The organism is Streptomyces sp. NPDC048424 (genome assembly GCF_040651555.1).
GTDB lineage: Bacteria > Actinomycetota > Actinomycetes > Streptomycetales > Streptomycetaceae > Streptomyces.
Genome location: NZ_JBEZKE010000035.1, coordinates 1 through 55,574, shown reverse-complemented (window position 1 = coordinate 55,574; position 55,574 = coordinate 1). Strand labels below are relative to the sequence as shown.

The window sequence follows — 55,574 nt, the reverse complement described above, 5'->3', positions numbered from 1 at the left end:
CCACGTCGGTCGTGGTCGTGTACGCCAGGGGTATGCCGAGCCGCTCGGCCAGCGCGATCAGCGGGGCCTCGTACACCAGGAACAGGCCCGCCCCGTCGTCGTACTCGTACGGCCGGTCGAAGGTCACCGCGAGCGAGCGCGAGGCGTAGCCGCCGGTGGGGCCGTCGTAGCTGCCGTAGCCGCCCCACCGGTTGTACGCCTGCCAGGTGGCGACCGCGTTGACCACGACCGTACGCCCGGCCGTCGCCGCAGACCGGACGGTCATGGGCACGAAGCGCTGCCCCTCACCGCCCTGCGCGTCGAGCCGCAGCAGGTAGCAGCCCTCCGGCCAGTCCTTGGTCTCGACCGTGGTGGTACGGGCCCAGCGCGTGCGGACCATCCGCGTTCCCGAGTCCACCGTGTGCTCCGGCTGGCGCGCCCCGGGGAGGGCCTCGGAGCGCCACACCAGCCGGGCCCGGGCCCCGCCGTACCAGCCCATCCGGTAGGCGGAGACGGTGAACCGCGGCGCGGTGGTCGACACGTGCAGACCGAAGGACTCGCCGGCTGGAACGCTGACCTTGTCCGCGAAACCCTCGATCGCCCGCGCCGACCCCGCCTTGGTGACCGGCCAGTCGGCGTGGCCCTGCTTCGCGTTCTCGGCCTTGACGTCGAAACCGTGCGCACTCGCCGCCGACGGCTTCCCGCCCGGCGCCGCCGACCCGTCGGTCCGGTCCCCGCCCCGCCCGTCGGCGCCGCCGTCCCCGCCCCCGCAACCTGCCACGGCGCCGAGCCCGGCAGCCGTGGCCGCCCCGGTCGCGATCGCGAGGAACCGCCGCCTACCTGCGCCTTCGCCGTCACCGGCCGGTCCGGCTATGTGCTCCTGATCCATGGTGGTCACGCTATGTCACCCTTGAGCCCCCACCCTCACCACCCCCTCAGACCCCTCCTGACCTACGCTGACCTCCTGTCGTTTCGGGCACCAACCGACCCTGGGGGAAAGCGATATGACGTACGCGGGCGCACACGGACTCGGTACGGTCCGGCAGCTGTGGCAGCTGCTCGAACCCGTGCACGCCATCGTCTACTTCGCACCCGAGGCCTACGAGGAGGCCGGCGCGCTCGGCTACGCCACCGACGACCGGTGGCCGATGTACTTCGCCTTCCGGGCCGCCCCGCTCGGCCCGGCCGAACCGGAACTCGTGAACGCCCTCTTCTTCAGCTTCAGCCCGCGGATGGTGGAGCGGTACGTCGCGCAGTCCTGGCACACCGCCCCGCCGGCCCACGTGCTCGCGGCCCGCGCCGCCGCCGCGGACCGCTCCCTGCGGGCCCTCCTCGGCGAGCGGATCGCCTCCTCGGACCTGGCCGAGGCGGCGGCGCTCGCCCGGCGTGCCGCCGAGGGCGCGGACACGGCCGGCCGCCCACTGGGCGCCGCCAACGCCGCCCTGCCCTGGCCCGACGCTCCGCACGCCGTGCTCTGGCACGCGGCGACGATCCTGCGCGAGCACCGCGGGGACGGCCACCTCGCCGCCCTCCAGGCCCACCACCTCGACCCTGTCGAGTCGCTGGTCCTGCACTCCGGTGCCGGAGCCGCCCCGGCCGAGTGGTTCGAGAGCCGCCAGTGGTCCGCCGACGAGTGGAACGCCGCCCGCGACAGGCTCGCCGCCCGGAACCTGCTGGCCGAGGACGGCACGGCCACCGCAGCCGGAGTGGCACTGCGCACCGCCGTCGAGAAGCTCACCGACGAACTCGCCTCGGCCCCCTGGTCGACGCTGACCCCGCACGAAACGGCCCGGCTCGCGGAACTCCTCCTCCCGCCGGTCCTCGACATCGTCGGAGCCGGGATCCTCCCGACCCAGGGCACCCTGGGCATCGGCATGAAGTACGACTACGAGGGCTGACCCACCGCGCGCTCAGTCCACGTGCTCGCCGTAGCGCTCGATCACCTCCCGCAGCACCTCGGTACCGTCCCGGGCCCAGAGCCCCGGGTTGAAGATCTCCACCTCCACCGGGCCCCGGTAGCCGGCCGCATCGGCCAGCTGCCGGAAGCCCCGCAGGTCTATGGACCCGTCGCCGAGCTGCCCGCGCCCCAGCAGCACGCCCTCGGGCAGCGGGGTCACCCAGTCGGCCACCTGTACGGACACGATGCGCCCGCCCTCGCCGGCCCGGAGGAGGTCGGCGGGCATCCGCTCGTCCCACCACAGGTGGTACGCGTCCGCCACGACCCCCACCTGCTCCGCCGGGAACTGCTCGGCGATGTCCAGGGCCTGGCCGAGCGTCGAGACCACACAGCGGTCCGAGGCGAACATCGGATGCAGCGCCTCTATCCCCAGCCGTACCCCGTGACCGGCGGCCCAGGGCGCCAACTCGCCCAGGATCTCCGCTATCCGTCGGCGCGCCCCCACCAGGTCCCGGTCGCCCGGAGGCAGCCCGCCCGAGACCAGGACCAGCGTGTCGGCGCCCAGTTCGGCGGCCTCCTCCACCGCCCTGCGGTTGTCGTCCAGCGCGGCCGCCCGGCCGGCCGGATCGGCCGCGGTGAAGAACCCGCCGCGGCAGAGCGAGCTGACACTCAGCCCGGCCCCGGCGACCAGCTTCGCAGTCTCCCGCACTCCGAACCCCCGGACTGGTTCGCGCCAGAGCCCGACGGCGCCCACTCCGGCCGCCACGCACCCGGCGACCAGCTCGGGCACGGACCACTGGCGGATCGTCTCCTGATTGAGGCTGAACCGCGCCGGCGCCGCGTTCACGACGCCACCCCGTACACGGTGAGCAGCCGCTGCATCCGGTCCTCCGCGAGCTCGGGATCGGGGAACAGGCCCAGGCCGTCGGCCAGTTCGTACGCCGTCGCCAGATGGGGGAGTGACCGGGCCGACTGCAGCCCGCCCACCATCGTGAAGTGCTCCTGGTACCCGGCCAGCCAGGCCAGCAGGACCACCCCGGTCTTGTAGAAACGGGTCGGCGGGGCGAAGAGATGTCTGGACAGGGGGACCGTCGGGTCCAGCAACTCCCGGAAGCCGTCCGTGTCGCCCCGGTCGAGCGCGAGTGCGGCCCGGGCGGCGATCGGGGCTATCGGGTCGAAGATCCCCAGCAACGCGTCGCTGGCCAGCTCCCCGTCCCCGGCGATCAGTTCGGGGTAGTGGTAGTCATCGCCGGTGTAGCAGCGCACGCCGGCCGGCAGCCGGCGCCGGATGTCCACCTCCCGCTCCGCGTCCAGCAGCGAGACCTTGATCCCCTCCACCTTCTCCGGACAATCGGAGATGATCTTCAGAAAGACGTCTGTGGCCGCGTCGACATCCGCGTGGCCCCAGTAGCCGGCCAGCGCCGGGTCGAACATGGGCCCCAGCCAGTGCAGCACCACGGGCCGCCCGCTCTGCCGGAGCAGGCCGCCGTACACCTCCAGATAGTCCTCGGGACCACGCGCCGCCCCGGCCAGGGCCCGCGAGGCCATCAGGACGGCCCCCGCCCCGCACGCCTCGGTGTGCGCGAGCTGTTCCTCGTACGCCGCGGTGATCTCGGTGAGGGAGTACGTGCGGCCGGCCGTGAGCTGGTCCGTGCCCGCGCCGCACACGATCCGGCCGCCCACCGCCCGGGCCTCGGCCGCCGACCGGCGGATCAGCTCCGCCGCCGTCGGCCAGTCCAGGCCCATGCCGCGCTGCGCGGTGTCCATGGCCTCGGCCACCCCGAGCCCCTGGGCCCACAGGCGTCGCCGGAACGCCATGGTGGCCTCCCAGTCGACCACCGGCCCGGCTTCGGCCGACGCGGCGAGCGGATCGGCGACCACGTGCGCGGCCGCGTAGAAGGTACGGCTGCGGGCCGGGCCGCAGGTGAGCGGGGGATACGGATCGGTGTTCGGCCGGTGGAGGCGGAACCCGCCGTCGGCCGAGGGGAGTCGGATGCTCACAGGGCCACCTCCGGCACCGGCAGCCGCCGGCCCTCGGCTGAAGAGCGCAAGCCCAGCTCGGCGAGCTGCACTCCACGCGCACCGGCCAGCAGGTCCCACCACCAGGTCTCGTCGAGGACGACATGCCGGAGGAAGAGCTCCCACTGGGCCTTGAAGCCGTTGTCGGCGGGACTGTTGTCCGGCACCTCCTGCCACTGGGAGCGGAAGGCCTCGGTCTGCGGCAGATCGGGATTCCACACCGGCTTCGGCGTCGCCCCGCGGTGCTGGATCCGGCAACCGCGCAGCCCGGCGACGGCCGACCCGTGCGTGCCGTCCACCTGGAACTCCACCAGTTCGTCACGGTGGACCCGGACCGCCCAGGAGGAATTGATCTGCGCGACCGCGCCGCCCTCCAGTTCGAAGATCCCGTACGCGGCGTCGTCGGCCGTGGCCTCGTACGGCTTGCCCGCCTCGTCCCAGCGGCGGCCGATGTGCGTGCGGGTGAGGGCCTGCACCGTGCGCACCCTGCCGAAGAGCTCGTGGAGCAGGTACTCCCAGTGCGGGAACATGTCGGCGACGATGCCTCCACCGTCCTGCGCGCGGTAGTTCCACGACGGCCGCTGCGCCGTCTGCCAGTCGCCCTCGAAGACCCAGTACCCGAACTCTCCGCGCACGGACAGGATCTCGCCGAAGAAGCCGCTCTCGATCAGCCGTCTCAGCTTGAGCAGCCCCGGCAGGAACAGCTTGTCCTGGACCACGCCGTGCTTGATCCCGGCGGCCCCGGCCAGCCGGGCCAGCTCCAGCGAGGATTCGAAGGTCAGGGCCGTCGGCTTCTCGCAGTAGACGTGCTTGCCCGCCGCTATGGCCTGGCGGACCGCCGCCTCGCGGGCGCCGGTGACCTGCGCGTCGAAGTAGATCTCGACCTCCGGATCGGCGAGCACGGCCGCGAGGTCCGTGCTGACGTGCTCCAGGCCGTGCCGTTCGGTGATGGCCCGCAGGGCGGACTCCCGGCGCCCCACGAGAACCGGCTCCGGCCAGAGCACCGTTCCGTCGCCGAGATCGAGGCCTCCCTGCTCGCGCAGGGCGAGCAGCGAGCGGACCAGATGCTGCCGGTACCCCATGCGCCCGGTGACGCCGTTCATTGCGATCTTGATCGTCCTGCGTTCCACGGTTCCCCTCCATCGATAGAAAGCGCTTTCTCTTCGATCAGGCTAGGGCGATGGACGCTGGCGGCGCAACACTCGTTCGAGTGATGGAAAGCGCTTTCTTAATCGGGGAGTATGGGGAGTGTGGAGATCCAGACACCGGATGAGACGATGGCCGGGTCCTGAATGAGGAGGGGTGCAGCATGGCGGTGACTCTGGCCGAGGTCGCGGCGCAGGCGGGCGTATCGCCCGCGACGGTCTCGCGCGTACTGAACGGCGGATACCCGGTGGCCGGCTCCACCCGGACCCGGGTCGAGCGCGCCGTAGAGGAGCTCGGCTACATCGCCAACGGCCCCGCCCGCGCGCTCGCGGCCGCCACCTCCGACCTCGTCGGCGTCCTCGTCCACGATGTCGCTGACAGCTTCTTCGGAATTCTCGCAGGCTCCCTGCAGGGAGCCCTGGCGCCCACCGGCCAAACCGGCGGCCGCCGGCTCGCGGTCGTCTGCAACACCGAAGGCGCCCCCGCAGCCGAACTGGCCTACCTCACCCTGCTGGAGGGGCAGCGCGCCGGCGGGATCGTCCTCACCGGCGGCGCCGTCGAGGACCCCGAACACACCGACGCACTCGCCGCCCGCATCGCGCGGATGGCCGCAGGCGGCGCCCCCGTCGTCCTGTGCGGGCGGCCTCCGCTGCCCCTGCCCGACGGACTGCCCGTCACCACGGTGATGTTCGACCACCACGGCGGCGCCTTCCGCCTCGCCGAGCACCTGCTGACACTCGGTCACCGTCGCATCGCCTATGTCGCGGGCCCCCAGGGGTTGAGCACCACGCGCGAGAGGCTCGCCGGACACCGCGCCGCCTTGCTGCGGCACGACCCCGAACTGCCCGAGGCCTGCGCCGCCCTCACCGTGCACGCCGCCTTCGAGCGTTCCGCCGGCTACGACGCCACCCGGGAACTGTTGCGCCGCGGCGTACCCTTCACGGCCGTCGCGGCCGCCAACGACACCATTGCCACCGGGGTCGCCGCGGCGCTGCGCGAGGAGGGGATGCGGATCCCCGAGGACGTGTCCGTCGCGGGCTTCGACGACCTGCCCTTCTGCGTGGACACCGCCCCCGCGCTCACCACCGTCCGGGTGCCCCTGCGCGAGGCGGGTGTGCTCGCCGCCCAGCTGGTCACCGGGCGTCGGCCGCAGCCGCCGGGTGGGATCACCACGCTGCCCACCGAGCTGATGGTGCGCGCCTCCACCGCGCCACCTCCGACCGGGGGGAGCCGTTCGTGAAGTACGCCTTCTCCACACTCGGCCTGCCCGGCGCGCCGCTCGACCGCAGCGCGGGCCTCGCGGCCTCCCACGGGTTCGACGGCCTCGAACTGCGCGCCCACCCCGAGGAACCCCTACACCCCGACAGCCCGCCAGGCGAGCGCGCTGCCGCACTCCGGACCCTCACCGCCGCAGGCGTCACCGCCCTCGCGGTCGCCGGCTACGCCAGGGTGGCCGCCCCCGGCGCGGACGAGCCTGTTCTCGCCGAACTGCGCGCCCTGATCCGCCTCGCCGCCGATCTGGAGGCCCCGTACGTCCGGGTCTTCCCGGGGGGCGCCGACCTAGCCGAGGACGCCGCCGACGCCCACGCCGTGCGCCGCCTGCTCGCCGCGGCACCGTTCGCCGAGCGTCACGGCGTGCGGATCCTGCTGGAGACCCACGACTCGCATCGCACCGCGACCGCGGCCGCCCGGGTGCTCGACCGCGTGGCCCACCCGGGCGTCGGCGCCCTGTGGGACGTGCTGCACACCTGGCTCGGCGGCGAATCCCCGGCCCGGTCCCGGCGGACCCTGGCCGCGCACCTGGGCTACGTACAGGTGAAGGACGTACGGTCAGCGCAGGACCTGACCCCTACGGGTCTTGGCACCGGAGTGCTACCCCTCCCCGAAGCGGTGGCTGCCGCACCGGCGGACGGCTGGCTCTGCTGGGAGTACGAGAAGCGCTGGTACCCGGACGCCGCCGAGCTGCCCGAACAGCTCACGCGAGGCCGGGAGTACCTGCAGGGCCTCGTGGCGGGAGTGGCGGGAGTGGCGGGACAGGCGCAGGTGGACAGTCGAACGGCTGGTTCTGGCGGGTCCCAGCCCCGAGTCTGAACGGTCAGCCCTCCACTCCATGTCGGGTGCGTCCTAGACGCGCGGACCGACGCCGACGTGCCCACCAAGCCCGAGCCTGCATCGCTCGCACTGTGTAAAAGTGGTGCACATGTGCACGCTCTTGATGCGAACATGGTGCGCATCATTCCCCAGGGCTCCGAGGAAGGGCTTCACCATGGATCAGCAGCAGCTTCCCGCGCACCCCGACAGCGAGCGGTACTCCGTGACCCTGTGCCCCCCGGCGGTCACCATCGTCTCCGAGTTGACCGCCGCGAGCGGCGTCAGCAAGTCCGATGTGATCAATCGGGCGGTCCTCCTGCTCGGCTTCATCGAGAACGAGCGGGCCAAGGGCAACGACCTGATGATCCGTGACGCCAGCGGCGCCCTGGAGCGCATCCACATCATCTGAAGCGCGGCCGAGGTGGCCGGACCTTCGCCCGCCGCTACGGCTTCGACCCCGCCACCCTGTGTCGCCCTGGAAGCAGTTGCACGTCGCGGCGGCCCCGGCGGTCGACGCCTTCATGTTCTCAGGCTGTGACGGGTCCGTCTTCGAGGACCTGGACGATGTCCCCGGTAGTAGCCGCGGGTGAGCGATGAGGCGTGGGCGGTGCGTCTGTCCGCGCAAGCCGCGCAGACGGGGCCGGGCTCGATAGGCGCCGGCCCTGCCCGGCCCGGCACACGATGTGCCGGGCCGGGCAGGCGTTCAGAAGTCCCAGCTCTGGCTCCTCGCGCCGTTGCAGCCCCAGCTCACCAGGAGCTGGCCGTTGTCCGGCCGGCCGGCCAGGATGTCGAGGCACTTTCCGTTCACCCGGTTACGGATCTCGCTCCCGTTCCGGTACCACTTCTGGTGGAGACCGCCGTTGCAGTCCCACATGCTCACCGAGCCCTGGTCGCCCAGGTGGGGGCCGTAGATCTCCAGGCACTTTCGGTTCATGCTGGAACGGATCTGCTCCCCGTCCCAGTACCACTGCTGGTTGGTGCCGCCGTGGCAGTCCCACGTCACGGTGGAGGCGCCGTTCTCCTGGTGGAACATGAAGATGTCGGCGCACCTTCCGTTCAGGTTGGACTTGAGCAGCGGTGCCGCGGCATACGCCGGCGAGCCCGTCATGACAGAGCCGGCCAGCAGCCCGGTGACCGCCGCCAGCAGCATCAGTCGTCGCACAGACCTCATGATTTCCCCTTCCCATCGTCGTGGCGCGGTTGCGCTGGCCTCTGTCTAGCCGCCGGTTGATGTCCGGCGCCGGAACGAGGATTCCGGACATCAAAAGCTGGACAAACACCACCCATCACGGCTGCGGAAAGCCGCAGGAAGGAAGGCAATGCCACGCCCCGAACGCCCGCTCGACCTGGACTCCGGTCCGCTGACACGGTTCGCGGCCGACCTTCGGAAGCTGCGCGAGGCGGCGGGACGACCGCCCTACCGGTCACTGGCGAAAAGCGCCCACTATTCGTCCACGACACTGTCGGACGCCGCGGGCGGGCACACGTTTCCGAGCCTTGCCGTCACGCTCGCCTACGTCGAGGCGTGCCGGGGTGACCGCCGCGCATGGGAAGCCCGGTGGCATGCGGTCGCCGCCGAGATCGCCGCGAGCACACATCGCGACGAGCCCGAGGAAGCCGGCCGCCAGAACGCGCCGTACGCAGGGCTCGCGGCGTTCCAACCCGAAGACGCCGACCGCTTCTTCGGGCGCGAGCGGCTGACCGGCGAGCTGCTCGCGAAGGTGCGCGACCACCGCTTCCTTGCAGTCTTCGGGCCGTCCGGATCGGGGAAGTCCTCATTGCTGCGGGCGGGTCTCGTCGCCCGCGCACAGGCATCGGGGTGGCCGGTGATGCTGTTCACGCCGCGCCAGCATCCCGTGGAGGAGTGCGCGATCCACCTGGCCGCGGCGACGGGACGAGCCCCCGGCGTGCTGGTGAGCGAGCTGCGGGACGATCCCCTGGCACTGCACCTGCGCATCCGGCAGGCCATGATCGACCGTAAACCGGACGTCGACACCCTGATCGTCGTCGACCAGTTCGAGGAGGTCTTCACCCTCTGCGGGGACCGGGACGAACGAGACGCGTTCATCGCCCTGTTGCTCGCGGCCGCCACGGCGGCGACCAGCCGGACCCGGGTGGTGCTCGGCGTGCGCGCCGACTTCTACGGCCACTGCGTCCAGGACTCCCGGCTGGTCGAGGCGATCCGAGACGCGCAGATCGCGGTCGGTCCGATGAGCAGCCAGGAGCTGCGCGAGGCCATCACCCGGCCGGCCGTGCTCGCCGACTGCACGGTGACCGGCCCCCTGCTGGCGGCCGTGGTCGCGGACGCGACCGGTCAGCCAGGCGCGTTGCCACTGGTCTCGCACGCGATGGTCGAGACCTGGCGACGGCGCAGCGGCAGCCGCCTGACCCTGGAGGGGTACCTGGCGGCCGGCGGAATCCAGCACGCGCTCGCACACACCGCGGAGGCCGCCCACGGGGCGCTGTCGCCGGCGCAGCAAGAACTCGCCAGGTCGCTGTTCCTCCGGCTGACCGCACTGGGCGACGGTACCGAGGACACCAGGCGCCGGATCACCAGGGACGAGCTGGACCCGAGCCCCGACACCGTCCACGTGCTCGAAGTCCTCGCCCGGCAACGGCTCGTGACGCTGGACCAGGACAGCGTCGAAATCACCCACGAGGCGATCATCCGGTGCTGGCCGAGGCTGCGCGGCTGGCTGACCGAAGACCGCGACAGGCTGCTCCTGCACCGGCAGCTCACCGACGCGACCGCCGGCTGGGAGGCGCAGGACCACGACCCGCACGCCCTGTACCGGGGTGCCCGCCTGGCCGCGGCGCTGGACCTGGCCGCCGCGGACGGCAGCCGGCTGACCTCCAGGGAACGGCGCTTCCTCGACGCGAGCCGGGACGCACAGGCCGACGAGATCGCGGCGGTCAGGCGACGGACGGTCCGCCTGCGCCAGCTGGTCACGCTGCTCACCGTGCTGATGGTCATCGCGGCGACCGCAGGGGGACTGGCCGTTGACTCGCGCGACTCCGCCCTCCGCCAGCGCAACGTGGCCATCGCGCGAAAGGCCGGCGCCGAGGCGGCCGAGGTACGGCAGCACAACCCCTCGCTCGCCGCGCAGCTGAACCTGGCCGCGTACCGGCTGGCGGCCACCGGCGACGTCCGCGACCAGCTCATGAGCACGTTCGCGACGCCGTACACGAGCCGGCTCACCGGCCACACCTCCGACGTGGTCTCGATCTCCTTCGCCCCGAAGAGCACGGTCCTGGCCACCGCGAGCTGGGACCGCACGGCCCGGCTGTGGGACATCGGGGACGCCCACCACCCCGTACAGCTGGCCGTCGTGCATCAGCCGGAGCGGCTGATGTCGGTGGCCTTCGACGAGGGCGGCCGAGTCCTGGCCACGGCGAGCGAACGCTCGGTGCGGCTGTGGGACGTGACGGACCGGCGCGCGCCAGCCGAGTTGAGCACCCTGCCGGACCAGCGGTCCGCGCCGACGTGGGTGACGTCGGGGCCGGGCGGCCTCATCGCCACCGGCCACGCCGACGGTGCGGTGCGGCTGTGGAACGTGAACGATCTGCGCCACCCGCGACTGCTGGCCACCTTGCCCGGCCACTCCGGCACGGTCACCTCGGTGACGTTCAGCCCGGACAACCGCACGGTGGCCACCACCGGAGACACCACCACCAGACTGTGGGATGTCGACGACCCCGCGCATCCGTTCCTCCTCGACGTCCTGCGCGGACACACCGACACCGTGACCTCGGCGGCTTTCAGCCCTGACGGCCGGACCGTGGCGACCGGGAGCTGGGATCGCACCGCACGGCTCTGGGACATCGCCGACAGCCGGCGGGCGCAGCCACTGGCCGTCCTGCCCCGCCACCCCGCGATCGTCTGGTCGGTGGCATTCAGTCCGGACGGCAGCACCCTCGTCTCGGTAGGCGGGTCCACCCAGTTCTGGGATCTCGCCGCCCCGGCGGACCCGAAGCGCACCAGCACGATTCAGGGCGGGTTCTACCAAGCCGCGTTCAGCCCGGACGGCCGGGTGATCGCCAACTCCGACCGGCTCCTGGACCTGCGGGATCTGTCGCTCGCGACCCACGACGACGTCGTCACGTCCTTGGCGTTCGCTCCCGGCGGTCACCTGCTCGCCAGCGCCAGCTGGGACGGCACCGCACGGCTGTGGCAGGTCACCGGCGGTCGGGCCCTGTGGCCGCTGTCGGTCCTGCACGGACACACCAGGTTCGTCCGGTGTGTGGCGTTCAGCCCGGACGGGCGCATCCTCGTCACCGCCAGTGAGGACGGCACCGTCCGCGTGTGGGACGTGACCGATCCACGGAAGCCGCGGCTGACATCGGTCCTCGCCCCCGGCGGTGGCGAAGTCGCCGGCGCCGGCTTCGGCCCGGACGGCCACCTGCTGGCCGTCTGGGCGCAGGATACGGCCGGACTGTGGGACCTGACCGATCCCGGCGAACCCCGGCCAGTGAGCCGGATCGCCGCGGACGGGCCGCACGTCACGATGGCTTCGTTCCGGCCGGACGGCCGCACGCTGGTGACGAGCACCGGCGAGTCCGGTTCGCTGAGGTTCTGGGACGTCAGCGATCCGCGCAACCCCCGGGAACGGCCGTTTCCGTTCCGGTCCGACCCGCTGACCGGCGGCGTGTTCAGTCCTGACAACCGGATACTGGCCGCCTTCCACCGTACGGACAAGACGGTCTGGCTGATTGACGTGAGCGACATCAGCCGCCCGGCGAAGGTGAGGCAGCTACCGGCGTCCGGCTCCTGGCTCTACGCACTGATCTTCGACGCGGACGGCCGCAGACTGGCAGGCGGCGCCGCGGACAGCAAGGCCCTCCTGTGGGACGTGAGCGGGGCGGCCACTCCCGCTGTCCTCACCGGCCATTCGAGCCAGGTACCGGCCGTGGCGTTCAGCCCGGACGGCAACACCCTGGCCACCGGCGGCAACGACTTCACGATCCGGCTGCGGGACACCGGCCTGGACACGGTCGCCACCCGCATCTGCGACAGCGCGTACCCCCGGATCACCAGAGCCCAATGGGCCCGGTACTTCACGGCGGTCGACTTCAACCCACCCTGCCCCGCCACATGACAGCCGTCAGGCACGACCCGCCGGGGCCGCGTGCGCGTTCACTGGGGCGGCTCGCACCGCTCGGGAAGCGTCACGGTCCCGGGCTTGTGCTCGAAGGTGTCCATGACCAGCCATTCGTCGAGCTCGGGGTCGTAGAGGTTCTGGACACCGAACTGCAGTACCTGCCAGAAGGTGCCCCGGTTGTCCTCGTCGACGTAGATGTCGCCCAGCGCGAGCGGCAGACGCGGGTGGTTCCCGGGAGGCAGCTTCGGGAAGACACGCCCACCCTCCAGTGGTTCACGTGCCGCTGCGGGGTGCGCCGCAGGGTCTCCGGTCCGACGAACCGGGCGTTCGCGAACCCCTGGTTCAGTGTCTCCAGGCTGAAGCCCGGGATGCGTGAGCAGGGATGCGCGTTCAGAACGGCGGCGCGGTCCCGGTCCGGGGCTCGGCGCCGACCGAAGGCGGAGCCGCCAGGGCGAGGGCGGCGACTCCGACAACCTCGGCTGTCACGTGAGGCGCCGTCATGGCGCGGGACCATCACGGCGATGCTGGGACACCGTCCCCGGAATTGCAGATTCCGAAACCGACGGTTACTCGGCTTGCAGCTGCGGTTTCGGCAGTGTGGGTGCGGTTGCGGTATCGGATCTGCCACCCTCACCCGGGCGCCCGGTCCTCCTCAGTCGAGGGCTGCCAGGACGCGGTCCGGGGTGAGGGGGAGTTCGCGGATCCGGCGGCCGGTCGCGTGGTGGAAGGCGTTGCCGATGGCCGCCGCCGTGCCGACGATGCCGATCTCGCCGATGCCCTTGCCTCCCATCGGGTTGAGGTGCTTGTCGTGCTCGTCCAGCCAGTGCACCTCGATGTCGGGCACGTCGGCGTGGGCAGGGACGTGGTAGGAGGCGAGGTCGTTCTCGGTGAAGTCCCCGAAAACCGGGTCCATGGTGCTGTGTTCGGTGAGGGCCATGCCCAGACCCATGACCATGCCGCCGACGAACTGGGAGCGGGCGGTGAGCGGGTTGAGGATGCGGCCCGCGGCGAAGACGCCCAGGAGCCTGCGGACCCGGACCTCGCCCGTGACGGTGTCGGCCTGCACCTCCGCGAAGTGGGCGCCGAACGCGTGCCTGGCGTACGGGGACTTCTGCTTGGCGGAGGCCGTCGTATCGGCAGGGACGGACACTCCGGCCTCGGGGATCGGGCCGGAGCGGCGGGCGAGCAGGGCGACCAGGCTCGTGCAGGCGTCGTGGACCGCCCAGCCCCAGGAGGCCGTACCGGCCGAGCCGCCGGCCACCGAACCCTGCGGCAGCGCGGAGTGCCCGATCTCCACCGCCACCCGGTCCAGGGTGACCCGCAGCGCGTCGGCGGCGATCTGCGCCAGGACGGTGCGGGCGCCGGTGCCGAGGTCGGTGGCGTTGGTCTGCACGAGGTACGTACCGTCGGGCAGGGCGTGCGCCCGCGCCGAGGACGGCGCGACGTACACCGGGTAGGTGGCGGCGGCGACCCCGGTGCCGATCAGCAGCGGCCCGTCCCGGCGCGGCGTGCGGTGCGCGCCCCAGTCGAACCGGGCGGCCCCCTCGCGCAGGCATTCCACGAGATGGCGGCTGCTGAACGGGTGGCCGCTGTCGGGTTCCGCGTCGGGCTCGTTGCGTACGCGCAGCTCGACAGGGTCGATGCCGAGGGCGCAGGCCAGCTCGTCCATGGCCGACTCCAGGGCGTACATGCCGGGGCACTCGCCGGGCGCCCGCATCCAGGAGGGCGTGGGCACGTCGAGGGGCACGACGCGGTGCGTGGTGAGGAGGGCGGGCGCGGCGTACATGACGCGGGCCGGGACGGCGGCCTGTTCGACGAACTCCCGGACGCGCGAGGTGTGGGTGGTGACCTCGTGGGCGAGGGCGGTGAGCGTGCCGTCCGTACGGGCGCCCAGGCGCACGCGGTGCAGAGTGGGCGCGCGGTGGCCGACGACGGCCGCGAGGTGGCGCCGGGGCAGCGCGATGGTGACGGGGCGGCCGGTGTGCCGTGCGGCCATCACGGCGAGGACGACGTGCGGGCGGGGGGTGCCCTTGCAGCCGAAGGCACCGCCGACGTGCTCGGAGACCACCGTGACCCGGTCCGCGGGCAGCTCGAAGAGGGCGGCCAGTGTGGAGCGTACGAATCCGGATCCCTGGCTGGAGTCGTACACGGTGAGGGTGCCGACGTCGGCGTCCCAGTGGGCCGTGGCGGCGTGCGGCTCCATGGGGTGGTTGTGCAGGGGCGGTACCGCGTACGCGCAGTCGACGCGCACCGGCGAGGCGGCGAACGCGGCGGCCGCGTCGCCCTTCTCGCGGTGGGCCGGATAGCCGCCGTTGACCTGTTCGGGGGTGTAGGCGGCCGGGTGGCCGGTGTGCAGCACGGTGTCGTGGGGCTCGGCGTCGTAGCGGACGCGGACGGCCGCGGCCGCGGCCCGGGCGGCTTCCGGGGTTTCGGCGACGGCCAGGGCGACGTACCAGCCGCGGTGGGGCACTTCGGGGTCTTGGAGCACGCGGAGGGTGGGGTCGTCGGAGGGGCCGAGCCGGGGTGCGTCGTAGGGCGTGAGGACGGCGAGTACGCCGGGCAGTGCGAGCGCGCCGGCGGTGTCGACGGAGGTGACGCGTCCGCGAGCCACGGTGGCGGGCACCGGCCATGCGTACGCCCGGTCCGGCAGGGCGTACTCGGCCGCGTAGCGGGCCTTTCCTGTGACCTTCTCCCGGCCCTCCAGGCGGGTGGCGGAGCTGCCGAGGGAGGGCGCCGGGGCGGCGGGGCTGGAGTCCATGGCGGGTCCTCGCGATCGGGGCGGGGCGGGGCGGAGGGGCGTTTCAGGAGCGGGAACCGCGGGAGAGGGGACTCCCGGAGAGGGAGTTGAGCACGTCGCAGGCGAGGTTGCGGGCGAGGGGGACCTTGAAGGCGTTGTCGCGCAGCGGCTCCGCCGCGTCGAGCTCGGCCTCGACGGCCTCCCGTACGGCGCTCTCGGTGGGGGCGGCGCCCAGCAGCCGTTCCTCGGCGGCGGTGGCGCGCCAGGGGCGGTGGGCGAGCCCACCGAAGGCGAGCGCGACATGGCGGACGCGTCCCCCGGAGATGTCGAGCACGGCGGCGACGGAGGCGAGCGCGAAGGCGTACGAGGCGCGGTCGCGGGCCTTGCGGTAGCGCGACGGGAGGCCGGCGCGGTCCGGCGGGAGCGTGACCGCCGTGACGATCTCGCCGGGCTCGATGACGGTGTCCCGTTCGGGTTGGTCGCCCGGCAGCCGGTGGAAAGCGGTCGCGGGCACCGTACGGGCGCCGTCGGGGCCCTGGAGTTCGACGGCCGCGTCGAGCGCGACGAGTGCCACGGCCATGTCGGACGGGTGGGTGGCGATGCACTGTGGGGAGTGGCCGAGGACGGCGTGGTCCCGGTGGACTCCGTCGCGGGCGCCGCAGCCGGTGCCGGGCTCCCGTTTGTTGCAGGGTTTGGCCACGTCCTGGAAGTAGGGGCAGCGGGTGCGCTGGAGCAGGTTGCCGCCGGTGGTGGCGACATTGCGCAGCTGGGGTGAGGCGCCGGCCAGGAGCGCCTGGGACAGGGCGGGGTAGCGGGTGCGGACGAGGGGATGGAGCGCGAGTTCGCTGCCCCGCACCGCGGAGCCGATCCGCAGGCCGCCGTCCGCGGTCTCCTCGACGGAGCCGAGTGGCAGGCCGGCGAGGTCGACGAGGGTGTCGGGGGCTTCGACCCCGAGCTTCATGAGGTCCACGAGGTTGGTGCCGCCGCCGAGGTAGCGGGAGCCGGGCCGCGCGCCGTGGGCGGCGATGGCCTCGGGGAGGCCGGTGGCGCGCACGTACGCGAACGGCTTCACGCGACCACCCGCCCGTCACCGGGAGCCGGGGCCGGGGCGGCTGCTTGCGAGACCGCGGCCACGTCCCGTACGGCGTCCACGATGCGGGGGTACGCGCCACAGCGGCACAGGTTGCCGCTCATGGCCTCGGCGATCCCGGAGCGGCTGAGGTCCGCGGCCTCGGGGTCGGCGGCCGCCTCGGCGAGCAGGCCGGCGGCGGAGCAGAGCTGGCCGGGCGTGCAGTAGCCGCACTGGAAGGCGTCCCGTTCCATGAAGGCCTCCTGCAACGGGTGCAGGCCGCCCGTTCCGTCGCCCTCCAGCCCCTCCACGGTGGTGACCCGGGTGCCGTCGTGGGCGACGGCGAGCAGCAGGCAGCTGTTGGCGCGCCGGCCGCCGACCAGGACGGTGCAGGCGCCGCACTGGCCATGGTCACAGCCCTTCTTGGCGCCGGTCAGGCCGAGGTGCTCCCGCAGCAGGTCCAGGAGGGTGACCCGGTGGTCCACGTCGAGCTCGTAGGGCCGGCCGTTCACATGCAGCCCGACGCGGGAGCGGGTCTCCTGCGGATGCGCCACTGTTACCCCTTTGTCCGGGAGTATCCGTATACCTCCCTTCGGATAACCGGTGGGGGCGGATCTCACACCTCCCGTGTGGGACAAGCGGGTGCGTCGCGGTGGTGGACGTGACCTTTGGTGCTCGTCCGGATTCGCTGTTCAGCTCTTGCGGGCCAGCGGTTGCCCGGCGAAGCTCACCCCTGCCAGGCCATGGGCCATGAGGTTGCGAATGTTGCCGTGATCGGTGTCGTTCGGCGTTGCCAGCACGCTGCGGTAGTGCTCACCGAATGCCTGCAGGGCCTCTTGGTCGCTCAGTCCTTCCAGCAGGGCCAGTCCCAGCGTCTTGCAGGAACCCTCGTTCTCACCTGCGGCGTTTTCCAGTTCTCCGTTGCGGAACGCCTGCGGCTGATAGGCGTAATGCGCGGCGATGAAGGTCAGGGTGTCGGCGAACTGGTGCTCACCTGACGCGAGGCTTGCCCGGAGCGCGTGCAGATCCGTCATGGTGGTTCCCTCGGGTTGGACGGACGATCCGCTTGCCGTCCGTGACCGGGGGACAATACCTCCCTTGAGGTCAGCGGGTAGGAATCGGGCCACATGTCGGAACGGGCGGCATCTCCGCAGGTCACGGCGTGCGTGTGGGTGGTCCGCCGGGGGTCGGAGGTGAGTGCGAGCGCGCCCTGCGCCTACGCGGGCAGCGCAGGGAACACGACCACCGAGCCGTCCTTGTCGCGGGCAATCTCAATGGCCAAGTCTGTCGTGCGGCCGTTGACCGTGACGCCGTCACCCAACTTGTGTATCCGGTGTGCCGCGCTCATGAGGCGATCGACTTCACCGGTCGTGAAGACGGGTCGCAAACCGTTCGGGCGTGCCAGTTCCAGTGCCGACAGGCGTACCAGGACACCGGCGATGCTCGACTCCAGTTCGTCGAGGCGATGCTGATCGCGCTTGAGTGCGCGGGTGAAGTTCTCGAATGGATTGCCGGCGTCGTTCTGGGCGTGCTCGACGGCCTGGAGGACAACCACCCGCCGCTTCAGCGCGATGGCCAGGGAAGCGAGTTGGAGGTGGGTGCGGAACGTGCCGCCCTGGTCGTCGACGCCGGGGAACGACTTGGTCAACGTGCCGAGTTCGACGGCCTCGCCCTCGGGCAGTCTGTCGAGCGCGCTCTGCCATCGGGCGAGGCGGCGGTCGGCTTTGCCCAGCGCCGTGTTGATGGCATGCACCGCCGAGTCGAGCCCCAGCGACGCGCCGAGCTTGCCCTGGTCGAGCAGAATGGCAGTGGCTTTGTCGATGGCGTCCCGGCAGCCGTCGAGTTCGCTGTGCTCGTCGTCGAGCTTCTCCTCTTGAAGTTGCTCCAGCAGTTTCGTGATGTGTTCGATGGCCTGCTGGCGCTTGTGGTCGGCGTGCGCGCTCACCCCCACCGCCACGGCCATGAGCACGAGCGGAGCGGCCACGGTGAGCGCCGTGCCGCCGGCGACCGCGGCGCCGGCGGTCGCACCGGCCCCACCGACCGTGCCCGCCGCTGCCGCTCCTCCGACTGGCACGAAACTCGCTTTGGCGGCGATCTGGCCCGTCGAGTTCACGAGCTCACCGTAGATGCCACCGGCCGCCCCCTTCGACACCATCGGGCGAACGATGCCCTGCCCGAACTGGGCGGCGACCTTCGCAGGGACCACCATGCGATACAGGCCCTCGCCGGAAGCGGTCGCCCTGGCCACCGTAAGGGAACTCCGCGCCGATTGCGTGACGAACTGTGACAGGTGCTGCGCCAGGGGACTCGCGGCGTCGAGCGGGATGCCACGGCCGCGGTCGATCTTGTCGGGCAGTGGATGTACCTCAAGCGTGACGATCGGCTCGCCGGCCAGGACGGCCAGTACTCCGCGCAGTTCAGCCAGGCGCTCGGCCGTCATCGACTCGCCCGCGGTCAATCCTGGCACTCGGACATCAGCGGTCGCCAGCGTCCACACGGGCACGGTCGTAGTGCGGTCGTCAGTCATCGTCTCCCCCTTGTTCGCCGACAGCAGCCTACGTCTCGCGTCGAACTCGAACGGGCGCTTGGTCGTCTTCTGCGGATCACATCGATTCCGGTGGCTCGCCGCCGTCCCCGGGAGCGGGCAGGGTGCGCCACCGGCGCGGTGCCGGCCCGCGGGGTCAGGCGAGGGCGGCGGCCAGCAGGGCGAAGGCGGCGATGATCACGGCGACGCGGACGTAGTGGTAGCGGTCCCAGCGTTCCGTCTGCTGCTTCCAGTCGGCGGGCCGGTTCTCGGGGGTCCACGTCTTGCTCCGGTTGTTGATCGGGACGAGCAGCAGGATCGACATGATCACGCTGAGGATCAGCAGCGCGCCGGCGGTGACGACGAGGCCGGTGCCGTGGTGGGGCCATCCGGCGATGGCCCAGATCGCGACGAGGACGAGCGACGTGATGTACCAGACGGGCATCACGACGCCGAGCATCCGGCCCCCGTGGGCGCGGCCGAGTTGGGCACTGTCCTCGGGGAGGGCGTTGAGGATCGGGTTGATGACGAAGGCGACGGAGAACTCCACCCCCACCATCACGCCGACGACCACGGTGGTGAGGACCTGGAGTGCGTTGAGCATGATGACCCCTCCTGGGATCTAGCGCTGCTAGCTGATGAGGCAACGCTAGCTCTACTGCCGCTCGATTGTCTAGCGGTGCTAGGATCGAATCATGTCGGTACAGGAACGCAAGGAACGCGAACGGGCGGACCGCGAGCGCCTCATCGTGGCGACGGCCCGCGAGCTCGCCGAGCAGCAGGGCTGGGACGCGGTCACCACCCGCCGGCTCGCCGAGCGCATCGAATACAGCCAGCCGGTCCTCTACAGCCACTTCCGCGGCAAACGCGAGATCATCGGCGCCGTCGCCCTGGAAGGCGCCGCCGAGGTGGCCGACGCGGTGCGCGCCGCAGCCTCCGGCGCAAACAGCCCCCGCGCCCGGGTCGCAGCCCTCGCCCGCGCCTACCTCGACTTCGCCGCACGCAACCCGGCGGTCTACGACGCCATGTTCCACCTCGACGGAGGCCTGGCCTTCGCGCACGAGGACACCCCCGAGCAGCTGAAGGACGCCTTCGCGGCGCTGCTGGAGAGCCTGGGCGAGGTCGCCGGGGAGGGTGTCCAGCCGGGGCTGTTCACCGAGGTGTTCTGGGCGGCCCTGCACGGGCTGGCGACCCTGACCCGGGCGGGACGGCTACCGCCGGGGGACGCCGAGCAGAGGGTGGAGCTGCTGGTGGACCGGCTCGCCGTCGTCTGACGCACCGTCGCGGCGGGCAGACGGCCGGCGTCCCCTGGCCCGGCTGCCTTGCGGCGACTCCTCGTGGTCGTGATCGCCTTCTGCGCAGCAGCGGCGGTGACTCGGTGCCGCGATGATCGCTTCCGGGGTGGGAGCGGCGCCTGCTGCTTCTCCGGTTCTCCGATGGACGCGAACCTGGATGGCCGGGTGACCTTCCCGGAGTACGAGGCGTGGGCGGGCGAGGAGGCCTTCGACGAGGTGTGCAGGCCGGCTCTGGGGTCGCTGTTCGACCTGGCCGACACCGACAGCGACGGCCACCTCGACCGGGCCGAGTTCACCCGGCTGCGCCACGCCCTGGGCAATCCCGCCGACAACGCCCGTTCGGCCTTCGACGCGCTGGATGAGGACGGTGACGCCCGTATCGATCGGGACGCCTACCTGGCACAGATCCGTTCCTTCGTCACCGATGGGTCCTCTCCCATGGCGCGGGCTCTCCATGCGGAGGCCCGTAGCTGACGACTTGGGGACCGGCGTCTTTACAGATACGCGACCGCCTGCCCCTTCTTCGCGAGTTTCGGTTCTGGCCCAACCGGGCCCATTGCGATCGCCGTGAGCGAGGCCCCGCTCACGGCGACTGACGGAGACGGGGCGGGCCTGCCCCCCGTCTGTCCGCGGGTTCGCATCCCGTCGGTACCGCAGCCGACCTGGAAGTGGATTACGGCAACCGGTTGTTCGGCCAGGGCCGGCGGCCGAGCGCGGGACATGCGTCCAGGGGAAGCCCGTCCCTCAGACCGCCCAGGTGCCCTCACTCACGCGCGGCCGGCCGGATCCTGGGCCTGGTCCTTGAGGTCCTCCGGGGATCCCGGCTGGGACGGCACCGCGGGCAGGACCGGACCCGTCGGGGTGCGGCGGCGGCTCACCCAAGCCGCGACGGGTTCGGTGTAGCGGGCGGTGAGCGGGCCGATCACCACGAGGATGAGCACGTACGCGGTGGCGAGCGGGCCCAGCGCGGGCTCGATGCCGGCGGTGACGGCGAGGCCGGCGATGACGATGGAGAACTCGCCGCGCGCTACCAGCGTGCCGCCCGCCCGCCAGCGGCCCTTGACCCCGACGCCGGCGCGCTTCGCGGCCCAGTAACCGGTGGTGATCTTCGTGCCCGCGGTGACCACGGCGAGCGCGAGCGCGGGCAGCAGGACGGGTGGGATGCTCGCGGGGTCGGTGTGCAGCCCGAAGAAGACGAAGAACACAGCGGCGAACAGGTCCCTGAGCGGGCTCAGCAGGGTGTGGGTGCCCTCGGCGACCTCGCCGGAGAGGGCGATGCCGACGAGGAACGCGCCGACCGCGGCGGACACCTGCAACTGCTGGGCGACGCCCGCCACCAGCAGGGTCAGGCCGAGGACCACGAGCAGGAGCTTCTCCGGGTCGTCGCTGGAGACGAACCTCGATATGTGGCGCCCGTAGCGGACCGCGACGAACAGCACCGCCCCGGCGACGCCGAGGGCGATGGCCAGGGTCGCGCTGCCCGCGGCGAGGCTGACTCCGGCGAGGAGAGCGGTGATGATCGGCAGGTAGACCGCCATCGCGAGGTCTTCGAGGACCAGGATGGACAGGATGACGGGAGTCTCGCGGTTGCCGACGCGTCCGAGGTCGCCCATGACCTTGGCGATGACGCCGGAGGACGAGATCCAGGTGACCCCTGCCAGGACCACAGCGGCGACCGGACCCCAGCCCATCAGCAGGGCTGCGACCGCACCTGGTACGGCGTTGAGGGCGAAGTCGACCAGCCCGGCCGGGTACTGGGTCTTGAGGTTGGAGACCAGGTCGCTGGCCGTGTACTCCAGGCCCAGCATCAGCAGCAGCAGGATGACGCCGATTTCGGCGCCGATCGCGACGAACTCCTCGCTGGCCCCCATGGGCAGCAGCCCGCCGGTGCCGAACGCGAGGCCGGCCAGCAGGTAGAGCGGTATCGGGGAGAAGTGGAAGCGGCCGGCGAGTCTGCCCAGAAGGCCCAGGCCCAGGATGATCGCACCGAACTCGATCAGGAACACAGCGGAGTGCACAGGCGTCACTCCCGTCCGAGTATGGAGGCTGCCGCACCGACGCCCTCGCGGGTGCCGATCACGATGAGCGTGTCCCCGCCGGCGAGCCGGAAATCGGGTGCGGGGGACGGGCGGGCTTCCGCTCGGCGCAGGACGGCCACGATCGAGGCACCGGTGTCGGTCCGCACCCGCGTCTCGCCCAGCACCCGTCCGTTCCAGTACGAGTGCCCGGACAGCTCGATCCGCTCGGCCACCAGCCCGAGATCGGTGGTGTGCAGCACGTTGGGGCTGTGGTGGGCCGGCATCAGCGCGTCGATCAGCGAGGCCGTCTCCGCACCCGTCAGGTGCAGGGACTGCGCGCACGCGTCGGGGTCATCGGCCCGGTACACGTTCACGGTCCGGGTGCCGTCCCGGTGCGCGACCACGGACAGGTGACGGTGTTCGCGGGTGGTGAGGTCGTACTGGACCCCGATGCCGGGCAGTGGCGTGGTGCTCATCCGTGGAGCAGGCACAGCTGTCCCCCTCGTGTTCGCTTTCGTACGTGATGCCGCTACGGCGGGCACTCGGTCTCGGGCAGGAGAAGGCCGCTCGGCGGGCCCATCGTGCCACTTTTCCCGTGTCCGAAATATGGGTGCCGGCACGGATGGACAGGAACCGTCCACCGGCGTGAGGATGGGGCGGGGAAGTAGGTTCCGCTGCAGGTCACAGCGCCTGCAGACGGAGCGGCCGGGCGGCCGTGACGGATGCTGGGGGACCGGCTGGAAAGGCGTGTGGCCGTGTCGTTGTACTGGCGGATCTTCCTCCTGAACGCAGGTGTTCTGGCCCTCGCGGTGGCCTTGCTGCTCGGCCCGGTCACCGTCTCGACGCCGGTCCTGTTCGGGGAGGCGCTCGTGCTGCTCGGAGGGCTGGCCGCGATGCTGGTCGTCAACGCGGTCCTCCTGCGGGTCGGCCTGGCCCCGCTCGCCCGCCTGAACCGGGCCATGGCCACCGTCGACCTCCTCAAACCCGGCACCCGCCCGGCGGTCACCGGCGGCGGAGAGATCGCCGCCCTCACCCGGACCTTCAACGCCATGCTGGACCGCCTCGAAGCCGAACGGGCCACCAGCAGCGGCCGGGTGCTCACCGCACTGGAGGCCGAACGCAAACGCATCGCCCAGGAGCTCCACGACGAGATCGGCCAGACCCTCACCGCGGTCCTCCTCCAGCTCAAGCACGCCGCCGACCGCAGCCCCGAACCGGTGCGCACCGACCTGCACCAGGCCCAGGAGACCACCCGCGCCAGCCTGGACGAGATCCGCCGCATCGCGCGCCGCCTGCGCCCCGGCGTCCTGGAAGAACTCGGCCTGCACAGCGCGCTGCGCTCCCTGGCCGGCGAGTTCACCACCCCACGCCTGGGCGTCACCGCCCACATCACTCCCGGCCTGCCCCATCTGGACCCGGCCGCCGAACTCGTGCTCTACCGCGTCGCGCAGGAGGGTCTGACCAACGCCGCCCGCCACTCGGGCGCCACCCGCGTCGAGGTCCACCTGTGTCCCCTGCCCCGTGGCGGCGTGGGGCTGCTGGTCCGCGACAATGGGAACGGCCTCGGGGCTGCGCCCGAGGGCGCGGGTATCCGGGGGATGCGCGAACGCGCTCTGCTGATCGGAGCCGAACTCCTCCTGGGCGCCGGCCCGCACGGCGGCACCCAGATCCGACTCGACATCACCGACACCGCGAGGGCCACCCGATGACCCAGCCCGGCTTCAGAGCCGCCCGCATCCTCCTTGCCGACGACCACACCCTCGTCCGCCGCGGCGTACGCCTCATCCTCGACGCCGAACCCGACCTGACCGTGGTCGCCGAAGCCGCCGACGGAGCCGAAGCCGTCACCCAGGCCCGCAGCCTCGACATCGACCTGGCCGTCCTCGACATCGCCATGCCCCGCCAGACCGGCCTGCAAGCCGCCCGCGAACTGGCCCGCCTCCGGCCTGGCCTGCGCATCCTGATGCTGACCATGTACGACAACGAGCAGTACTTCTTCGAAGCCCTGCGCGCCGGCGCCTCCGGCTACGTCCTCAAGTCCGTCGCCGACCGCGACCTCGTCGAAGCCTGCCGCGCCGCGCTACGGGACGAACCGTTCATCTACCCCGGCGCGGAGACCACCCTCATCCGCACCTATCTCGAACGCGCCCGTACCGGCGGCGCGATCCCGGAGCGGCCCATCACCGAGCGCGAGGAGCAAATCCTCAAACTCGTCGCCGAAGGCCACAGTTCCAAGGAGATCGGTGACCTCCTCGTCATCAGCCCCAAGACCGTGGAGCGCCACCGCGCGAACCTGCTCCAGAAACTCGGCCTGCGCGACCGCCTCGAGCTCACCCGCTACGCGATCCGCGTCGGCCTGATCGAGCCGTAGCCGTAGCCGTAGCCGCGGTCCCCCCGGCCGCGTGCACCGGGTACATACCGAACTCTGCAAGCCATCCGGCCGCCCGTACCCGAACCCGTACCCGCCCCCGCTCTTCGCGCCTGAGAGCGGCGGCGCCCAAGGGCCGTCGACCCGGGGAAAGCCTGTGCATCACGACCCGCGCCACTCCGTCGGCCTCGCTCTCGTCGTCATCAGCCTGCGCTTCGACGGGACGATGGCGATCCCCATGGCCAACCGGGGCGGGCCGTTCACGCCGCCTCCCGACCCCAAACCGTGGCACCCGCCGGTGTACGAGCACTGGCGAACGCGGCCCGGACGAAGGCGGAGGGCACAGCCGGGTGGGCTGACCTCCTGAGGACGACGATGCCCGAGGGCCTGGTCCGCGAGGCGATCCTGGCGCCCCCGGCGTGGCCGGACATCGCGGAGTGCGGTCTCCCGGTCCGGCCGCCCGCCGCGGCCTTGGTCTTGTGTTGAATCAGCCGTTCACGGCGTTGGACAGCAATCCTGCAATCACCAGGAAGACGACGACCACGGCGAGACCGACTCCCAGCATGGCTGCCACCTTGCCGGCAGTCGGCAGCTGTGTCCTGGCGATCTTCACGTTGGCGGTCATGCCCAGAGCGCCCAGCCCACCGCCGATCGCTCCACCTATGAAGAGCAGTCCCAGCGGGAGCAGGGAGAGAACCACCTGCCATGGGGCGAGTCCGTCAAAGAACTTCTTCTTGGTGAGCGGCGTAAGGGTGTCGACCTGCGGCGACTTTGACACGGCTGGTCCTTCCGATGCGCCATACGTGCGCAGTCGATTCAAAGTGGGCGTGCGTGCGATGGCTCGCCCGAGCAAGATGGTGCCCGCAGCACGTTTCGCACGGGTGTTCGTGATCCTATCCAGTCGCTGCCGTGCGGGCATGGGTCGCGTTGGCTTCCGTTCGGGCACGATCCGGACACTGTTGAGCGACCCGAAGTTCGGATTGTCATCAATTCGGACAGCCCGTCGAACGATGTCGCCTTGGTCGAGAGGGTAGGGGACAGAGGAGCGGGTCGGTCATCTCGCGGAGGGCGCCGTCCTTGATGGCCGCGAGGGTTCTGGCCGCGATCTTGTCGTCCTTGTCGAGGACGACCCTTGAAGGGATGGCCATGCGACGCAGCCGATACCCGCGTGGGAGGGAGCCGCGACGTCCTGGACACCACCCTCGTCCACCCCGGCCTGGTCGCCGAGGTCAGCGCCGACCGCGCCATCGACCACAACGAGGTCTTCCGCCCCCCCCACTCCGATTCCAGCGACTGCGCCTGGACATCGGGCTCGAGGACGTGCCCCGGTTCGGCGAGGGCCCGGCCGCGACTGCCGGGTGACGGACACGGGAGTGTGCAGGGGCGCCTTGCCGGTGACCCGGCGTTCTCGGGCGGGGCGGGTGAACCCCGGGTCCGCACGGCCTGTTGCTGACAGTGTGGGAGCCGGTAGAGCCGGCCCGTGATGATCATGAAGCGGTCCGCTGTCGCGGCCGCCGCCTTCGCCCTACGCCTGCCCACGGCCGCGCACGCCGCCGGGCCCGCCCTGCCGCAGGTGCTGCCGATCGGGGTCGCGGTGTCCACGCTGCTGCCGGCGGTGGAGGATGCCGCTGTTCGAAAGCCAGCGACCGGCGGTACTTCAAGCCGTCCGCCGAGGTGACGAGTCTGCTCATGCCCGTAGACAGCCGTTGCCGAACCAGCTCTGGGCGATCGCTAGGTGGCTCGCGGCCTCGAGGCATGCTGAGCTACAGCGGCCGGCCCGGATCGCCGGCCACTCCGTACGGATACCTGGACGGCTGCGGAGCGTTTCGCGCGCCGCAGCGTCGGCCTCGCAGCCTCCGGCAGTGGCCATCTACGAACGAAGGGAAGGGCAACACGCCACGCCGTCAGACACCTGACCAGTTACGGCAGATCAGTCCGTGGCCTCGCGGACGTCCTTTCCCTGCTCGGCGAACGCCTTGAAGTCCTGCATGTGCTGTTGAGACTGCTTGCGGAAGGCGCCGGGCATCAGAAGTCCCACCAGCTTCATCAGAAAGCCGCTGAACCGGTATTCGTTCTCACTCTCCCAGAGCGTCGTTTCCGGGCCGGCTTCGGTCAGCCGGTCGCGCACGGCGCTCCACATGCCCTCGCCGACGATCTCGCGGTCGAAGTGAACGACGCTCGCTTTCGGGATCTCGCGCAGGTCTGCCGGTTCGCGGCGTGTGATGGTCTCGGTGCACTCGATCTTCCGCTGGCCCATCTGCATCACGACCCGCGACTTGGTGCCGAGCTGCCCGTGCTCCCCACTCAGCGGCTCGTGCAGCACCAGGCCCCGCAGCCATTTCGGCAGGTGTGCCGGGTCGGCGAGCAGCTGGACCACCTTCTCCCGCGGCAGGGCGATTTCGATGGAGACGGTGTATTTCATGGTGCGCACCATTCTTTTCCCTTGGGACAACATGCTTTCGTACTGCTCGTCGTGCTCGTCGTGCTCCTCGGCTGAGGGCACTGCATTCCGTGTCCGTAAAGTAAAGGTAGCGAGGTACGGGGCGAGTATCTCCAGCACCTCTGCCTGTCGGCCCTGCTCGCCGAGCAGCCGTTCCCACTCCCACTCGCTGCCGTGTGGCGGCCCTTCCGGGCAAGGAGGCGGCCCGGCCGGTATCCGCGGGCGTGGTGTGTATGGAGGTGGGTGGGGGTACGCAGCGCGGACACTCTCCACCGCTCCCCATCCATGCCCCTTCGGCGTTTGCCGGGGTCGGTGCGCTGATGCGCACGAGCGTGTTGCCGCAGGTCCGCGCGGACCGGGCTCCGCGGACCGGGGCGCGATGGTCGCCACCTGGGATGATGTCTGTCCGAGTGTGTGCCAAGGGGAGGGCAGAGGTGAGTGGCCGGGTAGCCGCAGGGGACGAGTCGGCCGAGTACCGGCAGCCGAAGAGATGGGAGCCGGTTACGGTGCCCGCTCCGGAACCTGACTGGCGGCCCGCGCCCGAATACCAGGGCGGGAATCCGAATCCCGCGTTGCAGTACGGGATGTGGGATTCGATTGCCCTCTCCCACCGGCCGATCGGTGTGCTCCCGCCGCCCATGAAGGCGTACGCGGACAGGCTGGTGCTGAAGGTGGAGCAGAGCTGGGAGGACCTGGGTGATGTGGACGTCGCCTCGTTCCGACTGGGCCGGCGCTTTTTCGTGCTGAGCCAGTTCACCGACGTGGAGGACACGGGCGTCACGGTGTGGCTCGACCGCCGGCACGCCGACGACGAGGCCTCCCTCGCGGTGCTCGTCGAGGTTTTGGGCATCCCACGCGACTGCGTCCGCGACCTCACCTGGTGCCCGCACTCGGTAGTCCAGCGCGAGCCGCTGTCGCCACCCCCACCCGAAGACGGCCCGGGTGCATCCCGCTGGACACGCTTCCTCCGGAAACGCAGCAGGCGAGGGGCCGGTTCCGCCGTCCCCTAAGGGCTGTCCCGTAACTCCGGGAGCGTGAGGACCTGCCCCGGCTTCGCGGACATCAGAGGAAGAGAAGCTCGACGTCCTTCGCGACGCAGAGCCGCAGAACGACCGTCAGCTGTTGGGCCGCGTCGACGTGTGTCCGAGGGACGCCGACCTCATTCCGCCACTGCTCGACGATCGCCTCGAGCCTTGGCAGGAGCGCAGCGCATTCGGTGGGCGAGAGCTCGCCTCCACCGTCGTCGGGGCGATCGAGGAGTGGTTCGAGCGAGGTGGAGACATCACTCCAAGGGCGTTCCCCGCCGAAGCCCCACATCCCGTCGAGATCGAACCCCTCGGCTCGCGCCAGCTCCCGCCGGAACACGGCGAAGCCGCTGTAGGACCAGCCGACGTCGGGACTGCTGGTATCTCCGTCTCCCGGGAACAGAGTCAGCCCCACGTCGTTCTCCGTTAGATCGTCGAATATGCAAAGGATCGGTCGGCACCAGCGACGTCTGCAACTGAGATGATCCAGCTGTGGCCGGTGTGATCACGGCGTCGGAGCCGTCTTGGATAGCCCCGTTCGCCGGGCGGCTGAACCCGCGCAACTTCCGCAAGCTCGTGACCGTCCTACGGAGCGAGGGCGCGGAGCGGTCCGCAAGGGCCGGCGGTGGAGCCTTCCGCTAGACGACCGCGCGCTGCTGGTCGCGGCGTACTGGCGCACGAACCTGACGATGCGGCAGCTCGCTCCGCTGTTCGGGGTGCCCAGGTCGGCGGCTGACCGGATCATCGACCACCTCGGGCCGATGCTCGCGCTCCAGTCCCGCCAGCGGTTCGCCAAGGACACCGTGCTCATCGTGGACGGCACCCTAATCCCCACCCGTGACCACAGCATCGCCGAGAGGTCGAAGAACTACCGCTACTCCACCAACCACCAGGTCGTCATCGACGCCGACACCCGCCTCGTCGTCGTAGCCGGCCGGCCGCTCGCCGGCAACCGCAACGACTGCAAGGCCTGGGAGGAATCCGGCGCCGAGGCCGCCGTCGGCAAGACCCTCACGATCGCCGACGGCGGCTACCCACGCACTGGATTGGTCATCCCACCGTCGCGAGCGCGGCCAGACCGAACTCCCGGACTGGAAGACCCAAGGTCTCTACGGGACAACCCTTGGGAGAGGAGGCCGTCCTATGTCGCTCACCATCTTCCTGGCCGAGGCTCGGGTGCATGACTGCAGGGAGCCTCGGTGTGGTCGCCGGGGGCTACTGGGCTTCTTGGGCTGTTCCCACGGTAGCCGTGGCGGACAGGTGGGCGGCCTTCGGCTTCTTGGCCATCTCGCCCTGCTAGAAGAAGCCGGGGCTTGCCCCGCAGGGGCCGTGGTAGCAGTTCACCGCGTAGACATGCCCGTGTCCGACGTAGGGCTTGTGCGTGGTGCTCCCTTCGTCCCCCCCGTTCGGGCTGGGGTACACGTGGGGCAGGGCATGTGCGGGGAGAGCGGTCGGGGTGGCCTCGGGCTGGGTTGCGGCTTCGGCGGAGGCCAGGGAGAGGCCGCCGAATGCCGCGGCGGTGGCAGTGGCGAGGGTGAGCGGGACGAGGCGTCGGGTCAGGCGCAGGGACATGGCGACGGCTTCGATGTTCAGGGGAGGGGGGAGGGCCGGGCTGCTGAGGCTCGGAGCAGCGGTCGTCGGTTCCTCCATTACGCCCCGCCGCGGCCGCCAGGTACACGACCCGGAAAGTCGGGGCTTGACGGCTGCGCGGGAGCGTGAAGCACCTGGCCACGCCCGGCACACCGCCGTACGCCGTCATGGCGTGGTCGACTTCCAATCCGGAACGGGAGGCTGCGCCTGAAGCCGGGCTGACCGGTCGGCCTGCACGGTGGCGCCGGAGCAGGGTCGGCGGGCGGGGTGGCCCGCCACGGGATCGCGTACGCGGGTCGGGGCGAGGATGTGATGCCGCACGGCATCCTGGCTGCCCCACCGCACTACGTGGAGCCCCCGCTGCCCCTACCCCCGTACCCGATGCTGTGGTCTGGGCTGTCGGGGGACCCTGATTCTGGAGGCGCGGGAGTTGTCGTACCGGGTCTCGTCTCGTTCACTCTCGGGTGGTGTTTTTGCCAGTGTGGGGCGGGGGAGTAACGGGTTGCTGCCGGCCGCGGTGTTCGCGGGCTGGGGTGGATCGGAAAGGCGTGTCATGGCTCAGGGGACTGTGAAGTGGTTCAACGCGGAGAAGGGGTTCGGGTTCATTGCGCCGGATGACGGTACTCCGGACGTGTTCGTGCATTTCTCCGAGATCGATGCGTCCGGGTTCCGGTCGCTTGAGGAGAACCAGCGGGTGGAGTTCACCACTGGCCAGGGCCCCAAGGGTCCCCAGGCGCAGCAGGTCCGCCCCATCTGATCCCTTCTCGCCCGACCGCTGCCGCGGATCCCGCCCCTGGCCCGGCCTCTGCGTCCTACGGCCAGTTGCGGGGTGCAGGGTGTGCCAGCGCGGTCATGTTCGCGCCCAGTCGACGCCGAGGTTGGCGAGTGCGGCAAGCCGCGCACGGTCGAGTCGGTCTCGCGGCCGGCCCGAGGTTGCGGCGTCCTTCGCCGCCATCCTGCATGCCGTGGTCCCCTTCTCACGCCGGTTTCGGGGAGCCGGCGCTGTAGCTCCTCGTTCAGCCGGTCTCCGTCCCGGTGCTGGGTGGCGAGCCACCGTGTGATGTCGTCGCCGTGGCGGGTGATGCCGGGGACGATCGCGGCCGGGCGGGCGCCTTCGGCGAGCAGTTGGGTGAGGTGAGCTCGCGCAGGTTCCAGTTCGGGTCGACCGCCGCGCGAGGTGCGCGGCCCGCGGTGCTGGACCGGTCGCGCCGAGAGCTGGGGCGGCATGGGGCTGGATGGGCAGGAACGGATGAACGACACCTCCGTCGGCAATGCCACCGGCACCGACTACGAGCGCCAGGACCTGAACAGCGCCGCCGAACGAAGGGCGGTCCTTGCCGAAGTCGAGAAGTTGGTGGCACCCAGCACCCAGCACCCAGCACCCGGCACCCGGCGCCTGTCGACGTACGTGTGAGGAGGGCGCCCTCGCGATGACCATCATCGCCCAGGAGGGTGACATGCTTCAGGGGTGCAACCCTGGGGCTCGGCCACCTGGGTCAGCGAGGACGACTTCATCAACGGCTACACGGGCAAGGCTTCCAACAGTGATCTCCCCAACGCGAAAAGCGTATGTCTTCCGCGGTGGCAGGGGCGGTGCGGCGATCGCGGCGGCCGCGCTGCTCGCTCTCGCCACGGGCTGCGGCTCCGGCATCGACGAGCAGGCCGGCGGCTCCACGAGCCGCCCGGTGAAGGACACCAGCATCAGTGCCGAGCCGGGCGAGCGCTTCACGCTCACCGTCGACCAGAACGCCTCCACCCGCGAGTACTGGTACCTGGTCGACCCCGAGCCCGACAGCTCCGTGCTGGTCGGCCGCGGCCAGGTCTACGCGTCGGACTCCGGCGCCGAAGCGGGGGTAGGTGCCGGTGGTCGGCTCACCTTCACCTTCGAGGCCAAGGGCAAGGGGACCACTCGGTTCACGCTGCTGCACTGTACTTTCACCACCTGCCAGGGCAACACCTCCACCCGGCCCCCCGAGACGACTGGGCCCTCCGCCACCCCGACCACGGGGGAGACCACCCCCTCCCCGGCGCCCGAGCGCATCACCTACACCGTCACCGTCAACTGAGCCGCAGGGACAAGTCCCGGCCTACGACGGGCAGGCCCGCCCGGCACGGAACCCGAACCGTGCCCGCGCAAGCCGCGCCTCCGGGCGATGGCCGGTAGTCGGGCACGCCAACCGGCTGTCCGACCACCTGCCTGCCCGCCTGGCGGTCACGAGTTGCAGCCCGTGATGTCGTCGTCGCAGCCGTGGACTTCTTGGGGGCCAGGGTCTTGAGTTTCCAGGCGACTACGCCCTCTGGTATTCGATCGCCCTTGGCCGCAGTGATGGCCACGGTCACAGGTGTGCCGCGTGTGAGGACGACAGTGACCTTCGGGATGTCGGGGCTGTCGCAGGCAACGTCGAAGCGGTACGGCACGGCGCCACGTGCCTCGAACGTCTTGTCCATGCCAGAGGCCACGTAGGTCGTGCCAGAGGCAACGAGTCGTGCAGGAGTGTCATCGTCCAAAGTCGCTCGTACACGCTGCAAGCCATCGTCGGGCTCCCACCCCGAACCGGCGGCCGGAACTTCCCAGCTGCTGCAGCCAGCCAAAACGGCGGCGGCAAAGGGGAGGACGAAGATCCTCCGTACCCGCATGACGGCATCCTGGATTTGCCCCACCGTCGCCTTCCGGCGCGCCCCGCTGCCCGGACCAGAAGAGAGAGCCTAGAGCGGCGGGGGTACTGCCTTGAGACTGTCGCCCCGGTAGAAGGACTCGTACTCGATCTCGATGGACAGCCGGCGGGCCACGAGTTCCCAGAACCAGGCGTGCCGCGCCTCGTCGTAGTCGTCGAGGTGGATGAGGTATTGGCAGTCGCCCATGGGGAAGCTGACGCCGGCGAACAGCGCGTACATATTGGGCTTCTGGGGCCAATCCGCGGCCATGGCCTGGAAGGTCGGCCAGTCCCACTGCCCGACCGGCACCCCGTCCAGCTTCACCGTCGACCGAGTGACCAGCGCAGGACCCAGGCCCACGTTGAGCAACTGCAGCCCTGTGCGGCCGTTGTCGTAGTTCATCACCTGCCGGATCTGCAGGTGAGGCATGACGGACGTCCGGTTGTGCACCTTCACCGCCCGGGCCTGGACGGTGCTGGCCCAGAGCGAGCCCACCGCCACTGCCGTCGCGCAGGTGGTGATGATCGTGCTGGCGTCCATGGATCCCCCTGGGGACGAAGGGCCCTCTCCTTGTGCCAGGCATCGTCGGACTCCGAGCGGGCCATGGCAACGGGTTGCGCCGGGGCGCAGGGGAGCAGCCCGGGCGCGCAGGTTGTGGGTCCCACACGGCGACCACGAACCCCGCCCGGCATCCGCCGACGCGACCAGGGCGGCGGCCACGCTTTTCATGATCATGGAGGGGGAAGGTCTACCGCCCCTCACCCGCTGTCAAGAAGGCTTCTGGCGGCCCGTCACCGCATTGAGCGCACAGGTCCACCTGCAAGACGCCCCCGCCGAGCCAATCTTGGTGAGCCATCGTGATGTTCGCGGGGAGGGAGCCATCAGCCGTGCAGCCTCCGCAGGTACAGGCCCCCGCCCGCATCGCGGACTACCGGCTCATCGGCAGGCCGGGTGAGAGCGGCAGGGGTGTCGTCTACCTGGCCCGGTCACCCCTTCATGGTCGCCCGCATGCTCCTCCTGGCAGACCCGCGCCGTCCCCCGCCCGCGGACGACGCCCAGGCCCGTGTGCGGGTGCCGGAGCTGGTGCGGAGACCGGCTTCAACGCGGGGGCCTGCTGTGCGCGCTGGTGGACGACGAGCAGGTCACCCCCCCCGTCGACCTCGACCGCGCCCTCGCCACCGGCGCGCAGGAGAACCTGAAGGCGATCGGCCGCGCGCCGACGGTCGTGGCCGCGGACGGCGCCCTGGGCTGGCCGCCGAACCCGCCCCTACGACGTGGCCCTGGCCACGTTCTCCGTCGATCACATTCCGCCCGCGTGGCTGACCCAGCTCCGGCCGGGCGGCCGCGTCGTGCCCCCCTGGACCTCGAACTGGTGCAGTTACGGCACGCTCGCACTGACCACTACCGACGACGGTCGGGCCCAGGGCCGCTTCCGCTCCCTCGCCTCCTGCATGCAGAAGGCACGCCCCGACGCCGAGCCCAACCCGCTGCCGACCGCGCCCGGAGGGCACCGCGAGCGAAGCCGCGTACTCGCCGACGGGGGTTGTCTCCGTGGGCGGTCGCGTGCGGCGACCTCGATGCCGAGGTCCCAATCGACTGGTTCTTTCTGGCCCGGCCTCGAACGACTCCCCGAACGCGGTTACCCGTGCGGGGGTTCCGGGGACGTGAACCGGACGATCTTGCAGCTCGTCGGCGGATCGTGTTGGCTCTCTTACGATCTTGTCCGGCGACAGCGCCGGGCAGACGGACCGGGGGGGAACCCACATGCGTACTCAGCGAATTCGTGAACTGGCGGCCGTCGTCGCGATATCCGGATTAGTCGCCGGGCTCACTCTCACGACCGGCATGGCCCAAGCCGACTCCGCGACGCCGTCGCCGACGCCGACTCCGACGGGAAGTCCCACCTGCACGACGGCCCCGAGCCGCGCACCGGACCCCACGCCCACTCCGAGTCCCACCCATACTCCGCGCCCGACCATCGAGCCCGGATCCACACCGGCCCCGGCCCGCGCACCGCTTGCGGCGGCCTCCGTCCCCGGCCCGGCCTCGACCCCTGCCGTCACGCCGGACCCGACTTCGAGTCCCACCTGCGCGCCGGCGCCGACCTGTACGCCGTCCCCGAAGCCGAGCGCCGCCCCCACGACCGCCCCCACGACCGCCCCGACGCGGGCGCCGAGCGGTGCCCCCACGCGGGTCCCGACCTCCACACCGGTACCGGCCCTGGCCCGGGTCTCCGTACCCGATCCGGCCCAGAGCCCCGCCACCACGCCGAGCCCGACCCCGACCTGCACCGCGGGCCCGACACCGAGCCCCACCACCACGTCGGCCCCCACGCCCGCACCGACCCCTGTCGTCACGCCGACTCCTGCGCCGAACCCCACAGGGCTGCCCTCGGGCGCACCTCTGACGAAGAGGTAGGGAGGGCCCGAGCGCCCGGGCCGCATGAAGCCGGCCCCGGAACGTGCCGGGTTGACGTTGTCGACGTACCGGCATCCACGGGCCGGGAGCGGGCGATCAGTTCGGAAGCCGGTATCCAGATCCGCGGCCACCGCACTGGTGGGCGATGCCAGACCAGGCGATGGCCGGGATCGCGGGTCGGTTCAGTCCGGCGGAGCCCGGGGCGACGGCCCGCGCTTTCGCGCTCGCCTGTCGTCCGGCGCCGAGCGGCAGAACTGCCGGCGTTTGCACGACGAATGGCCCGGGCGAGATCGCCGTCATGGCGAGCGGCCGGTGCCGTCACTTCAGAGGGATTCGCCGGGTGCCAGATACCGGTAGCCGTTGTCGGTCTCCTCAGCGAGCCAGCCGTTGACGCTGCTGAGGCCGCGATCGTTGATCTGGGCGTCGTGGATCGGGAACGCCCGCTGCGGTTTGATCGCCTTCACGAAGTCGATCGCCTCCGCCGTCTTCAGCCACGATCCTTGGGCCGGGACCAGGAGCGTTTCGATCGGCTGCTCGGGGACGTGCAGCGAGTCACCGGGGTGGTAAACCGCTTCGTCGATGATGTAGCCGAGGTTCGCGCAGTCCGGTTGGCCGGCGTAGATGAACGCATGACGCCCGCCGACCGCGCGTACGCGAAAGCCGGCAGCACTGAACTCCGCACCCGAGGAAACCGCCGTGACGTCCAGCCGTGGAATGTTTGCTTCGGCCGGGGCGTAGACCGGAACTCCGAGCCCGGCCAGGCGAAGGGCATCGATGTGATCGACGTGTTCGTGAGTCACCAGCACCGCGTCCGCGCCGGCCAAGGCAGCCGGCTCGCTCCATATCCCGGGATCGATGACCAGCACCCGGCCATCGCTTTCGAACCGCACACATGCGTGGGTGTACTTCGTGATCCTCATAGTGCCCAAACCTAGGCAGGCAGCGCCATGCCGCGCTCGCTGATCAACTTTTCTGCACCGCCGGATCGGCCCCGGGGCTGGTGGGCGCCCAGTGGCACCAGTGCCGGAGGCGGCCGGAGACCTCGCCGGGGGACTGGCGGACGTGCTCGCCGTCCTCGGCGTGGACGACTGCCGCCGGGGCGCTTGGAGACGGCGAGCGGCAGGGCCGTACTCTACTGATGGCAAGACAGGCGCTGTTGATACGACGTGGTCGTCCATGGCAAGGCGGTGACCCGGTTCGCATCATGTGCCTGACGAACGACCAGGAGGTTGACCGGTGATCACTCTGACCGCAGTCGCAGGAGTGGCCCTGGTCGAACTGGGCATGGCCCTGACTCCGGGACCGAACATGATTCACCTCGCCTCTCGCGCGATCACCCAAGGCCGCAGGGCGGGCCTGGTCAGCCTCAGCGGAACCGCCGTGGGATTCGTGTGCTACCTGCTGGCCGCGGCTGCGGGCCTGTCGGCGTTGTTCGCTGCCGTGCCGGTGGCGTTCATCGCGGTCAAACTTGCCGGCGCCGCCTACTTGGCCTACCTCGCTTGGGGCATGCTCAAGCCCGGGGGCAGCTCGCCCTTCGCCCCGGCCCAGGACCTGGCTCCGGTCTCTGACGCCCGCCTGTTCTCGATGGGGCTGCTGACGAACCTGCTCAACCCCAAGATCGCTCTGATGTACGCCGCCCTGCTGCCCCAGTTCTTGGACCCGCAGGCAGGTCCGGCCTGGGGACAACTGCTCCAGCTCGGTGGGGTGCAGATCATCGTGGGGATCTCGGTGAACGCTATGATCATGTTGGGCGCAGCTCGGGTGTCGGGATTCCTGACCGCCCGGCCTCGTGCCATGACTGCCCAGCGGTTCACGGCGGGTGGCCTGCTCGGTGCCTTCGCGATGCACACCGCGCTGTCCCGTACTCCTGTCTCGACCTGAACCCGGCCCACGTCGCCGCGACGCCCGACTAGCGCCCAGCCGACGGCAACGGCTTACTTGCGGGCCAACGCCCGCATCGACAGCCCCTCCTGCCAGGAGTCACGGCGGATCCGCGGGAACGCCTCTTCCCTCACCAACTCCATCCGGCATCGCCCCCACCTCATGCGGCCGAACCTGCCATCCGCGCAAACGAGTTGGGTCTACTTGACGCAGGCGATGCCGTCGCCGCCCTTGTCGAGGGGGGACCGGTAGCCGGGCTGGCGCGTCCACGGGCCCGACCTCGGCCCCCCGCCGACCGTCCTGACCGGCCGCCGTTCTCCGCTCGCCGCCCTCACCCCTATCGCCCAGGGCGAGGACCGGGTGCTGCTGGCGGAGGTGGGGAGGATCGCCGGGGTGGGCCGGGCCGCGGCGGCGAACTGGCGCCGCCGGCACGACGACTTGACGACTTCCCGGCGCCGGCGGGCGGTACGGAGACGAGTCCGGAACCCAGCCGCACCGCACCGCCCCCCGCGGTGTCTCACGTACGGCATCTGGTCAGTCACCCGTCGTCAGATCTACCGTGAGGCAATGACGGTACACAGCTCGGGGGCACCCGGCGGCGTGGAGCGGGGCGAGTCGGGGACGACGGACGTGGTGCTGCGGGCGGGCGGCGGCTCCTGGCTCACCGTGCCGCGCTCGCTGGGGAGCGCCGCGCTGAGCGCGCTCGGTACGGGCCTTCTCGGGCTCGCCCTCGTCCTGCCGGTGGCGGTGATCGTGCTCTTCTCCGGCGCCGGCTGGGGCACGGTGGGGGTGGCGGCCCTCTGGATGGTGTCCGCAGCCGTCGCGGCGGGCTTCGCGGGCGCACTGGCCGTGGCCTGCTTCCGGGTGTACCGGATCAGGTTCTCCGCCGTCGGCGATCCCCCCGGGGTGCGTCTGGTGCGCGGTCTGGGGAGCGGTCCGTGGCGGCCGATGGAGGAGCCGGACCGCCTGCGCCTGGAGCAGGAGATCGAGGAGCCGTACGCCGGGGACCCCCTCCCCGCCACCCGCGTCCTCACGCTGCGCCTGATCCGGGACGACTCCGACCTCTGCCGGGCCGTCCTCCTGCCGGACACCGACGCCCAACAGCTCCTCGCGGCTTTGGAGCAGGCCCTGGGGCCGGCCGTCCTGCTCGAACTCCACGTCAAGCGCATCACCCGCCCCGCGCCCCGGCGCCGCCCCGGCCCGCGGAACCGCGGCCGGGGCGGGCCCTCGGGCATCGGCATCAGCGGCGCCGGCGGCTACAGCTGCGGCAGCGGCAGCGGATGCGGCGGAGGCGGGGGCGGTTAGCCGGCATGGCGTTCCCTCCAGCGTCTTGATGGAGTGCGCCGACGCCGAGTTCGGCGAGAACGACGACGGTTACGGTCAGTGGCGCCGCCAGGCGTGATCGGGGTGAATACCGCTTCAGCCGCCCACCGACGCGGGAATTCAGGGAGGTGCCCCAAGGCCCGCCTGCGCGATTGTCAGCGAGCTTGTCCGGGGGCCGGTGGGTACCGGATGGGGCTTGGCGGTGTGGTCGGTGTGCGCAGTAGGTAAAAAAATATGCTTTCTGGTCTTTTGGATGGTTTCGCCGTTGAGTCGTGTTGGTGCTGGGCCGGGCGTGGTGGTGCGTGTTTGTCTTGCCGCGCTCTCGGTTTGAGAGGTTCGTTCATCGAGTCACGGAGTTGTGGATGCGACGCCTTGGTGTCATTTCGGCTGCCGTTGCTTTTGCTTCGGCCGTGGTGTTGTCGTCGCCCGCGGTGGCGGACATGGTGGTTCCGGTGGATCAGCCTGGCGTGGTGGTGTTCAACAACGGTTCCGGGAACGTCACGAACATCGGTGACGGGAACAGCGCGGCGGGCCGGGACAACCTGGTTGGAAGCGGACATGTGGCGGGTGCGGGACACCTGGTGGGCCTGGGCGCCCTGAGCAACAACTGGGTCGTGCGGAACAACCTCAATGTGTCTCTGACTCTGGCCTCGGTATCCGGTGTCGCCGCCTCCCCTGGTGTGAATTCGGTGATCCCCGCAGGAGGAGGTATCAGCGGCACGTTCACGCTCATCCCTGGAACCACCGGTGTTGCCGTGTACCGACAGACTGACGACGCCACGTTCCAAGTGACCGTGAACTTCGGAAACAACAACAGCGCGGCTTGCGTTGAAAACAACTTCCCCCAAGGCATCAGCTGCTTCAGCACGTACGGCACAATCTCCATCCCCAACACGCTCAGCATCGGCCCGGGGAGTGGATCGCGATAGGAGCGGACACCCCAACAGGCCGAATTCCTCGATCCTGAGGACCAAGCTCCGGTGGGGCCTGGCGGTCGACGAGGCGGAGCGGGGCCGGCTGCTGGACATCGCGGCCGGCCGCGGGGAGACGGACGTGGAGTTCACCCCGGCCCCGGAGCCGGAGGGCAGCAGGGTGCACCAGCCCTCTGCCCGGCCGGTCTCGGGTACGTACGGTGCTGCGCCCCGCCCGAGACCGGCTGCGTCGCTGCCCGGCGGACGGTGCGGGGAGGCGTGAGGAGAGGGCTCCGGTGTGAATGGGGGTGTCAGCGCCGGGGGTCAACCCTGGCCGGCCCGTGTCACACAGGATGCGGAACACTGAGCTTCTGTTGCGGGGCGATGGCCGGCCGCGGCTATGGTCGGGCACAGTCCGCGCCGATAGGGCGTGCGCGGGCGAGGCCCGGTGACCAGAGCGCTCTGGCTGCAGTAATACCGGGCCGCCCCACCCCCCGATGGACCGCCCGCGCGACGTCTGCCCGCCTCCCCGCCCTGGCCCGCCTCCCCGCCCGGCGCCTGCCGCAGGGCGCGGCCGCAGACTCGGGCCTGGGGGAGAGGGGCAGTGCAGCCCCCGTGTCCCGTCGTGCGGGCTTCGGCGGCGCGGTCTCCGGCACCCTGACCCGCCCGCAGCTCCTCGTCCTCGGCCGCCACGACCAGGACGCCCGGCTGCGGAGCGGGAGGACCCGCGTCAGCGACGGTGGGCGTGTCATCCCAATGGGGCGATGTGCGGCACGGTGGATCAGGCAAGACTCTCGCCAAGCGCAACTTCGCCCCGGAGGTTCCATGTCGAGAAGCGCAGCGCCTCGCATCGACGTTCCGAGTGAGGCCCCGGCGCGGGCGTCGCTCGTTTTGGCGTCCCTGATCATCGTCGCCGCGGTGGCCAACTTGAACCTGTCGGTGGCCAACGTGGCGCTGCCCGCGATCGGGAAGGCCTTCGACTCCTCCCAGAGCGCGCTGAACCTGATCGCCGTGGGGTACTCCCTCGGTCTGGCCGCATCGGTGCTCTATCTGGGTGCGGTCGGCGACCGTCACGGGCGCAAGCTGCTGCTGCTCCTCGGCATCGCTCTGTCCGTCCCCGCCTGCCTGCTCGCCGCGTACGCGCCGAACGACACCGTCCTCGTGGCGGCCCGGATCCTCGGCGGGCTCTCGGCCGGCATGGCCTACCCGACCACCCTGGCGCTGATCACCGCTCTGTGGGCGGGGCCGGGGCGGACGAAGGCGATCGCGCTGTGGTCGGCTCTGGGCGGCGGCATCTCCCTGCTCGGGCCGGTGATCGCGGGCGCGCTGCTCGAACGCTTCTACTGGGGGTCGGTGTTCCTGGTCACGCTGCCCCTCGCCGTGGTCGCGCTGGTCATGGCCCTGTTGTTCGTCCCCGCGCACGCCAACGAGTCGGCCGAACCGGTGGACAACCTCGGCGGCATCCTGTCGGTCCTCCTGATCGCGGGACTGGTACTGGCGATCAACTTCGCCGTCGTCCCCGGTCAGAGGGCCCTGACCGTCGGCCTCGTCGTGATCGCCCTGGCTGCCGGAGCAGCGTTCTTCTGGCGTCAGCGCCGGGCTCCCAACCCGTTGTACGACCTCCACATCGCCGGCCGGCGCACGTTCTGGGTCGCCGCATGCGCGGGAATCATCGTGTACGGCTCCATGATGGGGTCGGCGTTCATCAGCCAGCAGTACCTGCAGAACGTGCTCGAGTACAACCCCGTCGAAGCCGGCGCCGCCATCCTCCCCCTCGTCGTGATGATCGTGCTCGTGGCACCACGGTCCGCGAAGCTGATCGAGACACGCGGCGCCCGCACGACCCTGCTGATCGGTTACGCGTTCCTCTTCCTCGCCTTCGCCTGGATGCTGCCGTTCTGGGGCGAGGACAGCAGCTACTGGCAGGTCGGCTTCGCCTACGTGCTCATCGGCATCGGCGCCGGCCTCGCCGGGACGCCCGCATCCCACTCGCTGACAGGATCGGTGCCCGTGCGACGGGCAGGCATGGCCTCAGGCACCGCCGACCTGCAACGGGACCTCGGCGGGGCCATCATGCAGTCCGTCATGGGCGTGCTCCTCACCGCCGGCTACGCCTCGGCCTTCAGCGCGGCGATCGCCGCTTCCCCCGAGAGCAAGGACGTGTCGGACCAGGTCCAGAGCGAGCTGACGAAGTCGTTCGCCTCCGCGGAGCAGGTCGCCCGGCAGCACCCCCAGTACGCCGACCAGATCGTCGCGGCAGCACGCCAGTCGTTCCTCCACGGCGACGACTGGGCGTACACCGTCGGCCTGGCCGCGATCGCCCTGGGTGCGTTGCTGATCTTCTTCATGTTCCCGCACCGGGACGCCGAGCGGGAACTCCTACGGCGCTACTACACCGAGGACTCCGCCTCGGCCGCCACCGAGAGGTCGAGCGGACCGGGAGCCTGAGCGGTCAGCCGGTCAGCCGGTCAGCCGGTCAGCCGGTCAGCCGGTCAGCTGGTCAGCCGGTCGCCAACCGTATCGTGCGCGCGGCCTTGCCCCACAGGGCGCTCAGCGGGAATTCGTACGGCGCGACGTGCCGCGCTCCGGCCGGGTGTCGAGCGAGTGGGCGTTACGGGTCGTCGCCGACACGGGCGGGGCAGCCCTCAGGTTCAGGCGACGGCCGTGACCCGGTGCAGCGGTCCGGGAGGAAGGCGCAGACCAGGGCCCGGACACCTCTGGCTCGCCGGCGCACGGCTGCGCGGAGGGCTCAAGCGCGGGAGCCGTCGAGGACGAGGTCGACGAGGCGTGGGGCGAGGGCTTCTTCGAGGGGCTCGCCGGTGAGGAGGACCCTGGCGAGGAGGGGGCCCGTGATGGCTTCCACGACGAGGTGCGGGTCGGTGTCGGCGGCTAGTTCGCCGCGGTCGATGCCGCGCCGCACGAGTGTTTCGGCGCGTTCGAGGCGAGCCTGCCAGTACGCCCGCCGTCCTTCTTCCAGCGCACCGGCCTCGCGGACCGTTCCCAGGAGCAGCAGGGCCGCGCCGGCGGGCGTGGCGAAGAAACGGGTCAGCGCCGTGAACAGCTCGCACAGGTCATCGCGGACCGCGCCGGTGTCGGGTGCGGGCAGCGCCTGCTCGGTGCGCGTGGCGAGCGCGTCGAAGATCAGGTTCTCGCGGGTCTTCCAGCGTCGGTATACGGAGGTCTCGTGGACCCCGGCCGCGCGCGCGACCGAGGCGACGGTGGTGGCGGCCAGCCCCTGAGAGGTGAGCAGGTCGACCGTGGCGGCCAGGACGGCCTGCCGCATCCGTTCCCCGCGCCGCCTCAGCGGCGGCGCTTCCTGCCCGTGTGGGACCTCGTCGCTCGTCACCCGGCCACCTTATCGCAAGTTCCCTTGCGATATGAAACGGTCGACGTTACGGTGGAATGCAAGTCGACTTGCGTTAGGTCATGGGCCAGCCCCTGAGACAGCCCCCGGTCCTCGCCTCGCAAGCCCCGGGCACCGCCTCGCCGGCCGTCCCGGGCCCGCCGTGCCACACACCGGAATGGATCACCTGCAATGGAACTCATGCGTGCCGCGCGCCTGCACATCCCCTCGCGCACCCTGACCGTGGAAGAGGTCCCCGTCCCGGCCCCCGGACCCGGGCAGGTGCTGGTCAAGGTAGAGGCCGCGGGCGTGTGCCTGTCCGACGTGCACCTCATCGACGGCATACTCACCCCCGCCCACCTGTCCGGCGACACCGTCACCCTGGGGCACGAGGTCGCCGGCACCATCGCCGAGTGCGGACCGGACGTCGCCGGCTGGACCGTGGGCCGGCGGGTCGTCCTGCAGGCGGGTGAGGCGCGCGACGGCCGGGTCATGACGCGGGGCGTCGACTACGACGGGGGCTGGGCCTCGTACGCCCTCGCTTCCGTCGAGACCCTCGTCGCCCTGCCCGAGGCGATCCCCTTCGAGCAGGGAGCGATCATCCCGGACGCCGTCTCCACCCCGTGGGGAGCCATCACCACGACCGCGGACATACGCCCGGCCCAGGCCGTCGGGGTGTGGGGCGTCGGCGGGCTCGGGGTCCACGCCGTCCAGCTACTGCGCGCCCTGGGCGCCTGCCCGATCGTCGCGGTGGACCCCGCCCCGGCCGCCCGCCGGCGCGCACTCGACTTCGGCGCCGACCTGGCGCTGGACCCGGCCGACCCCAGCCTGCGCGACCGGGTCCTGGCCGCCACCGGCGGCCGCGCACTGGAGGCCGCATTCGACTTCGCCGGAGTCGCCGCCGTACGGGAGCAGGCCCTGAGCCTGCTCGGACCGAAGGGACGCCTCGTCCTGGTCGGCCTGACCGACCAGCCGCTGACCGTCACCGACGGCACGCTCTTCAGCTACCTCCAGCACCAGATCCTCGGTCACTACGGATCCGTTGAGGACGCCGTGGCGCAGCTGATAGCCCTGGCCGAAGGCGGCAGGCTGGACTTCTCCCGCTCCATCACCGACGTACTCCTGCTCGCCGACGCGGCCAAGGCAGTCGAGCGCCTGCGCACCAAGGAAGGGGACCCCATCCGCCTCATCCTGCGCCCCTGACCCCTGACCCCCGCCACCCATGACCCGACCGCCCCCTCCCGCCACCCCACGACACGAAAGACCTCCGTCATGCCCGTGGACCCCGCCCTCGTCGCCCTGCTCGACCAGCTCAACGCCCAGCCCGCACCACGCATCCTCGACACCGACCCTGCCGCAATGCGAGAGGCGAACCGGCAGCCGGGCATCGGTGCCCCCGCGACGGAACCGATCACGGTCGGCTCGGTGGAGGACGCCACCGTCCCCGGCCCTGCACAGAGCATCCCCGTACGCGTCTACCGACCCGCGACGGACGGCCCCGTTCCCACCGTGGTGTTCTTCCACGGCGGCGGCTGGCTCACCGGCGACCTCGACACGCACGACGACGTCACCCGCAGGCTGTGCCGTGACGTGGAGGCCGTGGTCGTCGCCGTCGACTACCGCCTGGCCCCCGAGGACCCCTTCCCCGCCCCCTACGACGACTGCCTTGCCGCGGCCCGCCACATCGCCGACCGAATCGACGACTACGGAGCCCGCCCCGACCGGCTCGCCCTGGCCGGCGACAGCGCCGGCGCGAACCTGGCCGCCGCCGTCGCCCTCGCCTTCCGCGACGAACACCGGCCGCTGGCAGCCCAACTCCTCGCCTACCCCGCCACCGACTTCGACGGCGACTACCCCTCCCGCACCCAGAACGCCACCGGATACGTCCTGAGCCACCAGGACGTCCTCGACCTGCAACACCTCTACGCCGGCGACGACCCCGCCATCCGCTCCTCCGCCCCCGTCTCCCCCCTGCGCGCAGCCGGCCACGCCGGCCTCGCCCCCGCAGTCATCGGCACCGCCCAGTACGACCCCCTGCGCGACGAGGGCAACGCCTACGCCGCCGCCCTCGCCTCAGCCGGCGTGGACGTCTTCGTCCGCACGTACGACGGGCTGATCCACGCCTTCCTCAACCTCTACCGCATCTCCCCGGCAGCCGACGCGGCCGTCACGGAGCTGTACGCCCAGCTCAAGAACCGGCTCGCCTGATCCGACACAGGAACCCACGCGGGGCACCCCGGCATCGCCGCACCTGGTCGCATGGGACGCGACTTGGGACGCCGGTCAGCGGGCGAGCATGCGCCCGTAGTGGGGTCGGTTGTCGCGGGAGCTGGGCAGGTTGGTGGTGACGAGTTGGGCCATGCGTATGCCGGGATCCCCGGCCGCTCCCAACTGCACCGGTCCAGGCATGACGTCGGGCAGCCGCGCCAGCTGCTGGTCGTAGAGCTGCTGGAAAGCGGCGAGGTCGGTGGTGGCGACACGCAGGAGGTAGTCGGGTTCTCCGAACAGTCGCTGGGCCTGCATGACGTGCGGCACCGCACTGACGGCTTCTTCGAACTGAGCGACGGTGTCGGGGCCTTCCCAGCGCAGCGTGGCGAAGACAAGGGCCTCGAAGTTGTCGGCGCTCGACCCCGGCCACGAGGGCGTCGACGCCTCATTGCGGGCCCCCGTTGGTCGGTCCCAACAGCTCCTGCCAGCGCTCCGAATACACGGCTTCCCCGTCTACATCTGCGTTCCGCTTCTGCGCTCCGAGAGGCTTACGCAGGTCACGTACGCATGTGTGATCGGGAATGGGTTCCGCGCACAGGGATGACCCAGGCCCTTGGCAGCCGGCCTGACGGGCGCCCAGGCGCCGCGTGTGAGCCCCGCACCACACACGTGGAGCGCACGCCGCACCGCGGCCCGCCACCTGGCTCGCCTGCGCTGGCCCGCCGGCTTCCGGGAGTGCCCGCCCGTTCAAGGCGTGGCAGAAATCGTTCCGGAACAGCCGTAGCGGCGTGCCAGAATCCAGCGCATGTCAGTTCGATATCCACGCCCCCTGCGCCCCGGTGACTGCGTCGGCATCACGTCTCCTTCGAGTGGAGTCACGAAAGAGATGCGGGCGCGCCTCGAGGTGGCCATTCGTGATGTGAAGGCCCGGGGATACGAGGTGGTTGTCGGCCACTGCATGGACGGTGCCGGTCATGTCAGTGCCCCTGCGGCCGACCGCGCCGGCGAGTTGATGTCCATGCTGACGGACCCCGGCATCAGAGCGGTGGCGCCGCCCTGGGGTGGGGAGACGGCGATCGACCTGCTACCCCTGCTCGACTGGGACCGGCTGCGTGACGCCGAGCCGACCTGGCTCGTCGGGTTCTCCGACATGTCGACCATCATGACGCCGCTCACCCTCCTCACAAGAACAGCGACCGTGCACGGCAACAACCTCATGGACACGCCCTACCGGGTGCCCGAGGGACTCTTGTCGTGGCTCGACATCGCCGCTGCTCCGCAGGGGCACCGATTCACGCAGACCCCGCCCAACCGCTACCGATCCTCAGGCTGGGACGACTACAGGGCCCAGCCTGAGGTACGTGAATACACGCTCGATACGGCCGGCAGCTGGACCAGGCTGGACGCCGACGGAGACGTGGAGGTCGAAGGACGCCTGATCGGGGGCTGTATCGAGACGCTCTGCAACCTCACGGGAACGGCCTACCTCGACGTTTCCGCCTTCGCGCGAGCCGAGTCCCCGGAAGGGCTCCTCGTCTATGTCGAAGCGGCCGGCGACGACGCCTTCACCATCTGCAGAAACCTGCACGGGATGCGGCTCGCAGGCTTCTTCGACACGGCGAACGCGATCCTCGTCGGCCGGACCTCGGCACCTGACGCCGGCTCACTCACACAGCACCAAGCCGTTCTCGACGCCCTTGGCTCCTTGAACGTCCCGATCATCGCCGATGTCGAGTGCGGGCACGTTCCGCCGTACCTGCCCATCGTCAACGGAGCGCGCGGCCGAATCGTGCACACCTCGACCCGCAGCGAACTGACCCAGACACTGGACTGACGCCCCGAACCCAAACCCGAACCCGAACCCGAACCCGAACCCGATGCCGTGCCCCTGGTCACGGAAGCCGGCTCAGGCCGCACCGATGGTCGAAACGGCTGTTCGTGTCGGCTCGAACCGGCCGAGCGGAGTCACATGGGTCCAGAACAGCGGTGACAGGTGCACCTGCGCGCCGAGGGCCGGGCCGTGCGAACCCGCCCGTAGGCGTACCCCTACGCTGGTGCCCGCGGATCTTCAACAGGGTGACGAAACGGAGCGTGACAGGTGACGGGGGCGAACGGCGCGGACCTGGTCGGCGAGGTTCTGGGCGGGCGATACCGCGTGACCGCGATGATCGGGCGCGGTGGCATGGGTGTGGTCGCCCGGGCGGTGGACCAGCTGCTGAACCGCGAGGTCGCCGTCAAGGTCCTGCGGGCCTACACCGACGCCTCCCCGGCCGAACTGGCCGATCTGCGGGTCCGGATGCAGCGGGAGGCGCAGGCCGCCGCTCGTATCCGGCACGGCGGTGTGGTCACCGTTCACGACGTGGTCGAGGAGCAGGGGCTGCCGGTCATCGTCATGGAGCTGGTCGACGGGCCCTCCCTCGACGACGTGCTGGCGGAGCGCGGCCCACTGGACCCGCGTGAAGCGGCCGCGATCGGCGCCAAGTTGATGGACGCGCTCGACGCGGCACACCGGGCCGGGGTCCTCCACCGGGACGTCAAGCCCGGCAACGTACTGATCGAGAGCAGCGGCCGGGTCGTACTCACCGACTTCGGCATCGCCAGCATGGAGACCTCTGGCGACGAGGCCCTGGCCAAGCTGACCCAGAGCGGTCAGATCGTAGGCTCCCTCGACTACCTGCCGCCGGAACGCGCACAGGGCCGGGAACCGGGTGCCGCGTCGGACATCTGGGCGCTCGGCATGACGCTGTACGCGGCCGTGGAGGGCTCTTCGCCCTTCCGCCGCACGTCGGTGTGGTCCACACTGGCGGCGATCGTCGGCGAACCGCTGCCCGAGCCCCGGCGCGCCGGACCGCTCACCCCCGTGCTGCAGGCGCTGATGGCCAAGGACCCGCTGCAGCGGCCCGACGCGGGGCAAGCGCGCGAAATGCTGGAGGCGGTTGTCGACGGCAGGACGGCGGACCCCGCGCCGGCACCGGCCCCGGCCGCCCAGCCCGTCACTCCGGCGGCCTTCGGTCCCCCCGCCGCGCCGTTCTCCCCGTCCGCCCCCCACTCCGTCGCCGCCTACACGCCGACCGACGCCTACGGCGCCCCTCCGCAGCCTGGCTCCGTGCAGCCGGGCATGGCCCCCGGCACAGCCGGCGGTCACGGCAGCCGTTCCGAGACCCGTGCCACGACCGTCCGCGCGCGTGGCCGCCGTACCCGTACCGTCGTCGCGGTGGCGGCCGCCACCGTCCTCACCTGCGGCGGAGTCGCCTACGCCCTGATGGACACGCGGGGCGACGCGGGCGGCGGCGGGTCGAACACGGCGCTTCCGACGGCGAGCACCGGCGCCGACGGTGACCTGACGTCCACAAAACCCGGCGAGAAGCCGTCCACCACCCCCTCGAAGAAGGACGGGGACCGGCGGACAGGTCCCACGCCAACGCCCGGCAACGGCGGCGGTGACTCGGCCACGAAGCCGTCCGGCTCGCCGAAGGCAACGACCAGCTCCCCGGTGAAGGAGCCCGTCCCGGTGTCGACGGCGTGCACCGGCTGGGCCCACTCGAACCGCAGCGACGGCTACGGGAACGCGGCCCAGGAAACCCACCTCTACACCGGCCCGTACGCGGAGTGCTCCCATGTGACCCTGGTCAAGTCCGGCGTGAAGGTCTACTACCACTGCTACGTCACCAACGCCCACGGCAACAAGTGGATCTACGCCCGTATCGAGGGCACGAACACCGAAGGCTGGCTGGTCGGCGAAAAATCCACCCTGAAGAGCGGCACACTCGCCCGCTGCTGAGCCTGTCGCTCAACGTCCGGCTTCGAACAGGGCGCGGCCCGCCTTGGAAAAATCCGGCCTCGTGCCCGCCACGCGGAGCGAGCGCAGTACGTGGGCACCGATGTAGTCCGCTCCGGCTTGATCGCCTCCGATGAGACTCGGCGCCGGGGTGGCGTGACGTGGGGGAGTGACGGACTGATCCGACGTTCGCGATGTGCCGGGCGTTGCCGGACGGGCGGAACTGTCCTCGTCCGCGGGTGGGTCGTTCGAGTGCGGGCGGTGGCGCCCGCCATTCCGTCCGAGGGCAAGGACACATTCCCGCTCGCCGAAGTCCCCTGGGAGCCCTTCCCCCAGGGGGATCAGGTCAGGAGGCCGTCCACCTACTGCACACCGGTAACTCGCCCGTACCGTTCCTGATCCGGATCGCCGCCGGCACCCGCCACTTCGGCGTCGCTCCCGCGATGAACTGCTGCTCCGTCGCGGCGACACCCAAATACGACGACCGCTACGACGACTACGGCGTCGAGGTGACCGGCTACCCGGCGGGCTGGTCGGTCGCCGCCGCCCGGGCCGCGATCACCCCCAACGACTTGCGCGCGCCGGGAGGAAGTCGCCCGTCGCCGGTCACTTCCCGGTGAGTTGCTGGTGGACGCACTGCTTGTACTGCTGGAAACCGTCGGGCTGGTAGCACTCCTGCGTCTTGTTGGCGTACCAGACGAAGAAGACGGCCACCAGGACGGACACCACGATCGCGATGGCCGACGTCAGCACGCCGGTGAGGGCCTTGCCCCGGCCGTTACCGGTCCGCTTGGCGGTCATCAGGGCGACGATGCCCAGGATCAGGCCTATGCCGCCGAGCAGGCCACCGATGAAGAAGATCGACGTGCTCAAGCCGATGACGCCAAGCACCATCGCGGCCCCGGCCAGGCCGTTGGCCGATGCCGTGTGATGCGGCGGCATCTCTATTTCTTGCGTGTTCATCAAACGTCCTCCGGTCAACTGTTCAGGGCACGATCCTGGCTTCCGCGTCGCGGCCGCGCATCGCGGGAAGGCGGGAGCAGGTGCTCCCCCGATCGGGGGAGGCCGTCGGTGAGCTGCCCGGTCATACTGGGGCGACAATGATCAAGGTGATTCGGCCGCTGCTGCGCGGCTCCACATACTCGGGCATGCTGCTCGCCTACTGTGGCGCGTTGGCGAGCCTTCCGCTGCTGCCGTTGGCCCTGCTGCCGACGCTGGCGTTGCCATCCGCTCCCTACGGAGTGCAGGCCGCCCTGGGCCTCGTGGTCTGGGCAGCACTGATCGGCTTGGTCGGACTGGCCCGCACCACGCGGCGGGCGCTGATCGCGTTCGCCCGCCAACTTCTGAGGGCGCCGTTGCCGGCCCCTGCCACCGTGCCATTCGGCGCCGACCGTTGGCGGACTCCCCTCTGGCTGCTGCTGCACGTGGCGCTGGGGTGGACGGGGGCGCTGACGGGCGGTGTGCTGGCCCTCATGGGGATTGCCCTCCCCGGGGGGTGGCTCGATGCCGAGGCCGAGCTGAGTCTCTTCGGCCTGTCGCTGCGGTCCGACGGCGGATGGCAGAGCTGGGTGCTGGCGCTCTGCTGCCTGCTGCTCGCGGCGGTCGTGTGCGTGGTGGTGACGAGCGTGCTGCGATGGCTGGCGCCCCGGCTCCTGGGTCCTTCCTCGGCTGAGCGGCTCGCGCTGATGGCCGAGCGGGAGCAGCGCCTTGCCGAACGCAACAGGCTGGCCCACGAGTTGCACGACTCGATCGGGCACACGCTGACCGCGACCACGATCCAGGCGGCGGTCGCGGGCGAAGTGCTGTCCGCCGACCCGGTGGCGGCGCGGGCCGCGCTGCGAAGCATCGAGGAGTCGGCCAGGGCCGCGCTGGAGGACCTGGACTACGTACTGGGCGTACTGCGCGAGGAGAAGGCGGAGACGGCACCGACCCGGACCCTGGCCGACCTGCCCGAGCTGCTCGACCGGTTGCGGCACGCGGGCGCGGACCTTGACGTGGAGCTGTCCGGCGAACCGTCCCAGGTACAGGGGACGCTCTCCCGGGCCGCGTACCGGATCCTGCAGGAAGGTCTCACGAACGCCTTGCGGCACGGGACGGGCGGCCCGATCGGGGTCCGGGTGGCGGTCGCGCCGGACGTGCTGGAGCTCGGTGTGGTCAATGGGGCGGGCGCGGGCATGCGTACGGGCGCGGGTGTCTTCCGGACGTCCGGGCACGGCCTGCCCGGCCTTGCCGAGCGCGTGCGGCTGCTGCACGGTGAGATCGAGGTCGGCCCGGACGGGCCGCGGCACTGGCGGCTGGCGGTCCGGCTGCCGGTACGGGTGTCGGCATGACCGGCTCCGACACGAGCCCAGCCGCCATGACGGCCGAAGGTTTCGGCCCCGCCGCCACCAGGCCTGCCCCTGCCCCCGTGACCCTCTTGATCGCGGACGACGACGAGGTGACCCGCAGCGGTCTGCGTACCTTGCTCGCGGCGCAGCCGGGGATCGCGGTGGTCGGAGAAGCAGCAGACGGCGTCGAGGCCGTCGAGCAGGCGCGGCGGCTGCGGCCGGACGTGGTCCTGATGGATGTGCGGATGCCGCGGTGCAACGGGATCGAGGCCACCCGGCAACTCCTTGCCGAGCCGGCCCAGTCGGCCCAGTCGGCACAGTCGGTCGGACCGCCGAAGGTCGTGGTGATCACCACCTTCGAGAACGACGGCTACGTCACTGCGGCGCTCAGCGCGGGTGCCAGCGGGTTCGTCCTCAAGCGGCTTCCGGTTCGGCAGATCGCCGAGGCGGTACGCGTGGTGGCGGCGGGGGAGGCGATCCTCTTCCCGGCGGCCCTGCGCCGGATGGTCGCCGCCCGCCCGCTGGGCTCCGCCGAGGCGTTGCCGAAGGCGGCGCTGACGGAGCGGGAGGAGGAGGTGCTGCGCCTGATGGCCACCGGCCTCTCCAACCCGGATATCGCGCAGTCGCTCATGGTGAGCCTGGAGACGGTGAAGACGCACGTCGGGAACGTCCTGACCAAGCTCGGTGCACAGAACCGGACCCACGCGGTGGTGATCGCGTACGAATCAGGTCTGGTGGTGCCGGGGTTCACCGGCTGAGGCGCGACACGGCAGGTGGGGGAGCTGATGCTCCGCCATCCCCGCCATCCCCGCCAGCCACACGAACAGCTCCCCGCAAGACCGCAGCCCGGGGCCGGCTCAGTCCTCCCAGTCCTCGTCGTCGCCGCCGCGCATGGTGCGCCATCCCTCGAGGTCTTCCAGCGCCTTCCGCGCCAACTGGGCGTACTGCACCGGGCACTCCCACAGCTCGCGGGCCGAGAGCTCGGCGGGCACGGGGGTGTCGGGGTGGTCCTCCGGCGCGTACAGGTGGACCACCGCGCGGTACCGGGACTGCACGGTGGAATCGGCGGTGGGCCAGGGGTGCTGCGGGTGCTCGCAGGAGACGTCCAGGTCGACGGTGGCGAGCGCGGCGGACAGGTCGCGCGCGTACGAGGGCGGCAGACCCTCGTACGTCTGGGCGATGCCCATCCACAGGCACAGGAACAGGCCGATCCGCTCCTCGTCCCGCACCTGCCCGGTGAGCCAGCGGCGGGCGGACCACAGGGCGACCGGGCCGGTGTTGTCCTCCCAGCTACGCCTGATCGCCTCCTGCATGGCGACGAGGTCGAGGCGGCCGTCGTCCCGGACGAACTGCACGTCCAGATGGGAGACGTCGATGCCGCCGAAGAGCTCCTGGTACGCCTCGTGCAAGCGGCCCAGGGCCTCATCGGCGAGCTCCGCGAGGAACCCCTCGCAGTCGAACACCGCCAGCTCTTCCTCGTCGAGACCGTAGTCCTCGGCGAATGCGGCCCGTCCGGCCTCGGTCAGCAGGCTCACCCCCGCCTCGACCTGGTGCTCCGAGTCCAGCTCCGCGGGGTGGGCGCCGGCCGGGCAGGTGCAGGAGGCCCGGTCCAACTGCGCACGGAACCCGTCCAGGGCCTGTACGTACGACGCGAACAGGGACTTGCTGAAGATGCGTGCGCAGACGTACCAGCAGGTGGCATGAAGGAGGATCGTGTACCCGGTCCGCTCCCGGCGGCCCTCTGGGGTGGCGTCGCGGCCGAGCACCTCCGCCGCGTCGTCGGCGAGGACGGCGAGGGTCGATTCGGGGTCCGCAGAGGGGTAGTCGCTGACGATCCCGGACAGGTCGGAGATCAGTTCGCGGTGGTCGGCAGGCAGTATGGGCGTCACTTCAGTCACATCCGTAACCGACGATTGCGCAGGTCGGACGGTTCCCGGGCGGACGTGACTGCCCCGCGCCCCGCGCCCCGCGCCCCGCGATTCGGGACGAAGACATGAGCTCAGGGCATGGGGATCAGGGGATGCTGGTGAGTGGCCAGGGGTTTTGGGCGTTGCGTCGGATCGCCGCCCGTATGTGAACCATGGCCAGGATGGCGCTCATGTGGGTCTTGCCCTCGGTGTACCGGATGTGACCCTTGCAGAACCAGAGGGCGTTCTCCGGATGCCCCTCATGATCGAGAGGTGGCTCTATCGGACGGAAGTACACGAGCGTGAAGGTCTCGTAGTCGTGGTCCCTGGATGACGCGTTGCAGATCGCGCAGTTCGGGGGCATCACTGCTGGTCAACTCCACTCCGCCGAAGGAATCATGATCGCAATCCTACGTCCGAGGCTCTGCTCGAACGCGGCGTCGGCGGCAGCCCACACGATTCACAGCCCCGCCTCGCCCTCCGGTGGCAACGCGCCCGGTACGTCGATCACGCCGCCGCCGTCCGGATCGGCCGGCGTGGCGCCGAGCCGCCCTGAGCCGTCCCTCTGGCGCGCCGCCCGTTGCTCAGGGGCGGAGCTTGGGACACAGCGCGGCGGGAGGCATGCCACTCGCTGCTGATTGGCTCTCGCTCCGGAATGACACGTCGGTGAGAGTGCTGGTCTGATCGATGCCGTACTACAAGGGAGTCGTCATGCAGGTAGCAGTGGTCACCTTCGACGGGTTCAACGAACTCGACAGCTTCATCGCTTCCGCGCTGATCAACCGATGCCGCAAGGACGGCTTGGAAGCCTTCATCACGACCCCAACGCCCCAGGTCACATCGATGAACGGCGTCGAAGTGAACGGGCAGCGCCCCATGGAGTTCGTGACCGAAGCCGACGTCGTCCTGATCGGCAGCGGGGTGCGAACACGCGACGTGGTCGCCGACGACCGGCTGATCTCCAGGCTGTCGCTCGACCCCGCGCGCCAGCTGATCGGCTCACAGTGCTCCGGCGCACTGGTACTGGCCCGGCTCGGGCTGCTGGCCGGCATGCCGGCCTGTACGGACAGGACCAGCCGGCCCTTCGTCGAAGCCTGCGACGTCACCGTGCTGGACGCCCCGTTCCACGCCGAGGGGAACATCGCTACGGCAGGCGGCTGCTTGGCGTCCCAGTACCTCGCCACATGGGTGATCACCCGCGTGCTCGGGGAGAAGGCCGCGCGCGACGTCCTCGACTACGTGGCGCCGGTCGGCGAGAACCAGGAGACCGTCGAGCGCGCCCTGCGTGCCGTCCACGCGAGCGAGGCCGCGCTGCACTGACGCCGCCACGGCCACAGCCTGGCGGCTGACCTCCGGTTTCTTGGCTGCCGGCGCGCGAGTTGACCTCTGTTTGGCGACGGCAGATGTGTTGGCCGTTGCGGGGCGGTGTGCATAGGGTCGGCGGCATGGCGACACGACTGGTTCAAATTGCGATGAACGCTCGGGATGACTCCGCGCTCGGCCGGTTCTGGGCGGAAGCGCTCGGCTGGGGCGTCGACAGCGAGGCACCCGGCGTGACCAACCTCGAACCCGTGGGCTTCGTCTATCCCGACCCCGCCGCCGTCTGCGTCGACGTCATTCGCGTCCCGGAACCCAAGACGGTGAAGAACCGTGTGCACATCGACCTTGCCACCACCTCGGCGGCCCATCAGGCAGAGCTGGTCGCGCGCCTCCAGGCTCTCGGCGCGACGCCCGCCGACGTGGGCCAGGGCGACGTACCGTGGACGGTCCTGGCCGACCCGGAGGGCAACGAGTTCTGCGTGCTGGAGCCGCGACCGATCTACCAGGGCACCGGGCCGATGGCCGCGGTGGTGGTCGACTGCGCGGATCCGCGGGCCATGGCGCGGTTCTGGGGCGAGGCGATGGACTGGACCCTGCACGAGGTGACCGACGAGCATGCGGTGCTGCGCTCCGCCAAGGGCGTCGGCCCGTACCTGGAGTTCCTCCGCACACCCGACACGAAGACCGTGAAGAACCGCATCCATCTCGACCTCCGCCCGTACCCAGAAGACGACCAAGCGGCCGAGGCGGCCCGGCTGCGGGCTCTCGGCGCCGCTGACATCGACCTCGGCCAGGGCGACGTGCCGTGGACGGTCCTCGCCGACCCGGAGGGCAACGAATTCTGCGTCCTCACCCCGCACTGACACGGAGCATGCACGGGCCCAGGTGGCAGGGGGCGTACGAGTCGAAGGCGGCCGCGTCGGACGGATGGCAGACGGCCGCGACCACCTCACGGGCGCCCGGCTCCGATGTGAAGCCCGGGCCGCGCAGAGGCAGGACGTCGTTGCTGTCGAGCATGGTGGCGTTGGCCTGGACCTCACCAACATGGCCCCCGACGCGGTACTCAAGACCGCACCCGGCGCCTGGGATCCGTAGCAGCTGAGTGGCGGGCCTCTACGAGGCGGCGGGCGCGTAGAACGACGGTCGTGTCGGGGGAGTCCTCAGCGAGTCCGAGGAGGGCCTGGCGTTCGGCTTCGTCGACGGCCAGGTCCCAGCGCAGTCTCGTGCCGACCCGCCGAGCTCTGGCAACGCCGTGCCAGCCTGTCGTGCTGGCCGCACGGCAACGACGAAACTGTCCGAGCCAGCGGGGCTGGATTGTGACTGGACAGCCGACGTAGGCCGTCGGAGCATGGCGCGCAGGTGCGAGTGCCGCCCAAGGGGAGGGCTGTCAGGATGAGCACGGACGACGGGGAAGAAGCACGCGGCCAGCGGCCTTGGCAGCGGTCGCGGGCAGACGGAAACCCAGGGGTGGGCGGGCTGGGAGTCCCTGGCGGCCCAGGAGGACTCGGCCATGGGTTGATCCCCTCAGGTGCGCAGATGCCTCAGCCCGTGAAGAGCCTTCGCGTGTTGATGATGGTCCTGGGCGGCATGCAGGCCGTCCTCGGACTCGCTCTGCTGACCAACAGCGTGGCCATCGCCACCGCCATCTGGGGCGAGGAGGACGCCTCGACCCCGTGCTGCACCACACCAGGCGAGGCTCACTCGGGGATCGTCGTATTCGCCGGAGTGCTCATCCTTGCTGTTGCCGCATGGGGTGTCACCACCGCCCTCAAGTTCCCCACGCGCCACCCCAATTTGCGCGTCTCCGCCTTCGCCTACGGCTGGACCGCGCTGCCCTTCACCTTTGCATTCTTCCAGGTGGCACCCATTCTGGGACTGATCTGGCTCGTGCCGGCCATCCTGGCAATCGTCCGCCCCAACCAGCCGGAAAGCCGTGCCTGGTTCGGTTATCAGCCCGGCTGAGGTGAGACCGCAGCAGCGGAACCTGAGCACGCGTAATGCGGTGCACGGTCCTCCAACGCAAGGCTCCACGGCCGGCCCCTGCGGACCGCATCCGCGCCTTCGTGCCGCAACACCGTCACCAGCTTGCCGCAGTTGCGCGGGCTCAGCCTGGTGAACGGGGCTATCCAGGACGGCTCAGACGCCGTGATCACACCAGCCACGGCATGATCATTCCATTGCGTCCTGCCCGTCCTGCCCGTCCTTC

Annotated in this window: 52 protein-coding genes and 4 pseudogenes (1 of these 56 running past the window's edge); 29 read left to right on the top strand and 27 right to left on the bottom strand. The window is 70.9% G+C overall.

What is annotated here, in order from left to right:
• Positions 1-868: the 5' portion of a N,N-dimethylformamidase beta subunit family domain-containing protein gene (locus tag AB0D29_RS33080; RefSeq protein ID WP_362859341.1), read on the bottom strand. Its footprint begins 761 nt before the window's first position; 868 of the gene's 1,629 nt are visible here — the first part of the coding sequence; its start codon is at positions 866-868; its stop codon lies off the left edge, out of view.
• Positions 869-983: 115 nt separating this feature from the next.
• On the opposite strand from AB0D29_RS33080, the gene AB0D29_RS33075 reads away from it, so the two are divergent.
• Positions 984-1,877: a hypothetical protein gene (locus AB0D29_RS33075; RefSeq protein ID WP_362859309.1), complete on the top strand. Its 894-nt coding sequence runs from the start codon at positions 984-986 to the stop codon at positions 1,875-1,877.
• A 12-nt stretch (positions 1,878-1,889) separates the two neighbouring features.
• On the opposite strand, the gene AB0D29_RS33070 is transcribed toward AB0D29_RS33075, so the two are convergent.
• From AB0D29_RS33070 to AB0D29_RS33060, 3 genes are read right to left on the bottom strand one after another with little or no spacing between them, the layout of a single operon-like run.
• Positions 1,890-2,723, bottom strand: coding sequence for a sugar phosphate isomerase/epimerase family protein (locus tag AB0D29_RS33070; RefSeq protein WP_362859308.1), 834 nt, complete (start codon positions 2,721-2,723; stop codon positions 1,890-1,892).
• Positions 2,720-3,877 (bottom strand): dihydrodipicolinate synthase family protein, encoded by a 1,158-nt coding sequence (locus AB0D29_RS33065; RefSeq protein WP_362859307.1) that lies wholly within the window; start codon positions 3,875-3,877, stop codon positions 2,720-2,722. The genes AB0D29_RS33070 and AB0D29_RS33065 overlap by 4 nt, the downstream gene beginning before the upstream one ends.
• Positions 3,874-5,025, bottom strand: a complete 1,152-nt coding sequence (locus tag AB0D29_RS33060) for a Gfo/Idh/MocA family oxidoreductase (protein ID WP_362859306.1) — start codon at positions 5,023-5,025, stop codon at positions 3,874-3,876. Before AB0D29_RS33060 ends, AB0D29_RS33065 begins: the two co-directional genes overlap by 4 nt.
• 179 nt (positions 5,026-5,204) lie before the next feature.
• On the opposite strand from AB0D29_RS33060, the gene AB0D29_RS33055 reads away from it, so the two are divergent.
• The 3 genes from AB0D29_RS33055 (at position 5,205) to AB0D29_RS33045 (ending at position 7,541) form a co-directional block, all read left to right on the top strand.
• The gene (locus AB0D29_RS33055; protein WP_362859305.1) at positions 5,205-6,281 is read left to right on the top strand and encodes a LacI family DNA-binding transcriptional regulator; all 1,077 of its coding nucleotides are present in this window, start codon (positions 5,205-5,207) and stop codon (positions 6,279-6,281) included.
• Positions 6,278-7,132, top strand: coding sequence for a sugar phosphate isomerase/epimerase family protein (locus AB0D29_RS33050; protein ID WP_362859303.1), 855 nt, complete (start codon positions 6,278-6,280; stop codon positions 7,130-7,132). Before AB0D29_RS33055 ends, AB0D29_RS33050 begins: the two co-directional genes overlap by 4 nt.
• 175 nt (positions 7,133-7,307) lie before the next feature.
• Positions 7,308-7,541: a hypothetical protein gene (locus AB0D29_RS33045; RefSeq protein WP_362859301.1), complete on the top strand. Its 234-nt coding sequence runs from the start codon at positions 7,308-7,310 to the stop codon at positions 7,539-7,541.
• Between the two features lie 294 nt (positions 7,542-7,835).
• Here the strand turns inward: AB0D29_RS33045 and AB0D29_RS33040 are convergent, their stop codons facing one another.
• Positions 7,836-8,303, bottom strand: coding sequence for an RICIN domain-containing protein (locus AB0D29_RS33040; RefSeq protein WP_362859299.1), 468 nt, complete (start codon positions 8,301-8,303; stop codon positions 7,836-7,838).
• Positions 8,304-8,451: 148 nt separating this feature from the next.
• On the opposite strand from AB0D29_RS33040, the gene AB0D29_RS33035 reads away from it, so the two are divergent.
• The gene (locus tag AB0D29_RS33035; RefSeq protein WP_362859298.1) at positions 8,452-12,228 is read left to right on the top strand and encodes a hypothetical protein; all 3,777 of its coding nucleotides are present in this window, start codon (positions 8,452-8,454) and stop codon (positions 12,226-12,228) included.
• A gap of 655 nt (positions 12,229-12,883) precedes the next feature.
• Here the strand turns inward: AB0D29_RS33035 and AB0D29_RS33030 are convergent.
• The 6 genes from AB0D29_RS33030 to AB0D29_RS33005 all read right to left on the bottom strand — a co-directional run bounded on the left by AB0D29_RS33030 (position 12,884) and on the right by AB0D29_RS33005 (position 19,165).
• Positions 12,884-14,989 carry a xanthine dehydrogenase family protein molybdopterin-binding subunit gene (locus AB0D29_RS33030; RefSeq protein ID WP_362859297.1) on the bottom strand — a complete coding sequence of 702 codons (2,106 nt, stop codon included), beginning with the start codon at positions 14,987-14,989 and terminating at the stop codon, positions 12,884-12,886.
• Positions 14,990-15,032: 43 nt separating this feature from the next.
• Positions 15,033-16,040, bottom strand: a complete 1,008-nt coding sequence (locus AB0D29_RS33025; RefSeq protein ID WP_362859296.1) for a xanthine dehydrogenase family protein subunit M — start codon at positions 16,038-16,040, stop codon at positions 15,033-15,035.
• A complete protein-coding gene (locus AB0D29_RS33020; protein ID WP_362859295.1) occupies positions 16,037-16,591 on the bottom strand; it encodes a (2Fe-2S)-binding protein in 555 nt (184 codons plus the stop codon). The genes AB0D29_RS33025 and AB0D29_RS33020 overlap by 4 nt, the downstream gene beginning before the upstream one ends.
• Before the next feature lie 138 nt (positions 16,592-16,729).
• The gene (locus tag AB0D29_RS33015; protein ID WP_362859294.1) at positions 16,730-17,071 is read right to left on the bottom strand and encodes a HopJ type III effector protein; all 342 of its coding nucleotides are present in this window, start codon (positions 17,069-17,071) and stop codon (positions 16,730-16,732) included.
• A gap of 182 nt (positions 17,072-17,253) precedes the next feature.
• Positions 17,254-18,564, bottom strand: a complete 1,311-nt coding sequence (locus AB0D29_RS33010; protein ID WP_362859292.1) for a hypothetical protein — start codon at positions 18,562-18,564, stop codon at positions 17,254-17,256.
• A 154-nt stretch (positions 18,565-18,718) separates the two neighbouring features.
• A complete protein-coding gene (locus AB0D29_RS33005) occupies positions 18,719-19,165 on the bottom strand; it encodes a DUF1772 domain-containing protein (RefSeq protein WP_362859291.1) in 447 nt (148 codons plus the stop codon).
• 91 nt (positions 19,166-19,256) lie between these two features.
• Here AB0D29_RS33005 and AB0D29_RS33000 point away from each other — a divergent pair, with 91 nt between their 5' ends.
• Both AB0D29_RS33000 and AB0D29_RS32995 read left to right on the top strand, forming a co-directional pair.
• Positions 19,257-19,835 (top strand): TetR/AcrR family transcriptional regulator, encoded by a 579-nt coding sequence (locus tag AB0D29_RS33000; protein ID WP_362859290.1) that lies wholly within the window; start codon positions 19,257-19,259, stop codon positions 19,833-19,835.
• Between the two features lie 162 nt (positions 19,836-19,997).
• Entirely contained in the window at positions 19,998-20,330 is a 333-nt protein-coding gene (locus tag AB0D29_RS32995) for an EF-hand domain-containing protein (RefSeq protein WP_362859289.1), read from the top strand.
• A gap of 293 nt (positions 20,331-20,623) precedes the next feature.
• Here AB0D29_RS32995 and AB0D29_RS32990 read toward each other — a convergent pair whose 3' ends face one another.
• Positions 20,624-21,874: a cation:proton antiporter gene (locus AB0D29_RS32990; RefSeq protein WP_362859287.1), complete on the bottom strand. Its 1,251-nt coding sequence runs from the start codon at positions 21,872-21,874 to the stop codon at positions 20,624-20,626.
• Between the two features lie 5 nt (positions 21,875-21,879).
• Positions 21,880-22,350 (bottom strand): TrkA C-terminal domain-containing protein, encoded by a 471-nt coding sequence (locus tag AB0D29_RS32985; protein WP_362859285.1) that lies wholly within the window; start codon positions 22,348-22,350, stop codon positions 21,880-21,882.
• 279 nt (positions 22,351-22,629) lie between these two features.
• Between AB0D29_RS32985 and AB0D29_RS32980 the strand changes: the two genes are divergently transcribed.
• Together AB0D29_RS32980 and AB0D29_RS32975 are read left to right on the top strand one after the other, a co-directional pair.
• The gene (locus AB0D29_RS32980) at positions 22,630-23,583 is read left to right on the top strand and encodes a HAMP domain-containing sensor histidine kinase (protein ID WP_362859284.1); all 954 of its coding nucleotides are present in this window, start codon (positions 22,630-22,632) and stop codon (positions 23,581-23,583) included.
• Positions 23,580-24,245 carry a response regulator transcription factor gene (locus tag AB0D29_RS32975; RefSeq protein ID WP_362859282.1) on the top strand — a complete coding sequence of 222 codons (666 nt, stop codon included), beginning with the start codon at positions 23,580-23,582 and terminating at the stop codon, positions 24,243-24,245. Before AB0D29_RS32980 ends, AB0D29_RS32975 begins: the two co-directional genes overlap by 4 nt.
• Before the next feature lie 484 nt (positions 24,246-24,729).
• Here AB0D29_RS32975 and AB0D29_RS32970 read toward each other — a convergent pair whose 3' ends face one another.
• A complete protein-coding gene (locus AB0D29_RS32970) occupies positions 24,730-25,020 on the bottom strand; it encodes a hypothetical protein (RefSeq protein WP_362859280.1) in 291 nt (96 codons plus the stop codon).
• A 1,152-nt stretch (positions 25,021-26,172) separates the two neighbouring features.
• Entirely contained in the window at positions 26,173-26,664 is a 492-nt protein-coding gene (locus tag AB0D29_RS32965) for an SRPBCC family protein (RefSeq protein WP_362859278.1), read from the bottom strand.
• Positions 26,665-27,188: 524 nt separating this feature from the next.
• Between AB0D29_RS32965 and AB0D29_RS32960 the strand changes: the two genes are divergently transcribed.
• Positions 27,189-27,692: a hypothetical protein gene (locus AB0D29_RS32960; RefSeq protein ID WP_362859277.1), complete on the top strand. Its 504-nt coding sequence runs from the start codon at positions 27,189-27,191 to the stop codon at positions 27,690-27,692.
• 52 nt (positions 27,693-27,744) lie between these two features.
• Here AB0D29_RS32960 and AB0D29_RS32955 read toward each other — a convergent pair whose 3' ends face one another.
• Positions 27,745-28,122, bottom strand: a complete 378-nt coding sequence (locus AB0D29_RS32955) for a hypothetical protein (RefSeq protein ID WP_362859275.1) — start codon at positions 28,120-28,122, stop codon at positions 27,745-27,747.
• A 77-nt stretch (positions 28,123-28,199) separates the two neighbouring features.
• Between AB0D29_RS32955 and AB0D29_RS32950 the strand changes: the two are divergent.
• Positions 28,200-28,805, top strand: a pseudogene (locus AB0D29_RS32950) (transposase family protein); the annotation flags it as partial.
• 198 nt (positions 28,806-29,003) lie between these two features.
• Here AB0D29_RS32950 and AB0D29_RS32945 read toward each other — a convergent pair.
• Complete coding sequence (locus tag AB0D29_RS32945; RefSeq protein ID WP_362859342.1) at positions 29,004-29,357, bottom strand: hypothetical protein; 354 nt, start codon at positions 29,355-29,357, stop codon at positions 29,004-29,006.
• Positions 29,358-29,850: 493 nt separating this feature from the next.
• Between AB0D29_RS32945 and AB0D29_RS32940 the strand changes: the two genes are divergently transcribed.
• The 3 genes from AB0D29_RS32940 to AB0D29_RS32930 all read left to right on the top strand — a co-directional run bounded on the left by AB0D29_RS32940 (position 29,851) and on the right by AB0D29_RS32930 (position 31,363).
• The gene (locus tag AB0D29_RS32940) at positions 29,851-30,054 is read left to right on the top strand and encodes a cold-shock protein (protein ID WP_314247744.1); all 204 of its coding nucleotides are present in this window, start codon (positions 29,851-29,853) and stop codon (positions 30,052-30,054) included.
• A gap of 492 nt (positions 30,055-30,546) precedes the next feature.
• Positions 30,547-30,711, top strand: a complete 165-nt coding sequence (locus AB0D29_RS32935) for a hypothetical protein (protein WP_362859274.1) — start codon at positions 30,547-30,549, stop codon at positions 30,709-30,711.
• A gap of 130 nt (positions 30,712-30,841) precedes the next feature.
• The gene (locus AB0D29_RS32930) at positions 30,842-31,363 is read left to right on the top strand and encodes a protease inhibitor I42 family protein (protein WP_362859273.1); all 522 of its coding nucleotides are present in this window, start codon (positions 30,842-30,844) and stop codon (positions 31,361-31,363) included.
• Here AB0D29_RS32930 and AB0D29_RS32925 read toward each other — a convergent pair.
• Both AB0D29_RS32925 and AB0D29_RS32920 read right to left on the bottom strand, forming a co-directional pair.
• Entirely contained in the window at positions 31,356-31,745 is a 390-nt protein-coding gene (locus tag AB0D29_RS32925) for a hypothetical protein (RefSeq protein WP_362859271.1), read from the bottom strand. The genes AB0D29_RS32930 and AB0D29_RS32925 overlap by 8 nt on opposite strands.
• A gap of 258 nt (positions 31,746-32,003) precedes the next feature.
• Positions 32,004-32,492 (bottom strand): hypothetical protein, encoded by a 489-nt coding sequence (locus AB0D29_RS32920; RefSeq protein WP_362859269.1) that lies wholly within the window; start codon positions 32,490-32,492, stop codon positions 32,004-32,006.
• Between the two features lie 731 nt (positions 32,493-33,223).
• Here AB0D29_RS32920 and AB0D29_RS32915 point away from each other — a divergent pair.
• Positions 33,224-33,739, top strand: a pseudogene (locus AB0D29_RS32915) (hypothetical protein); the annotation flags it as partial.
• On the opposite strand, the gene AB0D29_RS32910 reads toward AB0D29_RS32915, so the two are convergent.
• Together AB0D29_RS32910 and AB0D29_RS32905 are read right to left on the bottom strand one after the other, a co-directional pair.
• A complete protein-coding gene (locus tag AB0D29_RS32910; protein ID WP_362859268.1) occupies positions 33,725-34,309 on the bottom strand; it encodes a hypothetical protein in 585 nt (194 codons plus the stop codon). The pseudogene AB0D29_RS32915 and the gene AB0D29_RS32910 sit on opposite strands and share 15 nt — an antisense overlap.
• A gap of 384 nt (positions 34,310-34,693) precedes the next feature.
• Positions 34,694-35,290 (bottom strand): MBL fold metallo-hydrolase, encoded by a 597-nt coding sequence (locus tag AB0D29_RS32905; RefSeq protein WP_362859267.1) that lies wholly within the window; start codon positions 35,288-35,290, stop codon positions 34,694-34,696.
• Between the two features lie 316 nt (positions 35,291-35,606).
• On the opposite strand from AB0D29_RS32905, the gene AB0D29_RS32900 reads away from it, so the two are divergent.
• From AB0D29_RS32900 to AB0D29_RS32885, 4 genes are all read left to right on the top strand, one after another.
• A complete protein-coding gene (locus tag AB0D29_RS32900; RefSeq protein WP_362859265.1) occupies positions 35,607-36,251 on the top strand; it encodes a LysE family translocator in 645 nt (214 codons plus the stop codon).
• A gap of 567 nt (positions 36,252-36,818) precedes the next feature.
• Positions 36,819-37,556 (top strand): hypothetical protein, encoded by a 738-nt coding sequence (locus tag AB0D29_RS32895; protein ID WP_362859264.1) that lies wholly within the window; start codon positions 36,819-36,821, stop codon positions 37,554-37,556.
• 380 nt (positions 37,557-37,936) lie between these two features.
• Positions 37,937-38,503 carry a hypothetical protein gene (locus AB0D29_RS32890; protein WP_362859262.1) on the top strand — a complete coding sequence of 189 codons (567 nt, stop codon included), beginning with the start codon at positions 37,937-37,939 and terminating at the stop codon, positions 38,501-38,503.
• An 807-nt stretch (positions 38,504-39,310) separates the two neighbouring features.
• A complete protein-coding gene (locus AB0D29_RS32885) occupies positions 39,311-40,933 on the top strand; it encodes an MFS transporter (RefSeq protein WP_362859261.1) in 1,623 nt (540 codons plus the stop codon).
• Between the two features lie 301 nt (positions 40,934-41,234).
• Here AB0D29_RS32885 and AB0D29_RS32880 read toward each other — a convergent pair whose 3' ends face one another.
• Complete coding sequence (locus tag AB0D29_RS32880; RefSeq protein WP_362859339.1) at positions 41,235-41,768, bottom strand: TetR/AcrR family transcriptional regulator; 534 nt, start codon at positions 41,766-41,768, stop codon at positions 41,235-41,237.
• A gap of 252 nt (positions 41,769-42,020) precedes the next feature.
• Between AB0D29_RS32880 and AB0D29_RS32875 the strand changes: the two genes are divergently transcribed.
• On the top strand, positions 42,021-43,031 hold the full coding sequence (locus tag AB0D29_RS32875; RefSeq protein WP_362859260.1) for a zinc-binding dehydrogenase: 1,011 nt from the start codon (positions 42,021-42,023) through the stop codon (positions 43,029-43,031).
• Between the two features lie 69 nt (positions 43,032-43,100).
• Positions 43,101-44,036 (top strand): alpha/beta hydrolase, encoded by a 936-nt coding sequence (locus AB0D29_RS32870; protein WP_362859258.1) that lies wholly within the window; start codon positions 43,101-43,103, stop codon positions 44,034-44,036.
• A gap of 75 nt (positions 44,037-44,111) precedes the next feature.
• Here the strand turns inward: AB0D29_RS32870 and AB0D29_RS32865 are convergent.
• Positions 44,112-44,441: pseudogene (locus tag AB0D29_RS32865) on the bottom strand (Lrp/AsnC ligand binding domain-containing protein); the annotation flags it as partial.
• Positions 44,442-44,922: 481 nt separating this feature from the next.
• On the opposite strand from AB0D29_RS32865, the gene AB0D29_RS32860 reads away from it, so the two are divergent.
• The 3 genes from AB0D29_RS32860 (at position 44,923) to AB0D29_RS32850 (ending at position 48,434) form a co-directional block, all read left to right on the top strand.
• The gene (locus AB0D29_RS32860) at positions 44,923-45,870 is read left to right on the top strand and encodes a S66 peptidase family protein (RefSeq protein WP_362859257.1); all 948 of its coding nucleotides are present in this window, start codon (positions 44,923-44,925) and stop codon (positions 45,868-45,870) included.
• A 330-nt stretch (positions 45,871-46,200) separates the two neighbouring features.
• Entirely contained in the window at positions 46,201-47,817 is a 1,617-nt protein-coding gene (locus tag AB0D29_RS32855) for a protein kinase (RefSeq protein WP_362859337.1), read from the top strand.
• A 440-nt stretch (positions 47,818-48,257) separates the two neighbouring features.
• Positions 48,258-48,434 carry a hypothetical protein gene (locus AB0D29_RS32850; RefSeq protein WP_362859255.1) on the top strand — a complete coding sequence of 59 codons (177 nt, stop codon included), beginning with the start codon at positions 48,258-48,260 and terminating at the stop codon, positions 48,432-48,434.
• Here AB0D29_RS32850 and AB0D29_RS32845 read toward each other — a convergent pair.
• The gene (locus AB0D29_RS32845) at positions 48,421-48,777 is read right to left on the bottom strand and encodes a DUF4190 domain-containing protein (protein ID WP_362859253.1); all 357 of its coding nucleotides are present in this window, start codon (positions 48,775-48,777) and stop codon (positions 48,421-48,423) included. The two genes, AB0D29_RS32850 and AB0D29_RS32845, sit on opposite strands and share 14 nt — an antisense overlap.
• 137 nt (positions 48,778-48,914) lie before the next feature.
• On the opposite strand from AB0D29_RS32845, the gene AB0D29_RS32840 reads away from it, so the two are divergent.
• Both AB0D29_RS32840 and AB0D29_RS32835 read left to right on the top strand, forming a co-directional pair.
• Entirely contained in the window at positions 48,915-50,144 is a 1,230-nt protein-coding gene (locus tag AB0D29_RS32840) for a histidine kinase (protein WP_362859251.1), read from the top strand.
• Between the two features lie 26 nt (positions 50,145-50,170).
• Entirely contained in the window at positions 50,171-50,899 is a 729-nt protein-coding gene (locus tag AB0D29_RS32835; RefSeq protein ID WP_362859335.1) for a response regulator transcription factor, read from the top strand.
• A gap of 99 nt (positions 50,900-50,998) precedes the next feature.
• Here the strand turns inward: AB0D29_RS32835 and AB0D29_RS32830 are convergent, their stop codons facing one another.
• On the bottom strand, positions 50,999-52,030 hold the full coding sequence (locus AB0D29_RS32830) for a hypothetical protein (protein ID WP_362859249.1): 1,032 nt from the start codon (positions 52,028-52,030) through the stop codon (positions 50,999-51,001).
• Positions 52,031-52,759: 729 nt separating this feature from the next.
• Here AB0D29_RS32830 and AB0D29_RS32825 point away from each other — a divergent pair.
• Both AB0D29_RS32825 and AB0D29_RS32820 read left to right on the top strand, forming a co-directional pair.
• Complete coding sequence (locus tag AB0D29_RS32825; protein ID WP_362859333.1) at positions 52,760-53,368, top strand: AraC family transcriptional regulator; 609 nt, start codon at positions 52,760-52,762, stop codon at positions 53,366-53,368.
• A gap of 125 nt (positions 53,369-53,493) precedes the next feature.
• Positions 53,494-54,231, top strand: a complete 738-nt coding sequence (locus AB0D29_RS32820; RefSeq protein ID WP_362859247.1) for a VOC family protein — start codon at positions 53,494-53,496, stop codon at positions 54,229-54,231.
• Here the strand turns inward: AB0D29_RS32820 and AB0D29_RS32815 are convergent.
• On the bottom strand, positions 54,218-54,385 hold the full coding sequence (locus AB0D29_RS32815; RefSeq protein WP_362859245.1) for a hypothetical protein: 168 nt from the start codon (positions 54,383-54,385) through the stop codon (positions 54,218-54,220). The genes AB0D29_RS32820 and AB0D29_RS32815 overlap by 14 nt on opposite strands.
• A 519-nt stretch (positions 54,386-54,904) precedes the next feature.
• On the opposite strand from AB0D29_RS32815, the gene AB0D29_RS32810 reads away from it, so the two are divergent.
• Positions 54,905-55,330: a hypothetical protein gene (locus AB0D29_RS32810; protein ID WP_362859243.1), complete on the top strand. Its 426-nt coding sequence runs from the start codon at positions 54,905-54,907 to the stop codon at positions 55,328-55,330.
• A gap of 44 nt (positions 55,331-55,374) precedes the next feature.
• Here AB0D29_RS32810 and AB0D29_RS32805 read toward each other — a convergent pair.
• Positions 55,375-55,530: pseudogene (locus AB0D29_RS32805) on the bottom strand (IS5/IS1182 family transposase); the annotation flags it as partial.
• Positions 55,531-55,574: the final 44 nt, after the last annotated feature.

Excerpts from the sequence above, each read along its gene's own strand:
- AB0D29_RS33030 (WP_362859297.1), bottom strand. The coding sequence starts at position 14,989 with ATGGACTCCAGCCCCGCCGCCCCGGCGCCCTCCCTCGGCAGCTCCGCC.
- AB0D29_RS33055 (WP_362859305.1), top strand. The coding sequence starts at position 5,205 with ATGGCGGTGACTCTGGCCGAGGTCGCGGCGCAGGCGGGCGTATCGCCC.
- AB0D29_RS32920 (WP_362859269.1), bottom strand. The coding sequence starts at position 32,492 with ATGGACGCCAGCACGATCATCACCACCTGCGCGACGGCAGTGGCGGTG.
- AB0D29_RS32880 (WP_362859339.1), bottom strand. The coding sequence starts at position 41,768 with ATGCGGCAGGCCGTCCTGGCCGCCACGGTCGACCTGCTCACCTCTCAG.
- AB0D29_RS33000 (WP_362859290.1), top strand. The coding sequence starts at position 19,257 with ATGTCGGTACAGGAACGCAAGGAACGCGAACGGGCGGACCGCGAGCGC.
- AB0D29_RS32845 (WP_362859253.1), bottom strand. The coding sequence starts at position 48,777 with ATGAACACGCAAGAAATAGAGATGCCGCCGCATCACACGGCATCGGCC.
- AB0D29_RS32820 (WP_362859247.1), top strand. The coding sequence starts at position 53,494 with ATGGCGACACGACTGGTTCAAATTGCGATGAACGCTCGGGATGACTCC.
- AB0D29_RS33015 (WP_362859294.1), bottom strand. The coding sequence starts at position 17,071 with ATGACGGATCTGCACGCGCTCCGGGCAAGCCTCGCGTCAGGTGAGCAC.
- AB0D29_RS32975 (WP_362859282.1), top strand. The coding sequence starts at position 23,580 with ATGACCCAGCCCGGCTTCAGAGCCGCCCGCATCCTCCTTGCCGACGAC.
- AB0D29_RS32815 (WP_362859245.1), bottom strand. The coding sequence starts at position 54,385 with ATGCTCGACAGCAACGACGTCCTGCCTCTGCGCGGCCCGGGCTTCACA.
- AB0D29_RS32940 (WP_314247744.1), top strand. The coding sequence starts at position 29,851 with ATGGCTCAGGGGACTGTGAAGTGGTTCAACGCGGAGAAGGGGTTCGGG.
- AB0D29_RS33035 (WP_362859298.1), top strand. The coding sequence starts at position 8,452 with ATGCCACGCCCCGAACGCCCGCTCGACCTGGACTCCGGTCCGCTGACA.
- AB0D29_RS32995 (WP_362859289.1), top strand. The coding sequence starts at position 19,998 with ATGGACGCGAACCTGGATGGCCGGGTGACCTTCCCGGAGTACGAGGCG.
- AB0D29_RS32945 (WP_362859342.1), bottom strand. The coding sequence starts at position 29,357 with ATGGAGGAACCGACGACCGCTGCTCCGAGCCTCAGCAGCCCGGCCCTC.
- AB0D29_RS32875 (WP_362859260.1), top strand. The coding sequence starts at position 42,021 with ATGGAACTCATGCGTGCCGCGCGCCTGCACATCCCCTCGCGCACCCTG.
- AB0D29_RS33075 (WP_362859309.1), top strand. The coding sequence starts at position 984 with ATGACGTACGCGGGCGCACACGGACTCGGTACGGTCCGGCAGCTGTGG.
- AB0D29_RS32855 (WP_362859337.1), top strand. The coding sequence starts at position 46,201 with ATGATCGGGCGCGGTGGCATGGGTGTGGTCGCCCGGGCGGTGGACCAG.
- AB0D29_RS32935 (WP_362859274.1), top strand. The coding sequence starts at position 30,547 with ATGAACGACACCTCCGTCGGCAATGCCACCGGCACCGACTACGAGCGC.
- AB0D29_RS32850 (WP_362859255.1), top strand. The coding sequence starts at position 48,258 with ATGAACTGCTGCTCCGTCGCGGCGACACCCAAATACGACGACCGCTAC.
- AB0D29_RS33010 (WP_362859292.1), bottom strand. The coding sequence starts at position 18,564 with ATGACTGACGACCGCACTACGACCGTGCCCGTGTGGACGCTGGCGACC.
- AB0D29_RS32965 (WP_362859278.1), bottom strand. The coding sequence starts at position 26,664 with ATGAAATACACCGTCTCCATCGAAATCGCCCTGCCGCGGGAGAAGGTG.
- AB0D29_RS32810 (WP_362859243.1), top strand. The coding sequence starts at position 54,905 with ATGCCTCAGCCCGTGAAGAGCCTTCGCGTGTTGATGATGGTCCTGGGC.
- AB0D29_RS32825 (WP_362859333.1), top strand. The coding sequence starts at position 52,760 with ATGCAGGTAGCAGTGGTCACCTTCGACGGGTTCAACGAACTCGACAGC.
- AB0D29_RS32885 (WP_362859261.1), top strand. The coding sequence starts at position 39,311 with ATGTCGAGAAGCGCAGCGCCTCGCATCGACGTTCCGAGTGAGGCCCCG.
- AB0D29_RS32905 (WP_362859267.1), bottom strand. The coding sequence starts at position 35,290 with ATGAGGATCACGAAGTACACCCACGCATGTGTGCGGTTCGAAAGCGAT.
- AB0D29_RS32890 (WP_362859262.1), top strand. The coding sequence starts at position 37,937 with ATGCGACGCCTTGGTGTCATTTCGGCTGCCGTTGCTTTTGCTTCGGCC.
- AB0D29_RS32925 (WP_362859271.1), bottom strand. The coding sequence starts at position 31,745 with ATGGACAAGACGTTCGAGGCACGTGGCGCCGTGCCGTACCGCTTCGAC.
- AB0D29_RS32840 (WP_362859251.1), top strand. The coding sequence starts at position 48,915 with ATGATCAAGGTGATTCGGCCGCTGCTGCGCGGCTCCACATACTCGGGC.
- AB0D29_RS32985 (WP_362859285.1), bottom strand. The coding sequence starts at position 22,350 with ATGAGCACCACGCCACTGCCCGGCATCGGGGTCCAGTACGACCTCACC.
- AB0D29_RS33040 (WP_362859299.1), bottom strand. The coding sequence starts at position 8,303 with ATGAGGTCTGTGCGACGACTGATGCTGCTGGCGGCGGTCACCGGGCTG.
- AB0D29_RS32835 (WP_362859335.1), top strand. The coding sequence starts at position 50,171 with ATGACGGCCGAAGGTTTCGGCCCCGCCGCCACCAGGCCTGCCCCTGCC.
- AB0D29_RS33045 (WP_362859301.1), top strand. The coding sequence starts at position 7,308 with ATGGATCAGCAGCAGCTTCCCGCGCACCCCGACAGCGAGCGGTACTCC.
- AB0D29_RS32860 (WP_362859257.1), top strand. The coding sequence starts at position 44,923 with ATGCGGGCGCGCCTCGAGGTGGCCATTCGTGATGTGAAGGCCCGGGGA.
- AB0D29_RS32895 (WP_362859264.1), top strand. The coding sequence starts at position 36,819 with ATGACGGTACACAGCTCGGGGGCACCCGGCGGCGTGGAGCGGGGCGAG.
- AB0D29_RS32870 (WP_362859258.1), top strand. The coding sequence starts at position 43,101 with ATGCCCGTGGACCCCGCCCTCGTCGCCCTGCTCGACCAGCTCAACGCC.
- AB0D29_RS33005 (WP_362859291.1), bottom strand. The coding sequence starts at position 19,165 with ATGCTCAACGCACTCCAGGTCCTCACCACCGTGGTCGTCGGCGTGATG.